Origin of the sequence: Streptantibioticus parmotrematis (assembly GCF_019890615.1) — a bacterium.
Taxonomy (GTDB): Bacteria; Actinomycetota; Actinomycetes; order Streptomycetales; family Streptomycetaceae; genus Streptantibioticus_D; species Streptantibioticus_D parmotrematis.
Window position 1 is genome coordinate 229,354 of record NZ_JAINVZ010000005.1, and the last position, 57,671, is coordinate 287,024.

The 57,671-nt window shown below is 73.7% G+C and carries 29 protein-coding genes (2 of these 29 only partly in view); 17 read left to right on the forward strand and 12 right to left on the reverse strand.

Translation table 11 applies throughout. The annotated features are described in order from the left end of the window. On the reverse strand, nt 1-817 hold the 5' portion of the coding sequence (locus tag K7472_RS10540) for a thiamine pyrophosphate-dependent enzyme (RefSeq protein ID WP_222976503.1). 89 nt of this gene lie to the left of the window's left edge; 817 of the gene's 906 nt are visible here — the first part of the coding sequence; the start codon lies at nt 815-817; its stop codon lies off the left edge, out of view. Between the two features lie 215 nt (nt 818-1,032). Between K7472_RS10540 and K7472_RS10545 the strand changes: the two genes are divergently transcribed. Continuing rightward, nucleotides 1,033-2,100: a Gfo/Idh/MocA family protein gene (locus tag K7472_RS10545; protein WP_222976505.1), complete on the forward strand. Its 1,068-nt coding sequence runs from the start codon at nt 1,033-1,035 to the stop codon at nt 2,098-2,100. Between the two features lie 12 nt (nt 2,101-2,112). Here K7472_RS10545 and K7472_RS10550 read toward each other — a convergent pair whose 3' ends face one another. Then, complete coding sequence (locus tag K7472_RS10550) at nt 2,113-2,973, reverse strand: sterol desaturase family protein (RefSeq protein ID WP_252395380.1); 861 nt, start codon at nt 2,971-2,973, stop codon at nt 2,113-2,115. Next, complete coding sequence (locus K7472_RS10555; protein WP_222976507.1) at nt 2,970-3,686, reverse strand: FadR/GntR family transcriptional regulator; 717 nt, start codon at nt 3,684-3,686, stop codon at nt 2,970-2,972. Before K7472_RS10555 ends, K7472_RS10550 begins: the two co-directional genes overlap by 4 nt. 795 nt (nt 3,687-4,481) lie before the next feature. Here K7472_RS10555 and K7472_RS10560 point away from each other — a divergent pair. Continuing rightward, entirely contained in the window at nt 4,482-5,690 is a 1,209-nt protein-coding gene (locus K7472_RS10560; RefSeq protein ID WP_222976844.1) for a S53 family peptidase, read from the forward strand. A 125-nt stretch (nt 5,691-5,815) separates the two neighbouring features. Here the strand turns inward: K7472_RS10560 and K7472_RS10565 are convergent, their stop codons facing one another. Then, nucleotides 5,816-6,706, reverse strand: coding sequence for an endo alpha-1,4 polygalactosaminidase (locus K7472_RS10565; protein WP_222976509.1), 891 nt, complete (start codon nt 6,704-6,706; stop codon nt 5,816-5,818). A 292-nt stretch (nt 6,707-6,998) separates the two neighbouring features. On the opposite strand from K7472_RS10565, the gene K7472_RS10570 reads away from it, so the two are divergent. Further along, nucleotides 6,999-8,144 carry an ROK family transcriptional regulator gene (locus K7472_RS10570; protein WP_222976511.1) on the forward strand — a complete coding sequence of 382 codons (1,146 nt, stop codon included), beginning with the start codon at nt 6,999-7,001 and terminating at the stop codon, nt 8,142-8,144. Nucleotides 8,145-8,537: 393 nt separating this feature from the next. On the opposite strand, the gene K7472_RS10575 is transcribed toward K7472_RS10570, so the two are convergent. Continuing rightward, nucleotides 8,538-8,984, reverse strand: a complete 447-nt coding sequence (locus K7472_RS10575) for a hypothetical protein (RefSeq protein WP_222976513.1) — start codon at nt 8,982-8,984, stop codon at nt 8,538-8,540. Nucleotides 8,985-9,195: 211 nt separating this feature from the next. Between K7472_RS10575 and K7472_RS10580 the strand changes: the two genes are divergently transcribed. Then, entirely contained in the window at nt 9,196-9,705 is a 510-nt protein-coding gene (locus tag K7472_RS10580; protein WP_222976515.1) for a SigE family RNA polymerase sigma factor, read from the forward strand. A gap of 8 nt (nt 9,706-9,713) precedes the next feature. Next, the gene (locus K7472_RS10585) at nt 9,714-10,085 is read left to right on the forward strand and encodes a hypothetical protein (RefSeq protein WP_222976517.1); all 372 of its coding nucleotides are present in this window, start codon (nt 9,714-9,716) and stop codon (nt 10,083-10,085) included. A gap of 15 nt (nt 10,086-10,100) precedes the next feature. Here K7472_RS10585 and K7472_RS10590 read toward each other — a convergent pair whose 3' ends face one another. After that, complete coding sequence (locus K7472_RS10590) at nt 10,101-11,072, reverse strand: SDR family NAD(P)-dependent oxidoreductase (RefSeq protein ID WP_222976519.1); 972 nt, start codon at nt 11,070-11,072, stop codon at nt 10,101-10,103. 696 nt (nt 11,073-11,768) lie between these two features. Between K7472_RS10590 and K7472_RS33395 the strand changes: the two genes are divergently transcribed. Next, nucleotides 11,769-15,158, forward strand: coding sequence for an AfsR/SARP family transcriptional regulator (locus K7472_RS33395; protein ID WP_222976521.1), 3,390 nt, complete (start codon nt 11,769-11,771; stop codon nt 15,156-15,158). Between the two features lie 77 nt (nt 15,159-15,235). Here the strand turns inward: K7472_RS33395 and K7472_RS10600 are convergent, their stop codons facing one another. Then, the gene (locus K7472_RS10600; protein ID WP_222976523.1) at nt 15,236-15,439 is read right to left on the reverse strand and encodes a hypothetical protein; all 204 of its coding nucleotides are present in this window, start codon (nt 15,437-15,439) and stop codon (nt 15,236-15,238) included. A gap of 304 nt (nt 15,440-15,743) precedes the next feature. Here K7472_RS10600 and K7472_RS10605 point away from each other — a divergent pair, with 304 nt between their 5' ends. Further along, nucleotides 15,744-16,079, forward strand: a complete 336-nt coding sequence (locus tag K7472_RS10605; protein WP_222976525.1) for a hydroxyisourate hydrolase — start codon at nt 15,744-15,746, stop codon at nt 16,077-16,079. Here the strand turns inward: K7472_RS10605 and K7472_RS10610 are convergent. Beyond that, nucleotides 16,061-17,491 (reverse strand): condensation domain-containing protein, encoded by a 1,431-nt coding sequence (locus tag K7472_RS10610; RefSeq protein WP_222976527.1) that lies wholly within the window; start codon nt 17,489-17,491, stop codon nt 16,061-16,063. The genes K7472_RS10605 and K7472_RS10610 overlap by 19 nt on opposite strands. 603 nt (nt 17,492-18,094) lie before the next feature. On the opposite strand from K7472_RS10610, the gene K7472_RS10615 reads away from it, so the two are divergent. The 10 genes from K7472_RS10615 (at nt 18,095) to K7472_RS10660 (ending at nt 52,029) form a co-directional block, all read left to right on the forward strand. Further along, nucleotides 18,095-26,620, forward strand: coding sequence for a type I polyketide synthase (locus K7472_RS10615; RefSeq protein WP_222976530.1), 8,526 nt, complete (start codon nt 18,095-18,097; stop codon nt 26,618-26,620). 134 nt (nt 26,621-26,754) lie between these two features. Continuing rightward, nucleotides 26,755-32,232 (forward strand): type I polyketide synthase, encoded by a 5,478-nt coding sequence (locus K7472_RS10620; RefSeq protein ID WP_443729195.1) that lies wholly within the window; start codon nt 26,755-26,757, stop codon nt 32,230-32,232. 141 nt (nt 32,233-32,373) lie between these two features. Then, nucleotides 32,374-37,173: a type I polyketide synthase gene (locus K7472_RS10625; protein WP_222976534.1), complete on the forward strand. Its 4,800-nt coding sequence runs from the start codon at nt 32,374-32,376 to the stop codon at nt 37,171-37,173. Between the two features lie 9 nt (nt 37,174-37,182). Beyond that, nucleotides 37,183-46,143, forward strand: coding sequence for a type I polyketide synthase (locus tag K7472_RS10630; RefSeq protein WP_222976536.1), 8,961 nt, complete (start codon nt 37,183-37,185; stop codon nt 46,141-46,143). A 111-nt stretch (nt 46,144-46,254) separates the two neighbouring features. After that, a complete protein-coding gene (locus K7472_RS10635; protein ID WP_222976538.1) occupies nt 46,255-47,109 on the forward strand; it encodes a 3-hydroxyacyl-CoA dehydrogenase family protein in 855 nt (284 codons plus the stop codon). 62 nt (nt 47,110-47,171) lie between these two features. Next, nucleotides 47,172-47,426 carry an acyl carrier protein gene (locus K7472_RS10640; protein ID WP_222976540.1) on the forward strand — a complete coding sequence of 85 codons (255 nt, stop codon included), beginning with the start codon at nt 47,172-47,174 and terminating at the stop codon, nt 47,424-47,426. A gap of 11 nt (nt 47,427-47,437) precedes the next feature. Further along, nucleotides 47,438-48,595: an acyl-CoA dehydrogenase family protein gene (locus K7472_RS10645; RefSeq protein ID WP_222976542.1), complete on the forward strand. Its 1,158-nt coding sequence runs from the start codon at nt 47,438-47,440 to the stop codon at nt 48,593-48,595. Continuing rightward, complete coding sequence (locus tag K7472_RS10650; RefSeq protein WP_222976544.1) at nt 48,592-49,674, forward strand: HAD-IIIC family phosphatase; 1,083 nt, start codon at nt 48,592-48,594, stop codon at nt 49,672-49,674. The genes K7472_RS10645 and K7472_RS10650 overlap by 4 nt, the downstream gene beginning before the upstream one ends. Next, a complete protein-coding gene (locus tag K7472_RS10655; protein WP_222976546.1) occupies nt 49,671-50,456 on the forward strand; it encodes a thioesterase II family protein in 786 nt (261 codons plus the stop codon). The genes K7472_RS10650 and K7472_RS10655 overlap by 4 nt, the downstream gene beginning before the upstream one ends. A gap of 28 nt (nt 50,457-50,484) precedes the next feature. After that, nucleotides 50,485-52,029 carry an AMP-binding protein gene (locus tag K7472_RS10660; RefSeq protein ID WP_222976548.1) on the forward strand — a complete coding sequence of 515 codons (1,545 nt, stop codon included), beginning with the start codon at nt 50,485-50,487 and terminating at the stop codon, nt 52,027-52,029. Nucleotides 52,030-52,078: 49 nt separating this feature from the next. Here K7472_RS10660 and K7472_RS10665 read toward each other — a convergent pair whose 3' ends face one another. The 4 genes in view from K7472_RS10665 to K7472_RS10680 are tightly spaced (at most 30 nt apart) and all read right to left on the reverse strand, a layout consistent with a single transcriptional unit that may run on beyond the window. Continuing rightward, nucleotides 52,079-55,915 carry a beta-ketoacyl synthase N-terminal-like domain-containing protein gene (locus K7472_RS10665; protein ID WP_308013846.1) on the reverse strand — a complete coding sequence of 1,279 codons (3,837 nt, stop codon included), beginning with the start codon at nt 55,913-55,915 and terminating at the stop codon, nt 52,079-52,081. A 30-nt stretch (nt 55,916-55,945) separates the two neighbouring features. Then, complete coding sequence (locus K7472_RS10670) at nt 55,946-56,701, reverse strand: ABC transporter permease (RefSeq protein ID WP_222976553.1); 756 nt, start codon at nt 56,699-56,701, stop codon at nt 55,946-55,948. Beyond that, a complete protein-coding gene (locus K7472_RS10675) occupies nt 56,691-57,626 on the reverse strand; it encodes an ABC transporter ATP-binding protein (protein ID WP_252395381.1) in 936 nt (311 codons plus the stop codon). The genes K7472_RS10670 and K7472_RS10675 overlap by 11 nt, the downstream gene beginning before the upstream one ends. Beyond that, on the reverse strand, nt 57,623-57,671 hold the end of the coding sequence (locus tag K7472_RS10680) for an AfsR/SARP family transcriptional regulator (protein WP_222976555.1). The gene runs 2,732 nt beyond the window's last position; only the last 49 of its 2,781 coding nucleotides appear in the window; its start codon lies off the right edge, out of view — the gene reads right to left on this strand; it ends in the stop codon at nt 57,623-57,625. Before K7472_RS10680 ends, K7472_RS10675 begins: the two co-directional genes overlap by 4 nt.

Sequence of the window (57,671 nt, forward strand, 5' to 3'; positions counted from 1 at the left end):
TCACGGCCTCCTCGACGGCCGCGTCCTCCTGCGCCGCGATGGTGGCGACGGCCCGCCGGACCGTGGGATGCAGGGCTTCCAGGCGGCTCTGGTAGGCGGCGATCGGGTCGTGCGCACACACGGGCCGGTCCTCCGTGGCCGCGAGAGCGGTACACGGCGTGGTGAGCGACGCCTCGACGACGCACGGCCCGCCGCCGGATCTCGCCTCGCGCGCGGCCGCGTTCACCGCACGCGTCACCGCTACGACGTCACCGCCCTCCACCGAGCGGCGCGGAACGTCCCCGAGCCGCGTGCGGTCGACGAGGGACGGCACGCGGCGGTCCTCGCAACGGGAGGCGTCCACGACGAAGACGACGGGCAGCGACCAGCGTTCCGCGGTGCGCACCGACTCGTGGAACAGGCCTGCGGGCGTGCTCGGCGGGACCACCACCGCGGTCACGTGCGGCCGTCCGAGCCGGTGGTCGCTCAACGCGGTGCCCGTCGCGACCGCCGGTCCCCACATCTCACCGCCGCAGGGGAACAGACCGCGCGAGGCGTCCACGACGTCGGCCCATCCGCCCTTGCCCAGCGTGCGGCTGTCGTCGGAACCGAGTGCTTCCCGCACGATCACGGCCAGATCGAACCCCTTGGCGAGCAGCCGCCGGTGCGGATCGCCCGGGGTGAAGACCCGGTCCCGCGGACGCAGCGCGCCGCACACGCCGGTCACCACGGCCTCCGCCCCGCCGCGAAAGCCCGCCGCGGGGACTCCCGGCAGGCCGTGCGCGAGCCCGCCGACCCGGTCCTCGAAGAGGCGGATCCGGAGCATCGTGCGCAGCATCCCGTTTCCTCCGGGGCGATGGTGTGTGCGGGGCAGGTGGTTCGCCGGTCCAGCATGGCCGCATCGCGTCCTGGAGGACCCGGGGAAACCCCCTAGTCTTACCGCCCGTTGCGCGGGTAGGCCCTTCGCAGCCGCACGAGGCGGGAAGCCCTGAGACGGAGGACGCCGTGACCGCGGAGGAATCCGTCACCGCGCAGGAAGTGGGGAGAGCAGCGATGAGCGCTGAGGGAACCGAGGTGGCCGTGGGCAGCGAGCCGGCCGGCGGGCTGCCCGCGCCGCGTACACCGTCACCACGATCCGCCCCGGTGCTCAGGTGGGGTGTGCTCGGCCCCGGCGGGATCGCCGGGACCTTCGTCGAGGCGTTGCGCACGTACACCCACCAGGAGGTCGTGGCGGTGGGATCCCGCAGCGCCGAGCGCGCCGAGGCGTTCGCCCGCCGGTTCGCGATCCCCGCCGCGCACGGCAGTTACGCCGACCTCCTCGCCGACGACCGGGTCGACATCGTGTACGTCGCCTCCCCGCACTCCGAGCACTTCGCACACGCGAGGGCGGCGATCGAGGCGGGCCGGCACGTGCTCGTGGAGAAGGCGTTCACCCGCAACGCCCGGGAGGCGGAAGGACTCGTCGCGGCGGCGCGCTCGCGGGGCGTCTTCCTCATGGAGGCCATGTGGACGCGGTTCCTGCCGCAGACGGACGTGGTCCGGCAGTGCCTGGAGGACGGGACGCTGGGGGAGGTGCGCGCGGTCTTCGCCGACCTCGGCCGCCGGATGGACCCGGACCCGGCCAACCGCTTCTACGCCCCCGAGCTGGCCGGTGGCGCCCTGCTCGACCTGGGCGTCTATCCGCTCTCCTTCGCGTCCATGGCGCTGGGCCCGTGCTCGGTGGAGTCGGTCGCGGGCTCGGCGACGCACACCGGTGTCGACGGGGAGGCGTCGGTGATCCTCGTCAACGACGACGGCGCCCACGGCCTCGTGCACACCACGATGTACGCGCGTACGCCGACCACGGCGTCGATATGCGGCTCCCTCGGCAGGCTGGAGTTGCGCGGCGAGTTCTACACGCCCACCACGATGGACCTCTTCGACCGCGCGGGGCGGCTGGTGGACTCCTACGCCCCGGCCGCGTCCGACGACGGCTACGCGTACGAGGCGGCGGAGGCCGCACGCTGTGTCGCCGACGGGCGCCTGGAATCGGAGCTGATGCCGCTGGAGGAGACCCTGCGGCTGATGCGGACGCTGGACGACGTGCGCGGCAGGCTTGGGGTGAGGTACCCGGGGGAGTGACCGGGGAGCCCGTCACGCCACCGAACCCACCTCCGCCCGTGGCGTCGTGGACGTGGGCGACCAGCCGGGCGGGCGCAGCACGTAGCCGGCCGCGTCACGCCAGCGGTCGGCCCGGCGCGCGTCGTGCCAGATGGCCCGGTACTCGTGGAAGGCGACCCGCACCGGGTTGAAGGTCCCGATGTTCTTCGTCAGGCCGTACACCACGCGCTCGCCCTCCGGCTCGAAAGTGCGGAACAGGCGGTCCCACACGATGAGGATGCCGCCGTAATTGCGGTCCAGATAGGCGGAGTTGGAACCGTGGTGGACCCGGTGGTGGGACGGGGTGTTGAGGATCAGTTCCAGCGGACGCCACAGGCGGTCGACGCGCTCGGTGTGCAGGAAGAACTGGTAGAGCAAACTGACGGCCTGCTCCAGCAGGATCATCCACGGTGGGACGCCGAGCAGGGCGAGCGGCAGCCAGAACGGCAGCGCCGTCATCGGCGTCCAGCTCTGCCGCAGGGCGGTGGAGAGGTTGTAGTGCAGGCTGGAGTGGTGGACCACGTGGCTCGCCCACAGCACCCGCACCCGGTGGTGGGCACGGTGGTAGGCGTAGTAGGCGAGGTCGTCGCCGAAGAACAGCAGCACCCAGGTCCACGGGGAGGCGGCCGACAGCCGCACCGGGGCAAGTGTCCACACCGCCGCGTAGACCAGGACGGTGCAGGCCTTCCAGGGGACGGCGATGACCTGGCTGCCCGCGCCCATCGTCAGGCTCGTGGCGGCGTCCCTCACTTCGTAGCCGCGTTCGTCGTCGTCCGGCAGGAAGCGGTAGGAGAGCGCTTCGAGGGCGACGAGGACGACGAACAGGGGGATGGCGTAGACGATCGCGGGAATCAACGGACCCGTTCTCCTCTCCGGGAGGGGATCAGACTGCGGGACAGCAGGTCGCGGGCGAGGCGCCAGGCCGCTTCCGGCTCGTGCGAGGCGATGAGCGTGGCCAGTTGCCGGTGGGCGGCCACGTCCAGGAGCTCGGCGGTGCGGGCCGCCGTCGGCGGCCCGGACTCGGCCAGGGCGCCCTGGACCAGGGTGTTGAACGCCAGCAGGTAGGCCAGGTTGCCCGACCCCTCGACGATCAGCCGCCACCACGCGATGTCGGCCGCCCCGAGTGCCTTCAGGTCGGGCTGGGACTGCGCGTAGCGGTCGGTCGCCGCGGTGATCGCTTCGGTCGTCGGCCGGTCGGCGCGCAGGGCGCACAGCCGGGCCGCGTCCGCGCCCACACAGGCGCGCATCTCCCACGCGCCCTGTTCGAGTCCCGGCAGGTCGACGGTCCCGGAGCCGCCGGTGCCGCCCACCGCGAGGTCGAGCCCCGCGGTGCGGCGCCAGTCGAGCACGGTGGTGCGCCCGCCGTGGGACACCTCGACCAGCCGCGCCTGCTGGAGCCGCCGCAACGCCTCCCGCACGGCGTGCCGGTTGACGCCGAACTCCTGCGCCAACTCCCGTTCCGCGTGCAGCGGTTGGCCCGGCGTGAGGGTCCCGGCGACGATGCGGTCGCGCAGGATGGCGAACATCTGCTCCGACACGGAAGTCCGCCGGATGACCTGTCCTGTCATGGGCACAGCATCGACCGCCGGGCGGGGCCGGTCAACTGGTTGGACCAGCCCGATTGTTGTCGTTGTCCGGCCACGGCGTTCCACCTCGTTGTCCTGGTTCGGCTGTGGCGTTCCCCCTCCGATTGGTCCGGACCTGTCCCGTTGCCTCGAAACCGTCTTGTGAGGAATCCGTGAAGGCCGCGTTCCGCTTTCGCGACTGAATGACCCGGCATGGGGTGTTGAGTCCGTTTATCGGTGCAAGTCGAGGCTGTTCGATGGTGAGGGGCTGCGCCGGGCGCGGGGTGCGGTCGTCGCGGCCGAGGCGACTGCCGCGCACGTCAACGGCGGTTCGCGCGAGTTGTGCGGTGCCTTTGACCTCGCTGTGAGGACGTGATTCGCTCCCGTGGTGTCGACGCGCCGCATTCCCACTGACGTGATGTTCAGACCGTCACCGGTGGGAGGTTGTGTGGACGAAATCTGTGGACCGCACAACTGGTCGACCTTGTGAGCCCGCTTTCGATTCCACTAGCTTCCCGGATCAGCCACCACTTGGCGGGGTGGCAGCCGTTCCTCCGTGTGCCACGGCATGACCCAGGCCGTGTGCGCACCACGGAACGTCGCCTCCCCTCCGTGCCACCCCCACCCGGTGTGCCCCACACCACCGGATTCGCACGGGACCGAGTGGCCGTTGATCCCGGGACGGCGTGCGTCCCCGGGCCCACCAGGGTTCGAGCGCGCCGGTCCCATCCCCCCAGGGAGGGCCGTTCGTTGCAGATATCGACTCCCGAGGTGCGTACGCATCGCCGCAAGAGTGGCATGCGCAAGTCCCTCATCGCCGCCGTCTCGGCGGCCGCCGTGATCGGCGGAACCTACGCCATCGTCGCCCCCGCGGGCGCGGCGACGCTGCCCACCGCGGTGGGACCGCACGTGAAGCGGCTGTGCTCGCAGCCCGACAAGCCGGGCGAGATGGCCTGCAACGCGCTGGAGCGCACCGACATCGTCGCCAAGCACGCCGTGGCCCCCGGCGACGCTCCGTCCGGCTTCGGCCCGTCGGACCTGCGCAGCGCGTACAACCTGCCGTCGGACGGCGGCGCGGGCCAGACCGTCGCCATCGTGGACGCGCAGGACGACCCCAACGCCGAGAAGGACCTCGGCGCCTACCGCAAGCAGTTCGGCCTGCCGGACTGCACCACGGACAACGGGTGCTTCAAGAAGGTCGACCAGAACGGTGGCAGCAGCTACCCGACCGCCGACTCCGGCTGGGCCGGGGAGATCTCGCTCGACCTCGACATGGTCTCCGCCATCGCCCCCAAGGCGCACATCGTGCTGGTCGAGGCCAACTCCTCCAACATGAGCGACCTCGGTGCGGCCGTCAACCAGGGGGTGAAGCAGGGCGCGAAGTTCGTCTCCAACAGCTACGGCGGTTCCGAGGACTCCTCGGACACCCAGGCCGACAGCCAGTACTTCAACCACCCCGGTGTGGTCATCACCGCCTCGGCGGGCGACTCCGGCTACGGGGTCGAGTACCCGGCGGCCTCCCCCAACGTCACGGCGGTGGGTGGCACTTCGCTGAAGAAGGACTCCAGCCAGCGCGGCTGGTCGGAGTCGGTGTGGAACACCAGCAGCAGCGAGGGCACCGGTTCCGGCTGCTCGACGGTCGAGACCAAGCCGTCGTGGCAGAAGGACACCGGCTGCTCCAAGCGGGCCGTGGCCGACGTCTCGGCGGTCGCCGACCCGGCCACCGGTGTCGCCACGTACGACAGCTACCAGTCGGGTGGCTGGCAGGTCATCGGCGGCACCAGCGCGGCGTCGCCGATCATCGCCTCGGTGTACGCCGACGCGGGCGCCCCGTCGTCGGGCAGCAACCCGGCGTCGTTCCCGTACAAGAACACCTCCGCGCTCAACGACGTCACCTCCGGCTCCAACGGTGACTGCAACGGCACGTACCTGTGCACCGCTGGCCCCGGCTACGACGGCCCGACCGGTCTGGGCACGCCCAACGGCCTGAAGGCCTTCACCGGCTGACCCTCCGCCGAACGCGCACGGGCCCCGACCGCCACCCGGCGGTCGGGGCCCATGGCATGAGGCGACGCGGACGGCCCGGCAAGGCCGGCGTGCCGCCTGCTCGACGGCACGTCGCCACCCGCCGCTCAACAGGACCGGTACACGTAGCTCTTGCTGCCGGGAGCGGTCACGTCCAGGTCGCGGCGGACGATCGAGAGGGCGGCGCCGTGCTTGCGGCACGCGGTGGCGAAGCCCGAGGAGGAGTACTCGACGTCGAAGACACGGTTGCCGTACGCCGACGCGAACTGCGCGCACTCGTCGGTGTCCTGGGCCCCGCACTCCTCCGACACCGCGAAGTCGAACCCTATCGTGGCCCGTTGGCCCAGCAGTTCCGTGGTGTTCTTCTGCGCGGCGGCGAGCCCGTCCGCGTGGGCGCGCCGCGAGATCAGCTGGGCGAAGGCCACGGCGTCCGACGCGGTCAGCAGGCCGTGCGACCGCTGGTAGGAGTCCAGGTTGTCGGGCTCGACGGCCTGGAAGCCGTGGGCGGCGCAGCCGTCGATCCACGGGCCGACGATCGCCATCAGCGCGGCACGCTTGGCCGCCGTGGAGGTGTCGAGCAGCGCCTCGTTCCAGTCCGGGTCCTTCACGACCTTGCCGTTCCTGTGCAGCAGCAGGTCGGAGTGCTTGTCCCAGACCTGGGCGTAGTCCGCGTCCTGTGCCTGGAAAGCGTTGACGTAACAGACGTTGTACAGGCCCTTGGCGGGGGAGGCGTCGTGGTCGCGGGAGACCGCCTTCACCCCCGCGGGCGGGGTGTACACCTGGCCGATCTGGTAGTCGAACGCCATGTTGGGCGTGGGCAGTTGAACGGCGTGCGCCCGTGCCGCCTTGGTGGTGGCCGGCGTCGCGGTGGTCGTGGTGGTCGGCGCGGCGCAGGCGTCGGCGAGGGAGAACCCGATGCCTGCCGTGAGGGCCAGACCGGCCGCGGTGGCGATGACGAGTTTCCTGCGGCGCTTGGAGCCGGGTGCGTGCTGGGGCATGCGCTGAACTCCCGTGGGGGGAAGAGGAGGTACGGCGAAAACGCTGGGTTTCACATAATCATGGAGCGTAGGGGAATCGGCAACCGTCGGTCATTCCGTGCGCCGGGGTCGCGCGATGTTCGACCAGGTGCCCGACACCCTGCCCTATACCCTGGACGGCCTGCCGGGCGCCGTCGACGTCAAGAACCCCCTCGTGGCGCAGGCCGCCGGGTCCCTGTCTTATGGTGGAGTCCGCCTTATATCCGCCCAGGACGCCCGAAGGCCTCGGGCCGGTTGCCGACGGGGAGCGTGCATGAGTGAGGAGCCGGCCGGTGGGGACCTCGCACGTCTGCGTCGGCTCAACGCTCGCACCGTCGTCGGCGTGCTGCGGGCGGAGGCGCCGCTGACCCTCACCGAGATCGCGGCGCAGGCCGGGCTGTCGCGCGCCACGGTCGAGGACGTGATCCGGGAGCTCGCGGGCCGGGGCTGGATCGCCGAGGCCGAACGCACCGCGGGTACCGTGGGCCGTCCCGCGCGCCGCTTCCGGTTCCGGGCCGACGCGGGCCGCGTGCTGGGGGTGGAGATCGGCACCCACACCGTGCGCGCGCTCGTCACCGACCTGGACGGCAGGACTCTGGGCGCCGCCCGCTCGGCCGTGGACCCGTCGACGGGCCGCCGCAGGAGACTGGCGGCCGTCGACCGGGTCGTCGCCCGTTGTCTGGAGAAGGCCCAGGTCGCCGCCGCGGAGGTGTACGCCACCGGGGTCGCCACCACCGGGCTCGTCGACGGTGCGGGCCGGGTGATGCACGCGGACTCGCCGCCCGAGTGGACCGGCGTGGACTTGACCGAACACGTCGGGCGCCTCGTCGGTGGCTCGGTCCTGGTGGACAACGACAGCAGGCTCGCGGCGCTGGCCGAACGCTGGCGCGGCACCGCCCGTTTCGCTGATGACATGGTGTACGTCCTGGCCGGTCCGCGCTGCGGCAGTGCCCTGATCAGCAACGGACGGCTGCTGCGCGGCTTCAGCAACGCGGCGGGGGAGATCGGCGCGCTGTCCGCCGTGCGCTGGTCCGACGCGCCCGGGCACCTCATGGCCTGGGCGCGAGAACACGCCGAGAGCCCGCAGGCCGAACAGGACCCGAAGCGGGTCTTCGCCGCGGCGCGCGACGGAGACCGGTCCGCGGCGACGGCCGTGCGCCGCTACGTACGGGACCTGGCCGTCGGCACCTCGGCCCTGGTACTCACCCTCGATCCCCAACTCGTCGTGCTGGGAGGGGAGTTCTCCCAGGCGGCGGACCTGCTCGTCGAGCCGTTGGTGGCCGAGCTGAACCGCACGTGCGTCAGGACGCCCGAGGTGAAGGCCTCGACGCTCGGCGAGGAGTGCGCGGTCCTCGGCGCCGTGCGGCTGGCGCTCGACCACGCGGAACAACTGCCGCTGGAGCGCTCCGCAGGTCTGTGACGGGCGCGCTCCGCAGACCTGTGACGGGTGCCGCCCACGACGCCGGGACGGGCCGACGCCCGCCCCGGTGACGCGTGTCGACGACCCCGGGCGACGCGGTGTGGGGCCCGCGCCACCCGGGACGGATGGGTGGTTCTCGCCGGCCACCCGTGCCACCGGCCGGCGGGACGCGTCGCGGCGCCACGACGGCCCACCCCTGGACGCCGTCCCGCCACCTCCGGGGGCGTCCTCAATAATTATGGACTCCACCATAATTACGCAAGAGTCATGTGCGGTTCTGTTCGCCTGCGAGGTGTCCGGCCCCCGTTCGCCCGTGTCGTGCCCCCGTACCCGTTCGCACGCGTGGTGCCCCGCTCCCGAGGGAACGGGGCACCACGCCCGGCGTTCCGTGCGTCAGCGGCGCGGCTCGGGCGTCACGACTCCGGAGGCGGGGACGGGAGCGGCGGACGCGCTGCCCACCGGCTCGGGAGTGGCGACGCCGTGCCCCGGGACGGAGGACGTGCCGCGTACCGGCGCGGGAGCAGCGGCGCCGCCCGGGACCGGGGACGCGCTGCGCGCCGGAACGGGGGCCGCGCTGCGTGCCGGAACGGAGGCCGCGCTGCCACCGGCCGGGACGGGCGAGGGAGTCGCCACGCCGCCCGGGACCGGCGAGGCACTGTGGCCGGGCACGGAGGCAACGGGGGCGGGCGAGGCGCCGTGCCCCGGCGCCACCGGCCTGGGGGAGGGGGCGGCCGCGTTGGCCACGGCGCCCCAACCCGCCGCGGCGACCGCGGTGCCCGCCGTCACCCCGAGCAGCAGACGACGGATGCGTTGGGCGCGTTGCGAAGACTTGCGATGCATGGAACGGAACTCCTCGTCACGAGGCCGAGCGGGGTCGCTCAGCCGTTGACCGGGCCGGTGGCCCTGGCATGAGAGGAGTACGAGGCCTCACCCGCGACGGGTTGCACGGACGGCCCGTGGAATCCCGTTCTCGTTCGCGTGCAACCTGCCGGGACCCCGCACGCGTACCACTACCAGGACGGAAGACGGCTCGCGGACGGAAGGCGTGTGTGTGAGGGAAGAAGTCCGCGAACGGGAGTTCCGGGCGTTCGCCGAGGCACGGCAGGCACAGCTCAGACGCAGCGCGTACCTGCTGTGCGGCGACTGGCACCAGGCGCAGGACCTGGTCCAGATCACGTTGATGAAGCTCTACGCGGCCTGGGGCCGGGTACGCAAGGACGGCAACGTGGACGGATACGCCCGCACCATCCTGACGCGCACCTTCATCGACCAGCACCGCAGGCGGCGTTGGCGCGAGGAGCCGCTCACGGAGCTGACCGATCCGCCGTCGACGGGCCCGGAGACGCCGGAACTGCGCCTCGTGATGCGTTCGGCGCTGATGCGCCTGCCGCCCCGCTACCGTGCCGTGCTGGTCCTGCGCTATTGGGAGGACTGGAGTGTGGAACAGACCGCGGAGGCGCTTCGGGTGTCGACGGGTACGGTCAAGAGCCAGAGCGCACGGGGGCTCGCGCGGCTGCGGGAACTCGTCGGGGATCTCGCCGAGGAGACGAGCCGGAGATGAGGAGGGAGATGAACGGGGAGGAAGCGGACGTCGTGCGGATCGCCTTCGAGCAGATCCTCGACGCCGCGGAGGAGCCCGCCGCGCGTGACGTCGTCGACGCCGCCGTCGCGGGCGGGCGACGGGCGCGGCGCCGGCGCCTGGCGCTCTCGGCCACGGGCACGATGCTGTTCGTCGCCCTGACCGCCACCGCGGTGACCGCCTTGCCGGGCGCGCAGCCCCAGCACCGTCCGGTCCCGCTCAGCCCGCCGAGCGTCGGCCGGCCGAGCCCGGACCGCGCACCCAGCAGCGCGTCCGTGCCCACGCCGGTGAGCGCGTCGCCGCACCCCGGCGGCCCGTCATCCGGTGGGAGCCCCGGCCAGGGCCCGCGGTCCGCGCCCTAGCCGGGGCCCAGCCGGTCAGGCGAACGCGTCGACGCCGGTCAGCCGCGCCGACAGCTCCCACAGACGGGCCGCCTGCTCGGGGTCGCGCGCGTAGTCGCGGACACCGGTGCGCGGTCCCTCGGCGGGGGTGGGCTCGGCGATGTCGCAGTCCTCGCAGTAGACGCCGCCCATGCCGTCCAGCCGGGAGGAGGTCGCCGCCCACACCTGGGTGGCCGCGCCCTGCTGCGGTGTCTTGAAACCGAGGTCCGGCACCGGTTCGCCCTTCTCGTCGATCCAGCCGCGCTCCCTCATCTCCTCCTGGGACAGGTGCCGTTGCAGCGGAGTGAGGATGCCGCCGGGGTGCAGTGCGAACGCCCGCACCCCGGCGTCCCTGGCGAGCGCGTCGAGGTGAATCGCAAACAGCACATTTGCCGTTTTCGACTGCCCGTACGCCTCCCACTTGTCGTAGCCGCGCTCGAACCACGGGTCGTCCCAGCGGATGGGCGAGTTGTGGTGTCCGGCCGACGAGACCGACACGACCCGGGCCTTCCCCGCCTTGAGCGCCGGCCACAACCGGTTGACGAGGGCGAAGTGGCCGAGGTGGTTGGTGGCGAACTGCGCCTCCCATCCCGGGCCGATCCGCGTCTCGGGGCAGGCCATGATCCCGGCGCTGTCGATGACGATGTGCACGTCGCGGCCGGAGGCGAGGAAGCGGGCCGCGAAGTCCCGGACGCTGTCGAGGTCGCCGAGGTCCATCTGCTCGACCTCGACCCGGTCGATGCCCGCGAGTGCCTCACGGGCCGCGTCGGGCCGACGGGCGGGGACGATCACGCGGGCCCCCGCGGCGGCCAGCGCGCGGGTGGTCTCCAGGCCGAGGCCGGAGTAGCCGCCGGTGACGACGGCGAGCCTGCCCGTCAGGTCGACGCCGTCGAGCACCTCGGCCGCCGTGCTGTCGGCGCCGAAACCCGATCCGATCCCGTGCTGAGGTGTTGCCTTCGATGTCGTCATGCCGTCGAGACTAGGAATTGGAGCGCACTCCAACGCAAGTGGACACGGCCACCGGGGCCCGCGCCGGGCGCCGCGACCCGCGTCGGGCCTTCCACGGCGCCTGAGACCGCCGCGCGTCGCTCCGGGTCGCGTGGGCCGTCCCGTGTCACGGGTTTCCGGGACACCCGACGCCACAGCGCGCCGCGGGACGCCAGCCGCCGGGGCCGGGCGTTCGGGATTCCCGGAAACCCCGAACGCCTTCACGCGGGGCTTCCGGAAGGCAGGCGCGTGGCCCGCGTCGGGACGACACGCGACCGCCGGGCAACGGAACCTTCCCGGCGCCCGGCGAAACCCGGGGCGGGCCGCGTTCACGCCTTCGAGTGCGGTCGGGGCCGTTGTCGGTTCGCCTGTTCACGACGGCGGAAGGATGAGGACGATCACGCGAACGGGGCGGCCGCCACGGTCATCCGGGACCGGACCGGCCGCCCCGCTCCTTCCGCTTTCCGTCGGGACCGGATCCGTCCGGAGTCCTCCCGCGGTCGCCGCGCGGCCGTGGTCCGTCGATCACACAGGGTTCGGACCTCAACTCCCGCTTGGCCCCCATGCCTTGTCGCTGCCGCGTTCCACTGCATATGTTTGGACACCACACGCGACTCGGGGGACGGGCCATCAACGTGGTGTCGCGACTGGGGGCTGGTCGTTTCGGGGGGATGAGCGGTGGAGTACTGCATCCTTGGGCACCTCGAAGTCTTCCGGGCGGGGACTCCGGTACCGCTCGGGGGCCCGCGGGAGCGAGCCGTACTGGCGCTGCTGCTGCTCGAGGCCAATCACGTGATCCCGGTGGACCGGCTGATCGACGCGGTCTGGGGCGAGGAGCCGCCCGCGACCGCGCGCGGCCAGATCCACATCTGCATCTCCAACCTGCGCCGCCGCATCACCCTCAGCGGTCCTGATCCCATCGAGACCCGCAATCCCGGCTACCGCATCCGCGTCGAGCCCGGCACCCTCGACCTGCACCGCTTCGAGGAGCAGGTCACCGGGGGACGTGCCGCCATGACCGGGGCCCGGCCCGCGCAAGCCGTCACCGAACTGCGCGCGGCGCTGGCGCTGTGGCGGGGGCCCGCCCTCGCCGACGTCGACAGCCGTCTGGTGCGGCTGGGCGCCGCGCGGCTGGACGAGCGGCGGCTGACCGTGCTGGGCGAGTGCCTGGAGTGCGGTCTGCTCTCCGGTGAACACCGGGAACTGATCGGTGAACTGCAGTCGCTCGTGGTGGAACACCCGCTCCAGGAGCACTTCAAGGCGCTGCTGATGACCGCGCTGTACCGGGCCGGACGGCAGGCGGAGGCACTGGAGGAGTACCGGCGCGCCCGCCACGTGCTGATGGACGAACTCGGCATCGAGCCCGGCGAGGAACTGCGGCGGCTTCATCAGAGCATGCTGGCGGGCGAGTTCACGCCCGCCCCGCCGGCCGCGGGCCGCTCGCCGCACGCTTCCGCCCCCGTGCCCGCCGAGCCCGCCGCCTGGCAGCACGATCCCGCTCCCTCGTCCGCGGACGCGTCGTCGCGTACCGGCGAGCCCTCCTCGGTGGCTCCTCGACACCCGGCCGTCCCGGAGTCCCTGGCCTGCCTGCCGACCGGTGCCGCCGCCGCGACGTCCGCACCGGGCGCGACGACCGACCCGGTGGCGGGAGCCGTCATCGCGCGCTCCGGTGCCGAACGCACCACCCATGACGCCGAGTTAACGTCTCCGGTCTGGCCGCAGGTGCGCACCCCCAGCCTGCTGCCCGCCGACATCCCCGACTTCACCGGCCGCCGCGAGACCATCGAGCTGATCATGCGCCAGGTCGGTGGCCGGGGCGACGGCGGCGGCACCGAGCACGCGGTGCGGGTGTGCGTGGTCGTCGGGCAGGGCGGCGCGGGCAAGACCACGCTCGCCGTGCACGTGGCCCACCTGCTCACGGAGGACTTCCCCGACGGCCGGCTCTACGCCCACCTGCGCACCGGTGACCGGCCGGTCAGCCCCGCCGACATCCTGGAGCGCTTCCTGCGGGTGCTCGGGGTGAGCGGTCCCGCGTTGCCCAAGGGGCTGGAGGAGCGCGCCGAACTCTTCCGCGACCTGGTCAGCGGGCGCCGGATGCTGATCGTGCTGGACGACGCGATGACCGAGCGCCAGGTCGCCGCGCTGCTGCCGGGAACCGCGGGCAGCGCGGTGATCGTCACCAGCCGCCGAAGACTCACCGGGCTGCCGTCGGCGGCCCGCGTGGAGATCGGCGCGCTGAGCGACGGCGGCGCGGCGGAACTGCTGTCCCGCATCGTCGGCGAGGAGCGCATCGGCGCGGAACCCGAGGAAGTCGCCGAGCTGAGCCGCTTGTGCGGAAACCTTCCTCTGGCGCTGCGCATCTGCGCCGCCCGGCTCGCGGCCCGCCCGCACTGGAGCGTGGCCGACCTGGTGGACCGCCTGGTGGACGAGTCCCGGCGGCTGGACGAACTCAACCACGGCGAACTGGAGGTGCGCGCCTCCATCTCGCTCACCTACGACGGGCTGTCCGACGACGCCCGCCTGCTCTTCCGCCGCCTCGCGCTGCTCGACGTGCCGAGCTTCGCCCACTGGGTGGGAGCCCCGCTGCTGGAGGTCGACGCGCCGCGCGCCCAGGAGGCGCTGGAGGTGCTGGCCGAGGCCTACCTGATCAACGCCAAACCGGGCCCCGGCGGCCACGTGCGCTACAGCTTCCACGACATGATGCGCCCCTTCGCCCGCGAGCGGCTGGTCGAGGAGGACGCGGGGGAGCGCCGCGGCGCCCTGGAACGCTGGCTGGGCGCCCTGCTGTCGCTCACCGGCGAGGCCCACCGTCGCCAATACGCGGGCGACTACCTGGAGTTGCGCAGTTCGGCGAGCCGTTGGCAGCTGCCGCGACGGCTCGTGGACCGGCTGATGGCCAACCCGCTCGGCTGGTACGAGCAGGAACGCACGTCCCTCGTCGCGGCGGTGCGCCAGGCGGCGGCCGGCGGACTGGTCGAGCACGCCTGGGACCTGGCGCTCAGCTCGGTGACGCTCTTCGAGGCGAACTCCTACTTCGACGACTGGCGCGACACCCACGAAGTGGCGCTCAAGGCGGCGTGCCGCGCGGGTGACCGGCGCGGCGAGGCCGCGATGCGCTACTCGCTGGGCTCGCTGCACTCCTTCGAGCACGCCACCGACCGCGCCATGCGCCAGTTCGAGCAGGCGTACACGCTCTACCGGCGGATGGACGACCACCACGGCGCCGCGCTCGTCGCCCGCAACATGGCCTACCAGGACTGGCTCAAGGGCGACGTCACGTCCGCCATGGGCCGCTGGGAGGAGGCGCTCGGCGTCTTCCAGGTCACCGGCGACCGCATCGCCGAGGCCCACGTGCTGCAACGGATGGCCCGGGTACGTCAGGACTGCGGGGAGCCGGACGCGGCGCTGCGCCTGCTGGAGCGGGCGGGGGAGATCTGCGAGGAGGTCGGCAACGAACGGGTCGCCGCGCAGGTCCGCAACCGCCTCGGCGAGCTGTGCCTCGGCAGCGGCGACCTCGACGGCGCGCGGCGGGCCTATCAGGCGGTGCTGGAGAGCGTGCGCGCGGCGGGCGACAAGGTCGGCCAGTGCTACGCGTTGCTGGGCCTCGCTACCGTCGAGATGCGGCGCGGCGGCCACGGCGTGGCGACTCAGACGCTGGCGGAGGCGCTGCGACTGGCGGTGAAGGAGGGCGCGCGGATGGCGGAGAGCCGGATCACGCTCGCGCTCGCGGAGGCCTGCCTGGTGGCGCGTCCCGAGGCCGCCGCCTCACACGCGGAGCACGCCCTGCGGGGCTTCGAGGCGATCGGGGCGACCCTGTTCAGGGCCAGGGCGCTGGGCGTCAGGGGCCGGATACGGGCCGAGGGCGGTGATCCGGAGGCGGCCAGGAACGACTGGCGGGCGGCGAAGGGACTGCTGTCCGGGATGCGGCTCGACCAGGGCGCGATGGCGCTGGCCGGAGAGCTGAGCGGGTGGCTGACGGCGCTGCCGGGCGAGACTGCCGGGAACGCGGGGGACGCCGGGGTGCTGACGCGGGCGGACGAGCTGTCCTGCGCCGATCAGGTGGTCTGAGCGGATCACACGGGCCGGGTGATCGGTCGCCTTCGCTGATCGGTCCCCTTCGCGGGTGCCACGACCACGGAACGGGGTCAGTCCCACTGGGTGTTGCCCGGGGTCGGCGCCGGGGTGGGCGCGCCGGTCGGGGCCGGGGTGCCGCCGCCGTCGGCCGTGACGACCGCGGTGCGCGGGGCGTGGGCGGGTGAGCCGGAGGGGACGACGGCCGCCGCGGTGCCCGCGAGGGCGGTGAGCAGGGTGACACTGGCGGCGAGACGACGCAGGGCATAGGGGGACATCGAAGCCAACTCCCTTGGTGGGGGCCGCCGTTCGGTGTGCGGCGGCTGATGACTTCGATGGTTCGCCGGGGTGCTTTCGTCCGGCTTCCCACACGTCCTCGATCCGCTATCGAGCGCGACTCGAGTGGAATCCGCTATCGGCGGAACCCGGACCTCCGCCGCGCCGGCCCATCGTGACGACGGCGTTCGCCGAAAGGAGCCGTCCCGCGGCCGAAGGCGGATCGATAGCCGGACGATACCGGCGCCGCCAACCGTGGGCCGGTATCCGCGGTCTTCCCGCGCCCGAACGAGGAACGGTGTCCCGATGAAGCTCTCGATCCACATCACCGACAGCGCCTTCGGCGTCGCCGCCGCGGACGTCGACGTCCTGCTCAGGAGCCACGCCGACGGCGGCTGGGAGGACCTCGTCCGCGGCAGGACGGGGGTGGACGGCACCCTCGCGGTGTGGAGCGGCGCGCCCCTGGAGTCGGGGGTCTACCAGCTCGTCTGCGATCTGGACGGCTACTACGCCATCCTCGGCACGGTGCCGCTCCACCCGCGGGCCATCGTGGAGTTCCGGGTGAGCGACCCGGCGGCGGACCTGCATCTGCCGGTGGTGGTCTCCTCGCACTCCTGTCTGAGCTATCGCGGCGCGAGCTGAAGCGCCCCCGGCGGACGAGAGGTTCGCTCTCCCCGGTCGACCCGCGGTGCCTCCGGCACCTCGGACGGGAAGAGGCAGGCGTCGAGTTCCGCCCCCAGGACGGCGGATGACGGGTCGTCAGTCGCGTCGGCCAGCTCGCCCAGCGTGCTGTCCGGAGCGGTGACCGCCCGTCGCACCCCCAGCACCATCGTGCGCAGCGCGGTCACCACGGCCTCGGCGGGCAGCAGGTCGGGATCGGCGCGCAGCGTGATCTCGGTGCTGGTGTCGCCGTCCCCGTTGACCCTCACGTAGAAGGGGTGACCGGCATGGCGCGGCGGCGGGGTCCAGGCGAACGTGGCGGGCGGCGTGCCCCCGGGACCGGACGGCGGGGCGTCCGGGCCGGTGACGTAGTTGAACCAGCAGTCGTGCGCGAACGGCGCACCGCCGGAACGCTGTTCGGCGAGTTCCGCGGCCATGTCCACGTCGTAGCAGCCGTGCCGGTAGGCGAGCAGGGCGCCCAGGTGGACGCGCTTGAGGTGGGCGCCGAGCGCGGTGCCCGGGCCGGTGGCGCACACCAGCGGGACGAGCTGGTTCATCGTGCTGACAATGGACTGCCACCGCTGGTCGAAGCGGTTGGCGCACATCACGCTGAGCACCACCCGGTCCCGCCACACCACGCTCGCGAGCGCGGCGGCCGTCATCGCGGTCAGCACACTCTGCGGCGAGACCCCGTGCATCTTCGCCGCCTCGCCGGTCAGCTGCGCGAGCCGGTGCGAACGCAACGTGGCCTGGATCCGGCACTCCTCCGTGCGCGCGGGCGGGACCGGCAGGTTGCGTCCCGGGCCTCCGTCCAGCAGCCGGTTCCAGTACTTGCGCGCGCCACGCCGCCGGGTCGCCCACCCGTCGCCACTCTGCGCCGCGGCCAGGTCACGAGGCCGGGCCGCCGGTCCGCCCCCGGGAACCCCGCCGGTGGCGAACGCGCGGAACTCGGCCTCCAGTTGGCGCACCGCCCACACGTCGACCACCATGTGGGAGAGCGACACCAGCAGCCTGCGCGGCCGCCCGTCCACCCGCAGCAGCACCACGTGCCATCCGGGATCGTCCGTCACCGGAAACGCGCGGGCGTGCAGGGACCGCAGCGCGGCCGTCACCGTGCCGGATTCGGCGTCCGGCGCCTCGAACCACTCGATCCTTGGCTCCAGTTGGGCATGGACGCGCTGGAACGGCACCTCGCCAGCGGTGTGGAACGTGGTCCGCAACGCCTCATGACGCTCCGTCAGACAGCGCAGAGCGTGCAGGATGCGTGCCTCGTCCAGTCCGGTCACGTCCCAGGAGTCCGGGACGTTCACCTCCATCAGCCGGTCGGCCGCGAAGGTCTCGATGGAACGCCAGGTCGACAACTGCCCGAAGTGCAAAGGGGCGTCGATGGGCATGGTCCCTCCCTTACATGGGTCGTCTGGTCGCCACCGGCCCGCACCCGCGCCCGGGACGCCGTACGGCGCGCCGGACGCGGGTGCGAAAGGAGCCCGGGTCGCCCCGGAGCCGGGCGGCGTGCGTCAGCCCCGGCGGATGCCGCGCCGGCGCGCGGTCTTCGTACAGACCACCATGCGCATGGTCGCCACCTCCTTTCCGTGGGGAACGCGACGCGCCCGGACACCGGAAGCGAACCGGAGCGGGGTAATGCGGCGCTTCCGGATCCGCGATTCCCGGCCCATTCCGCGACGCGTCGGGGAAACCGGTACGGCACCCACTTACCCATGGGCCCACACCCCTGGTCAACGCGCCCGCGTTGGCAGCTTCTGACCGGCACTGACTGCCACCGCCCACCCGCCTGCACCGCCTTGACCAGCGACGTCGCCCCGAGGAAGCTCAGTGACGCACCCCGGGACGACCGGCCGGAACACCCCGGCCGACACGGCCCGCCGGCCGACCGCGGCACCTCGCGGCGCCCCTCGCGATTCCCCGCTGCTCCTTTCCTGATCCCTTCCGTATTCCCGCCGACAAACGGGAATGGCGGCATGACGATAGGTGGGTCGATGTCTTCCGTGGATGAACGGTCACGGACCGCCGAGCCGGTCGCCGTCGTCGGTATGTCCTGCCGACTGCCCGGAGCCGCGAGTCCGCGGGAGTTCTGGCGACTGCTGCGCGCCGGAGGCGAGGCGGACGGCGGAGCCCCCGCCGGGCGGCTGTCCGAGGGCGGCGCGAAGGAGCACGACCTGGGCCGGTTCATCGAGGGCGCCGACCGCTTCGACGCCGCGTTCTTCGGCATCCCGCCGGCCGAGGCCGCCGCCATGGACCCTCAGCAGCGGCTGACGCTGGAGCTGGCCTGGGAGGCGCTGGAGGACGCCCGCATCCTCCCGGCGTCCGTACGCGACACCGCGACCGGTGTCTTCGTCGGCGCGATCACCGGGGACTACGCCCAACTCCACGACCGCCTCGGCGAGTCGGCACTGAGCCGCCACTCGGTCACCGGCACCCACCGCAGCCTGATCGCCAACCGCGTCTCGTACCTGTTCGGCCTGCGCGGCGCCAGCCTCGTCGTCGACAGCGGCCAGTCCTCCTCCCTGGTGGCGGTCCGGCTGGCCTGCGAGGAACTGCGGCGCGGCGCCTGCGACCTGGCCCTCGCCGGCGGCGTGAACCTCAACCTGCTGGACGGGTCCAGCGCCGCGCTCGGCAGGCTCGGCGCCCTCTCCCCGGACGGCCGCTGCCACACCTTCGACCAACGAGCCAACGGCTACGTGCGCGGTGAGGGCGGCGGCATGGTCGTGCTCAAGCCGCTGTCCGCCGCCCTCGCCGACGGCGACCCCGTGCACTGCGTGATCCTCGGCGGCGCCGTCAACAACGACGGCGGCGGCGAGGGCCTGACCGTGCCGACCGCGCGGGCCCAGGAAGAGGTCGTACGCGCCGCCTGCGGCGAGGCGGGCGTCGCCCCGGAGTCCGTGCGCTACGTCGAACTGCACGGCACCGGCACCGCCGTGGGCGACCCCGTGGAGGCGGCGGCCCTCGGCGCCGCCCTCACCGCCGGCCGTGCCGCCGACCGCCCACTGCTGGTGGGATCGGCCAAGGGCAACGTGGGCCACCTGGAGGGAGCGGCGGGCATCACCGGCCTCATCAAGGTCGCCCTGACCCTGCGCCACCGCACCCTCGTCCCCACCCCCACCTTCGAGACGCCCTCCGACCGCATCCCGCTGGCCGACCTGCGCCTCGACGTCGTGCGGACGGTACGCGACTGGCCCGGCGAGAACGGACAACTGGTCGCCGGAGTCAGCGCGTTCGGGATGGGCGGCACCAACTGCCACCTGGTGCTGGCCTCCAACGAACCGGCCACGTCCAGCGGGCACGCCGAGACCCCGGACACCACCGAGGCCGATGGCGAGCCCGCCCCCTGGATCCTCTCCGCGCGATCCCACGACGCGTTGCGCGGACAGGCCCGCGCCCTCGCCGCCCACCTCGCCGACCGGCCGGACGCCCGCCCCGCCGACATCGCGCTCTCCCTCGCCCGCACCCGTACCCTCTTCGAGCAGCGAGCCGTGCTGCTCGGCGCCGACCGCGATCAACTCATCTCCTCAGCAAAGGAATTGGCGGACGGGAAGCCCGGTGCGCGGGTGATCGCGGGGCGGGCGACCACGGGCGGCTGCGCCTTCATATTCCCCGGGCAGGGTTCCCAGTGGACCGGCATGGCCCGCGAACTCCTCACCGAATCCGCCCCGTTCGCCTCTCGGGTCGCCGAGTGCGCCGAAGCGCTCGCTCCGTACGTCGACTACGACCTGCTCGCCGTCCTGCGTGAGGAGCCGGGTGCCCCCGGCCACGACCGGGTGGACGTGGTACAGCCCGCGCTGTGGGCCGTCATGGTGGGGCTCGCGGAGGTCTGGCGCTCCCGTGGCGTACGGCCGGCCGCCGTGCTGGGCCACTCCCAGGGCGAGATCGCCGCCGCCACCGTGACCGGCGCGCTGTCGCTGCCCGACGCCGCCCGCGTGGTCGCCCTGCGCGCCCGCGCCCTCTCCCGCGTCGCGGGCGGCCGCATGCTGTCGGTCGCCGCGCCGCGTGACGTGGTGGCCGCCGAGCTGCCCACCTCAGGCGTCGTCACCGTCGCCGTCGTCAACAGCCCGCGCGCCACCGTGCTCGCCGGGCCACAGGACGAACTCGCTGCGCTGCGCGAGCTGTTCGAGGCCCGGGGTCTGCGCAGCCGCCCCGTCGCCATCGACTACGCCTCGCACACCGCGGCGGTGGAGGCGGTACGCGACGAGATCCTGACCGCTCTCGCCCCCATCGCCCCCGTCTCCACCGACATCCCGTTCCACTCCGCCATCACCGGGCAACCGGTCGACACCGCGACCCTCGACGCGGAGTACTGGTACCGCAGCCTGCGCTCTCCCGTGCGGTTCGCCGACTCCACCCGCGCCGCGCTCGACGCCGGATGCACCCTCTTCGTCGAGTGCAGCCCGCACCCCATGCTGCTGGGCGCCGTCCAGGAGACCGCGGAGGAAGCCGGTCGCGAGGCAGCCGCCGTCGGCACCCTGCGACGGGACGAAGGCGGCCGCGACCGGCTGCGCCGCAGCCTCGCCGAGGCGTTCACCCGCGGCGCGCCCGTCGACTGGAGACCGGAGCACGACACCCCCGGCGCCCGCCTCACGGACCTGCCGACCTACGCCTTCCAGCGCGAACGCCACTGGATCGGGGAGGCACCACGCCCCCGCGCGACGACACCCCGTACCGCCGTGTCCTCCCAGGACGACCGCTCCCGGACGCTTCCCACCCCGGCCGCGCTCCTGCGGACCGTCACCGACGCCGCCGCCGTCGTCCTGGGCCACACCGACGGCACCGCCCTCGACCCCACGCGCAGCTTCCGCGACCTCGGATTCGACTCCATGGGCACCGTCGAGCTGCGCGACCGGCTCACCGCGATCACCGGCCTGCCGCTGCCGACCACCGTCACGTACGAGTACCCCACCCCCGAGCGCCTCGCCGGCCGCCTCCACGCACTCCTGGACGGCGACCGCACCGACGCCGCACCGCAGACCCCTGAGAACACCACGGCCGACGCCACCGATCCCATCGCCATCGTCGGCATGGCCTGCCGCTACCCCGGCGGTGTCACCACGCCGGAGGAACTGTGGCGACTGGTGGCCGACGGGACGGACGCGATCAGCGAACTCCCCACGGACCGGGGCTGGGACCTCGACACCCTGCTCGGCGACGGGCCGGGCCGCCTCACCAGTGCGTACGGCGGATTCCTGCACGACGCCCCGCAGTTCGACGCCGCGTTCTTCGGGCTGAGCCCGCGCGAGGCACTCGCCATGGACCCGCAGCAGCGCCTGGTGCTGGAGACCTCGTGGGAGGCGCTGGAACGCGCCGGTCTCGACCCGGCCGCGCTCTCCGGCAGGCCCGTGGGCGTCTTCGTCGGCGCGATGGCCGCCGAGTACGGCCCCCGGCTCGCCGCACCCGCAGGCGCGGGGGACGGCCACCTGCTCACCGGCACCGCCCTCAGCGTCGCATCCGGACGCGTCGCCTACACCCTCGGCCTGACCGGTCCCGCGCTCACCGTCGACACCGCCTGCTCGTCCTCCCTGGTCGCCGTGCACCTCGCGGTGCAGTCCCTGCGGCGCGGAGAATGCCCGATGGCACTGGCCGGTGGCGTCACCGTGATGGCGGGCCCCGGCAACCTCGTCGAGTTCAGCAGACAGAACGGCCTCGCCCCGGACGGCCGCGCCAAGGCGTTCTCCGTGGGAGCCGACGGCACCTCGTTCGCCGAGGGCTGCGGGGTGCTGGTGCTGGAACGGCTGTCGGACGCGCTGCGCGCCGGACACCCGGTGCACGGGGTGATCCGCGGCACCGCGATCAACCAGGACGGCGCCAGCAACGGACTGACCGCGCCCGACGGACAAGCGCAGCGCAGGCTGATCCGCCAGGCCCTCGCCGACGCCCGCCTCGACGCGGGTGACGTCGACGCGATCGAAGCCCACGGCACCGGCACGGCGCTGGGCGATCCCATCGAGGCCAACGCCCTCATTGACACCTACGGCCGCGGCGCCGGGCGCGGCGGCGACCGTCCCGTGTGGCTGGGCTCGGTGAAGTCCAACATCGGTCACACCCAGGCGGCGGCCGGGGTCGCCGGCGTCATCAAGATGGTCGAGGCGATGCGCCACGAGACGCTGCCCCGCACCCTCCACGCCGACGAGCCGACCACCAAGGCCGAGTGGGACAACGGCAACGTCCGGATCCTGACGTCCGATCAACGATGGCCGCGCCGGGCGGACGGAACGCGTCGGGCGGCGGTGTCCTCGTTCGGCATCAGCGGTACCAACGCCCACGTCGTGCTGGAGGAGCCCCGACACACCGCTGAAGTCCCGCTCGCCGCACGGCCGGACGCGACGCCGATCGCCTGGCCGCTGACCGCGCGCACCGACAACAGCTTGCGTACCCAGGCCGGACGGATCGCGGAAGGGTACGACGGCCACGACCTGGACGGCGTGGCGGCGACCCTCGCGGGCCGCACACGATTCGAGCGGCGAGCGGTGGCCCTGGGCACGGACGCCACGCGGCTCCTCGACGCACTGCACGCGTTGCGCGACGGTCACCCCGCCTCCGGTCTGGTGACCGGGACGGCCCGCCGTGATCCCCGCTTGGCGGTGGTGTTTTCGGGTCAGGGTGGTCAGCGGTTGGGGATGGGTCGGGGGTTGTATGAGGCGTTTCCGGTGTTCGCGGGGGCGTTCGATGGGGTGTGTGGGGTGGTTGACGGGTTGTTGGGTCGGTCGTTGAGGGAGGTGTTGTGGGCTGTGCCGGGGGGTGGGGCTGCGGGGTTGGTGGATGAGACGGGGTTTACGCAGCCGGGGTTGTTTGCGTTTGAGGTGGCGTTGTTCCGGTTGTTGGGGTCGTGGGGTGTGGTGCCGGGTGTGGTGGCGGGTCATTCGGTGGGGGAGTTCGCTGCGGCGTGTGTGGCGGGGTTGTGGGATGTGGGTGATGCGGCGCGGTTGGTGGTGGCGCGGGGTCGTTTGATGCAGGGGTTGCCGTCGGGTGGGGGGATGTTCGCGGTGGCGGCGGGTGAGGGGGAGGTGTTGGGGTCGCTGGCTGGTCTGGAGGGTCGGGTTGCTGTGGCGGCGGTCAACAGCCCTGTGGATGTGGTGATTTCGGGTGAGGTGGAGGCGTGCCGGGCGGTTGCTGAGGTGTGGGTTTCTCGGGGGCGTCGGGTGTCGCGGTTGCCGGTGAGTCATGCGTTTCATTCGCCGTTGATGGAGCCGATGCTTGAGGAGTTCCGGGCGGAGTTGGGTTCGGTGGAGTTTCGTGAGCCGGTGGTGGCGTATGAGCCGGCGGTGGGTGGGGGGCGTTCGTGGTCGGATCCGGAGTACTGGGTTGATCAGGTGCGGGGTGCGGTGCGGTTCGCTGATCTGGTGGGGCGGCTAGAAGCGTCCGGGACTGGTGTGTTTGTGGAGGTGGGTCCTCGGGCGGTGTTGTCGGGGATGGTGCGTGCCAGTCTGTCGCCGCAGTCCACGGCCACCGTCACCGCTACCGCACGCCGCGACGAGCCCGAAGAGCACGCCGTTCTGCGCGCCGCCGCCGAAGCCTTCACGGTGGGCGTGGACGTGGACTGGGAAGCGGTGCGATCCCACCGAACGGGTGCGGCCGATCGGGTCGTCCCCGCCGAGCTGCCCACGTACGCCTTCGACCGCCGCCGGTTCTGGCTCACCGACCGCGACACCACGACCGGGGACCGCCCCTCGTTGCTGGAGCGTGCCGTCCCGGTGGCACACGACGGCGGACACCTGCTCACCGGCAGGCTCTCCCGCCGCAGCATCCCGTGGCTGGCCGACCACACCATCGGCGACGACGTCCTCGTACCCGGCACCGCGTTCGTGGAACTCGCCCTGCACGCGGCGGCCACCTGCGGGGCCACGATGGTCGGCGAACTCGCCTTGCACGCCCCCCTGTTGCTGCCCGCCTCCGGCGCCGTGGAGGTCCAGGTGGCCGTCGGAGGCGAGGACGAGGACGGCCGGCGCGAGCTGACCGTCCACGCCCGCCCCGCCGACGACCCCACCGGCCCGTGGACCCGGCACGCGACGGGCCGTCTCGAATCGGACCGGTCCGCCGCCCCGGCCGGGCCTGAGGACTGGGCGGTGTCCTGGCCGCCGGAGGGCGCCCGGCGGATCGACCTCGACGGGGTCTACGAACGGCTTGCCGAGGCCGGGTATGTCTACGGACCCGCGTTCCAGGGTCTGGTCGGCGCCTGGCGGTCCGGTGACGACCACTACGCGGAGGTGCGACTGCCCGACGCGTCGCGTGAGACGGCCGGGGAATTCCTCGCGCACCCCGCACTGCTCGACTCCGTGCTGCACGTGCTCGTGCTCGACGCCCTCGACGACCCCGCCGGGGGAGGGCGGCCCATCCCCTTCGCGTTCACGGAGGTCAGCGTGGAGCGGCCAGGCGCCGACCGGTTGCGCGTGCGGCTCTCCCGGGCGGACGACGGCGGAGTGCGGCTCGACCTGTGCGACGGGGGCGGCGAACGCATCGGTGCGGTCGGCTCTGTGACGCTGCGTCAGTCAGAGGGCGTGCGCGCTCCGGCGGAGACGGATACGGGTGCGCTGTACGACGTGGCATGGATGCCGGTGGACTTCACGGAGGCGGCGGCTGCGCGTGGCGCGCGTCCGCGCTGGGCCGTACTCGGCCAGCAACCGTTCGCGTCCGCGACGGCCGACGCACTGGTCGGCGCCGGGATCGACGCGTCCGTCCACCGTGACCTGGAAGAGCTCGCCGCCCAGCCCGAACCCGTTGACGTGGCGATCGTGTGCGGGGCACCGGACGACGGCACGCCCGTGGACGCGCCGCAGGCCGCCCGCCGTGCGCTGCACACCGCCCTCGACCTCGTACGGGGCCGGGCCACCGACGAACGCCTCGCCGCGACACGCCTGGTCTTCCTGGCCGACCCCTTCTCCGCCGCCGGGGCACCGGTGTGGGGGCTGGTGCGTTCCGCGCAGGCCGAGCACCCGGGAGCCTTCACCCTCGCCGCACTCCGCGACGCCGCTCCGGACGCCTGGCGCCGCCTGATCGCGGCCGTGACGGACGGTGAGCCGCAGTTCGCGGTGGACGGCGAGCTGACCCGCGTACCCCGGCTGGTGCGGCGGCCCCCGGCGGACATCCCCACGAGCGACCCGGGCGACCAGCCCCGCACTTCCGACGACCGTCCGCTCGCCACTGGCACCGTCCTGATCACCGGCGGCACCGGAGGGCTCGGTGGCTGGCTCGCGGAGCACCTGGTCGACCGGCACGACGCACGTGACCTGCTGCTGGTCTCCCGCAGTGGCCCTGAGGCCCCGGGCGCTGCGGACCTCAAGGCCCGCCTCGAATCCCGTGGCGCCACGGTCCGCGTCGCCGCCTGCGACGTGGCCGAACGCGGCGATCTGGCACGGCTGTTGGAGACCGTGCCCCGGCTCGCGGCGGTCGTCCACACTGCGGGCGTCCTCGCGGACTGCGTGGTGGACGGACTCGGCCCGGACCGGCTGGAGACCGTGTTGCGGCCCAAGGCGGACGGGGCCTGGCTGCTGCACGAACTCACGCGGGACCGCCCGCTGAAGGCCTTCGTCCTGTTCTCGTCGGTGGCCGGTGTGCTCGGGCACGGCGGACAGGCCAACTACGCGGCGGCCAACGGCTTCCTCGACGCGCTCGCCGCGCACCGCGGAGCGCTCGGGCTGCCCGCGACCAGCATCGCGTGGGGTCTGTGGTCCTCGGCGGCCGGAATGGCGGCGGGGCTGACGCGGGCGGACGAGGCGCGGCTGTCGCGCACCGGGGCGCTGCCCCTCGAACGCGCACAGGGACTCGCCTTGTTCGACACGGCATTTGACGGGTCGTCAGCAGTATCGGCGCAACAGCACAGTCCCTTTGAGGCCGGGCCCGTGGTCGCCGCCCGCTGGGACCTCGCCGGGCTGCGTGCCAAGGCCCGCGCGGGGGCCGTCCTGCCCGCGGTGCTGCACGGGCTGGCCCGTGTCCCACGCCGTACGGCCGACACCGCGACCGACCGGTCCGCAGCCTCGCGACCCAACGGGAGGCAAACAGCCGGCCCGCGCGACGGCGGACTGGCCGAGCGGCTGTCGTCCCTGGACGAGGTGGCCGCCCGCCGCACCGTTCTGGACCTGGTCCGCACGCAGGCCGCCACCGTCCTCGGGCACGGCAGCCTCGACGCGATCGACGCCGACCGGCCGTTCACCGAACTCGGCCTGGATTCCCTGGCCTCGGTGGAACTGCGCGGCAACCTCAGCCGCGAGACCGGGCTCACCCTGCCCGCCACCCTGATCTTCGACCACCCCACGGTGGACGCCGTCACCGACCACCTGCTGCGCGACCTCGCGCCGCGCACCCGGTCGGCGGCCGACGCGCTCGCCGACGCGCTCGACCAGGTGACCGCACTGCTCGACCGGCTCGACGACGACCCCGGACAGCGCGACCGCGCCGGGGCCGCACTCCAGGCGGCCCTGCGCAGGGTCCGCCCGGAGCCCGAGGAACCCGCGCTCACGGAAGGGTTCGGCGCGGCCTCCGACGAAGAACTCTTCCAGTTCATCGACAACCAGATCTGAGCACTCGTCCTGATCGTCCTGATCGACTCGATCAACCCGATCGACTCGATCAACCTGATCAACCTGATCAATCTGATCAACCTGATCCCAAGGGGGCACCCACGATGGCGACCGAAGAACGGCTCCGCGAATACCTGAGACGAGCGACCGCCGACCTGGCCGACGCCCGGCACCGGCTGGCCGACGCCGAGGAGCGCGCGCACGAACCGATCGCCGTCGTCGGCATGGGATGCCGTTACCCCGGCGGGGTGACCGACCCGGACGGACTGTGGGACCTGGTGGACTCCGGCACGGACGCCACGAGTGCCTTCCCCGCCGAACGCGGCTGGGACGCCGAGGCGCTCTACGACCCCGACCCCGACACCCCCGGCCACACCTACTCGGCGCGCGGCGGGTTCCTCGACGACCCCGGAGCCTTCGACGCCCCGTTCTTCCGCATGAGCCCGCGCGGCGCCCAGGCCACCGACCCGCAGCACCGGCTGATGCTGGAGACCGCCTGGGAGGCGTTCGAACGCGCCGGCATCGACCCGGCCACGCTGCGCGGCAGCCGCACCGGGGTGTGGGCGGGCCTGATGTACGAGTTCTACTCCGCGCAGCACCTCGGCGCGATCCCCGAAGAACTCGACGGTACCCTGCTCATCTCCAGCACCCCGAGCATGCTCTCGGGCCGTGTCTCCTACACCTTCGGCCTCGAAGGCCCCTCCGTCACGCTCGACACCGCCTGCTCGTCCTCGCTGGTCGCCGTCCACCAGGCGGTGCGCTCGCTGCGGGACGGGGAGTGCGCGTTGGCACTCGCGGGCGGGGTCACCGTGATGGCGGTGCCCGACATCTTCCTGGAGTTCTCCCGCCAGCGCGGACTGGCGCCGGACGGCCGCGTCAAGCCGTTCTCCGCCGACGCGGACGGCACCGTGTGGGCCGAGGGCTGCGGAGTGCTGCTGCTGGAGCGGCTGTCGGACGCGGTACGCGCCGGTCACCCCGTCCACGGCGTCATCCGGGGGACCGCCGTCAACCAGGACGGCGCGAGCAACGGCCAGACCGCGCCCAGCGGCCCGGCCCAGGAGAAGGTCATCGCCCAGGCCCTCGCCGACGCCCGCCTGGAGGCCCGCGACATCGACGCGGTGGAGGCCCACGGAACCGGAACCCCGCTGGGCGATCCCATCGAGGCCAACGCCATCCTCGCCACCTACGGCAAGGGCAGGCCGCAGGACCGACCGCTGCTGCTGGGATCGCTGAAGTCCAACATCGGCCACGCGCAGGCGGCTTCGGGCGTCGGCGGCATGATCAAGATGATGCTGGCGATGCGCCACGGCAAGCTGCCGCGCACCATCAACATCAGCGCGCCGACCCCCCGGGTGGACTGGTCCTCCGGCGCGGTCGAGCTGCTGGACCGCGAACGGGAGTGGGCGCGCCGTGCGGACGGAACGCGTCGGGCGGCGGTGTCCTCGTTCGGCATCAGCGGCACCAACGCCCACGTCATCCTGGAGGAGCCGCCCGCCCCGGCCGGGTCGGAGACCTCGGACGATCCGCGGGCGACGGTGGTCAACGGCACCCCGGACACTCCCGTGAACGCGCCCGCCGCCTGGGTGCTCAGCGCCCGCGGCGACACCGCACTGCGCGGCCAGGCCCGCCGGCTCGCCGACCGGGTGAGCGCCGACCGGGGCCTGCGGCCGGTCGACGTGGCCTACTCGCTCGCGGCCACCCGCAGCCGCTTCGACGACCGCGCCGTGGTCGTCGGCCGCGACCGCGGCGAACTCCTCGACCGCCTGACCGCCTTCGCCGACGGCTCGGACGGCGCCTCCGTCATCACCGGGACCGCCTCCGGCACCACACGCCCCGCGGTGGTGTTTTCGGGTCAGGGTGGTCAGCGGTTGGGGATGGGTCGGGGGTTGTATGAGGCGTTTCCGGTGTTCGCGGGGGCGTTCGATGGGGTGTGTGGGGTGGTTGACGGGTTGTTGGGTCGGTCGTTGAGGGAGGTGTTGTGGGCTGTGCCGGGGGGTGGGGCTGCGGGGTTGGTGGATGAGACGGGGTTTACGCAGCCGGGGTTGTTTGCGTTTGAGGTGGCGTTGTTCCGGTTGTTGGGGTCGTGGGGTGTGGTGCCGGGTGTGGTGGCGGGTCATTCGGTGGGGGAGTTCGCTGCGGCGTGTGTGGCGGGGTTGTGGGATGTGGGTGATGCGGCGCGGTTGGTGGTGGCGCGGGGTCGTTTGATGCAGGGGTTGCCGTCGGGTGGGGGGATGTTCGCGGTGGCGGCGGGTGAGGGGGAGGTGTTGGGGTCGCTGGCTGGTCTGGAGGGTCGGGTTGCTGTGGCGGCGGTCAACAGCCCTGTGGATGTGGTGATTTCGGGTGAGGTGGAGGCGTGCCGGGCGGTTGCTGAGGTGTGGGTTTCTCGGGGGCGTCGGGTGTCGCGGTTGCCGGTGAGTCATGCGTTTCATTCGCCGTTGATGGAGCCGATGCTTGAGGAGTTCCGGGCGGAGTTGGGTTCGGTGGAGTTTCGTGAGCCGGTGGTGGCGTATGAGCCGGCGGTGGGTGGGGGGCGTTCGTGGTCGGATCCGGAGTACTGGGTTGATCAGGTGCGGGGTGCGGTGCGGTTCGCTGATCTGGTCGGGCGGCTAGAAGCGTCCGGGACTGGTGTGTTTGTGGAGGTGGGTCCTCGGGCGGTGTTGTCGGGGATGGTGCGTTCCAGTCTGTCGCCGCAGTCCACGGCCACCGTCACCGCCACCGCACGCCGCGACACCGAGGAACCCATGGCCCTGCTCACCGCACTCGCCCAGGCCCACGTCGCCGGGGCCGAGGTGGACTGGGCGGCCGTCGCGGAGGGCGGCCGGGCGGTTGAACTGCCCACGTACGCCTTCGACCACCAGCGCTACTGGCTCACCCGGTCCGCATCGCGCACCGACGCCGCCGACCTGGGCCTGACCGGTCTCGCCCACCCGGTGCTGCGGGCCGCCGTCACCATGGCGGGCGGAGGCCTCGTGGCCACCGGGCGGCTCTCCGCGACCGACCTGCCCTGGCTCACCGACCACGCGGTGGCCGGACGGGTCGTGGTGCCCGGCGCCGCCCTGCTGGACCTCGTCCTGCGCGCTGGAGAACGCGCCGGATACGCCGCCGTCGCGGACCTCACGTTCGAGGCGCCGATGCTGCTCCCTTCGACCGGGGCGCTGGACGTCCAGGTGGCCGTGGACGCCGACGGTGCCGTGCGGGTGCACGCCCGCACCGACGCGGACGCCGACTGGAGCCGGCACGCCTCCGGCACCCTGGCGGCCGACGCGGGCGGTGTCGATTCCTGCGCCTGGGCCGCCGCCTGGCCGCCGCCCGGCGCCGAGCCCGTCGAACTCCACGGCGCCTACGAGCGGTTGGCCGACCTCGGCTACGAGTACGGCCCCGCCTTCCGTGGTCTGCGCGCCGCGTGGCGTTCCGGCGGCGAGTTGTTCGCCGAGGTCGCGGTGCCCGAGGCCGCCGAGGAGAACGGGTTCGGGCTGCACCCGGTACTGCTGGACTCCGCCTTCCACCCCTACGTCGCGGACGGCGACTCCACCGAACTGCGACTTCCCTTCGTCTTCCGGGGCGTGCGCCAGGTCGCCACCGGGGCCACCGCCCTGCGGCTGCGACTGGCCGCCACCGGCACCGACCGGCTTTCCGTCGAGGCAGTCGACGACGACGGCCGACTGGTGTTGTCAGCAGTCGAGTTGACGGTGCGCAAGGTCGCCGCTGAGGCGCTGGTGGCGTCGGGCGGCGGAAGCGCTCCGGCGGGCTACGGTCAGGTCGAGTGGACGCCCGTCGCGCCCGAGCCGGACGCCGACGCCACCTGGGCCCGGCTGGGCCACGGCGTCGACGCGCTGCCCGACTACGCCGATCCGGACGCACTGGCCGCCGCGGGCGGCGGCCCCGACTACGTGCTGATCGACTGCGACGCCCACGAGGCATCCCGCTCCGGTGACGTGCCCGCGGCGGTGCGCGGGATCACCGCGTACGTCCTCGGCCTGCTCCAGCGTGCCGCAGCCGACCCGGCGCTCGCGAAGGCACGGCTCGTCTTCCGGGCCGACCCCGACGCGCCGCGCACCGGTGCGGTGTGGGGACTGGTGCGGGCCGCGCAGCTCGAACACCCGGACCGGTTCGTCCTGTTCACCGGCGACGCCCCTGACCCGGCCACTCACGTCCCGGCTCTGCTCGCCGGTGCGGTCGCCGCGGGGGAGACGCAGCTGCGCGCTCGCGACGGTGCCCTGCTGGCTCCGCGCATCGCCCGGCGCGGTGTCGCGGCGACCGCCACCGCCCGGATCCCGGCCGACGGCACCGTGCTCGTCACCGGCGGGACCGGCGGTCTCGGCGCCCTGGTGGCCCGCCGCCTGGTCGAGCGCTTCGGCGTACGCCACCTGCTGCTGGTCTCGCGCAGTGGCCCGGACGCCGCGGGTGTGCCGCAACTCGTCGCGGAAATAGAGGCGTCGGGCGCCACGGTACGCGTCGAGTCCTGTGACGTCGCCGACCGCGAGGCGTTGGCGGCGCTGCTCGACTCGGTGCCGGCCGACCACCCGCTGACCGGCGTCGTGCACGCGGCCGGAACGCTGGACGACGCGCCCCTGGGCAGCCTCACCCCCGAACGCCTGGAGCGCGTACTGCGGCCCAAGGCCGACGCCGCCTGGCTGCTGCACGAACTGACGCTGGATCAGCCACTACGGTTCTTCATCCTGTTCTCGTCGATCGCGGGCGCCCTGGGCAACGCCGGACAGGCCAACTACGCCGCCGCCAACACCTTCCTCGACGCCCTCGCCCGCCACCGTGCCGCCGCCGGACTGCCCGCGCTCTCCATCGACTGGGGGCTGTGGAAGACCGCCGGAATGGGTGCGGGACTGACGCCCGCCGATGAGGCCAGGCTCGCCCGCATCGGTGTCGCCGCCCTCACCGAACAGCAGGGCCTCGACCTGTTCGACGCGGCCCTGGCGGACGACGGCTCGGGTGATCCCGTGGTCGTGGCCTCGCGCTGGACCCTCGACGGCCTGCGGGCCCGTGCGGAAAGCGGCGAGAGCGTGCCGCCGGTGCTGCGCGGCATGGTCCGCGGCGTACGGAAGGCGGCGCCCTCACGCACCACGGCGGGCGGACCGCGTGCCGTCACCCTCGGGGAGGCGCTGGCCGGGCTGACCGCGGCGGACGCCCGGCACAAGGTGGTCGAGACCCTGCGTTCCCACGTGGCGGCCGTGCTCGCGCACGGATCGGCCGATTCGGTGGCGGTCGACCGGGCCTTCATCGACCTCGGCTTCGACTCGCTGACCTCCGTCGAACTGCGCAACCGCGTCAACGCGGACACCGGCCTCGCGCTCCCGGCCACCTTGGTCTTCGACCACCCCACGGTCTCCGCCCTGGCCGACCACCTGCTCGCCGAGCTGGCGCCGCAGGCCCCCGACCCGGCGCAGGCGCTGGCCACCGCGCTCGACGCACTCACCATCGAGGCACTGGACGCCGAACCAGGGCGCCACACGCATGTACTGACGCTGCTTCAGGAAGCCGTCGAGCGGCTGACGGTCACTGCGAACGGTTCCGACGGGGCGCCGGACGGGCTCACCGACGAGCTGGAGACCGCCTCCGACGAGGAGATCTTCGCCTTCATCGACGCCCAGTTGTGAAGCGCTTCATCGACGCCCGGACGTGAACCGAGGGACGCCCGGCAGCCCACCGCCGCAGGGCCCCTCACCCGAACAACCGCTCCACCGGCACCACTTCACCGACTTCCCACATCCGACAGGACCATGGCAGGGGTAGGCAGGATGGCAGGCGAGGACAAGCTCCGCGAATATCTCAAGCGGGTCACCGTGGACCTGGCCGACGCACGGCGGCGGCTGGCCGAGGCCGACGCCCGGCGTCACGAGCCCATCGCCGTCGTCGGCATGTCGTGCCGATTCCCCGGCGCCGACGGCGTGGACGCCTACTGGCGGCTGCTGGCCGAAGGCCGCTCGGCGGTGCTGGACGAGGTGCCCGGCGGGCGGTTCGACCTGCGGCCGCAGATCGAGGAGAACGGCGTCTACACCACCCGGGGCGCCTTCCTGCCCGACGTGGCGGGCTGGGACGCCAGGTTCTTCGGCGTCTCCCCGCAAGAGGCGCTGCGCATGGATCCGCAGCAGCGCCTGCTGATGGAACTGGCGTGGGAGGCGCTGGAGGACGCGGGCACCCCGCCGCCCCGCCTGGCCGGCAGCCGTACCGCCGTCATGGCCGGGTTCTCCGACCCCCTCCAGTACGCCCGCGTCCAGCACGTCAACGACGGCCAGGCGCTCTTCAACGACCCGTACGCGGGTCAGGGCGCGTCCGCCAGCGTCGTCGCGGGACGGCTCGCCTACCACTTCGACTTCCGCGGGCCGACGCTGACGCTGGACACCGCCTGCTCCTCCTCCCTCGTCGCCGTCCACCTCGCGGGCGCCGCGCTGCGCCGCGGTGAATGCGACCGGGCGCTGGCGGCGGGCGCCTTCCTCGTGCTCCACACCGACATGTACGTCAACGGCTGCGCCACCTCGATGCTCGCCCCCGACGGACTGTGCAAGACCTTCGACGCCGCCGCCGACGGCTACGTGCTCGGCGAGGGCGCGGGCGTGCTCGTGCTGAAGCGGCTGTCCGACGCGCTCGCCGACGGCGACCGCGTCCACGCCGTCGTCCGCGGCACCGCGGTCAACCAGGACGGGCGCAGCAACGGGCTGACCGCGCCCAGCAGGCAGGCGCAGGTGGACGTGATCCGCCGGGCGCTGGCCGCCGCCGGAGCCGCCCCCGACGAGGTGGCCTACGTGGAGGCGCACGGCTCCGGCACACAGCTGGGCGACGCGATCGAACTCGGCGCGCTGTCCGAGGTGTTCGGGAACCGGCGGGCCGAAAGCCCGCTGCGGGTCGGCGCGGTGAAGACCAACGTCGGGCACACCCAGGCCGCCGCGGGCATGGCCGGACTCATCAAGGCCGTGCTCGTCCTGAAGCACGGCACCGTACCGCCCAACCTCAACATGGCCGAACCGGCCGAGTCGGTGCGTGAGGCCGACGGCATCGCACCGGTGGCCTGCGCGCAGCCCCTGCCGAGCGGCGGGGACGCGCCCGTGCTGGCCGGAGTCAGCTCCTTCGGCTGGTGCGGCACCAACGCCCACGCCGTCCTGGCCGCCGCGCCGGAGGCAAATGACGAGACGTCAATTCCCATGTCGGACAGGGAAGTTCTCCTGCCGGTCTCGGCCGCGTGCGAACCGGCGCTGGGCGAGCGACTGTCCGGGATCGCGGGACGCGTGGATTCCGTTCCGCTCGCCGACACCGCGTACACCTTGCAAAGCGGACGTGCCCACCTGGAGTTCCGGCGCGCGATCCTCGCCACCGACCGCGCCGACGCCGCCGCCCGGCTCGCCGACGCGGCCGGAGCGCCCGGCACCCGTACCGTCGAGGGCCGCCCCCGGGTGGCGTACCTGCTGCCCGGCACCGGCGACCAGTACCCCGGCATGGCGCAGGACCTCTACCGTGCCGAACCGGTCTTCGCCGAGGCGGTCGAGGCCTGCCTGACGGCCGTACGCGAACGCTGCGGCACCGACCTGCGCCCCGCCCTGTTCGCCGCGCCGGAACCGGGCGGCGCCAACGGACGCACGGTCGGACTCCTGCTGCGGCCGGGCGCCGACGACGGCGTCGACGAGGCGGGCGCCCACCGCGCGGAGACCACCCACCTGACGCTGTTCACCGTCGAGTACGCGCTCGCCCGGCTCCTCGCGCACTACGGCGTGCTGCCCGACGCGCTGATCGGCTACAGCCTCGGCGAGTACGTCGCGGCCTGCCTCGCCGGTGTGTTCACCCTCGACGACGCCCTGTGGGTGGTCGCGAGCCGCGCCCGGCTCATCGAGGCCGCGCCGCCCGGCCGGATGCTCGCCGTGGCCGCCGACGCCGACCGGGTCGCCGCCGAACTCGCCCTCTGCGGCGCCCAGGCCGACGTCGCCGCCATCAACGGGCCGGCCATGACCGTCGTCAGCGGCACGCCCGAGGCCATCGCCACCGCCGCCCGCCACCTCGCGGACGCGGGCCTCGCCCACCGCATACTGCGCTCGGCGCACCCCTTCCACTCCGCCCTGCTCGCCCCCGCCCGCGACCAACTCGCCGCCGTCGTCGCCTCGGTGCCCCGTACGCCCCCGGCCACCACCCTGATCTCCAACGTCACCGGCGCGCCCCTCACCGCGGACCAGGCCACCGACCCGGCGTACTGGGCCGGCCACCTCACCAGCCCGGTGCGTTTCGCCGATGGACTGCGGGCCTGCGCCGAGACGGGCGTCGACGCCTACGTGGAACTCGGCCCCGGCCAGACCCTCGGCGGGCTGCTGCGGCAGAACGCCACCCCCGGCGGCGCCGACCCCGCCGTCCTCGGCACCCTCGCCGCCGGATGGCAGACCGGCGCGGGCACCGACGAGCGGGCCCGCGTCCTGGAGACCTGCGGGCGGCTGTGGGAACTCGGCGTCGACCTCGACTGGGCGGCCGTACGCGGCGACGACACCGGGCGCCTCGTGGAACTGCCCGCGTACCCCTTCCAGCGCACGCGCTACTGGCCCGAGGCGGCTGCTACCACTCAACTGCCCACGTCAGACAGCCAGGTGGGCGCCACGACTGCTCAGGACCTGTGCTACGCCCCCGTCTGGAACCACGACATCACCGTCGCCCCGGAGCCCGAAGCCCATGACGTGGGCGGCGGCCCGCTCGTCGTCTTCGCCGACCCGCTCGGTGTCGGCGCCGCGCTCGCCGACCGCGCCCAGGCCGCCGGTGCACAGGTCGTCGAGGTCGTTGCCGGAACGGAGTTCCGGCGTGACGGCCGACGCGTCACCATCGATCCCGCCGAACCCGCCCACTACCGCGAGCTGTTCGCCGCGCTGCCCTCCGTCGACACCACCGCGCCGCTGCGGATCGCCCACCTGTGGAGCCTGCGCGAGCCGACCGGTGGCCCCGGGTACGCGGACGACGCCGAACTGCGGGAAGCCGTGCGGTACGGGTTCGACAGCCTGCTGCACACCGTGCAGGCGCTCGCCACCACCGGACAGGACGTCCGGCTGCTGACCTGTACCTCGGGCGCCGCCGAGGTCGTCGGCGGCGACTGCGTCCACCCGCAGCAGGCCATGGCCCACGGTTTCGGGAGGGTCGTACGGGCCGAACACCCCGGCATCGACTGGCGAGGCCTCGACCTCGACCCGGCCGACAGCGCCGAGCGGTCCGCCCGCTGGGCCGCCGAGGAGCTCGACCTGCGACCTTGGGACGGCGACCCGGACGACACCTCCGGAGAGCCGGGGCCCGGGCTCGTCGCCCGGCGCAACGGCCGCCGACTCGTCAAGGACTGGCGTCCGGTGCCGCTGCCTGACGGCGGCAGGCTCCCGGTGCGTACCGACGGCGTCTACCTCGTCACCGGCGGCACCCGCGGTCTCGGCCTCGCGCTCGCCCGCCACCTGGTCGGCCTCGGCGTGCGCCGCCTCGCCCTGGTCGGCCGCACCGACCTGCGTGCCGCCGCGACCGACCCCGAGGGCCGCGCCGCCGCCGCGCTCGCCGCCGTCGCCGAACTGGAGGCGGACGGCGCCGACGTCCTGCTGCTGAGCGCCGACGTCGGCGACCCCGACGCGTTGCGCCGCGCACTGGGCGCCTGCCGGGAGCACTTCGGCGCCCTGCACGGCGTGCTGCACGCGGCCGGGCTGCCCTCCGCCGGCATGGCCGCCCGGCTCACCCCCGACGCCGCCCACCGGGTGCTGGCGCCGAAGGTCCACGCCATGGGCCCGCTCGCCGAACTCACCGGCCCCACCGCCCCGCACGGTCAACGGCTGGAACTGCTGGTGCTCTACTCCTCCGCCGTCACCGTCTTCGGCGGCCTGGGCGAAGGCGACTACTGCGCCGCCAACAGCGTCCTGGACGCCTACGGCGAAGCCCTCGCCGCCACCGCGGAGGGCACCCGCGTGCTCACCGTCGCCTGGGGTCCCTGGCGGCACGACGACTGGCAGGCCGAAGGGCTCGGCGGCGCCCTCGCCGACCGGGTGCGCGCCCACCGTGAGCGGTACGGCTTCGGCGACGAGGGCGGCTGCGCCTTCCTCGGCCGCGTGGCCGCCGCCGCCCGGGGCGCCGTGGTCGCCGTACGGCAGCCGCTGAAGGAGGGCCTGCGGGAGTGGGCGGCCATCACCGACCTGGACGCGCTGGTCGGCGAGACGGCGGCGGCCGCCGGACGCGCCCGCTTCCCCCGGCCCCGGCTGCGCACCGAGTACGTGGCCCCGCGCACCCCGCTGGAGACCGCCATCGCCGACAGCTGGGGCCACCACCTCGGCATCGAGGCGGTCGGCGTGCACGACCCGTTCTTCGACCTCGGGGGCAACTCCCTGGTCGGCATGGCCATGGTGGCCGCCATCGAGAAGCGGCTGGAGCGGCGGATCGCGCCCGCGGTCCTCTTCCAGCACCCCACGGTGGCCGCCTTCGCCGCGGCCCTCGACGACAGACCGGCAGGCGCCGCGCCCGCGGCCCCTGCCTCCGACTCCGGCTCCGCCCGGGGCGAGCGGCGGCGCCGCGCCCGCGGTGCCCACGCCGCATCCAACTCCCGGAAGTAGAGGACGGACATGACCGAGCACAACCCCACCGAGGTGTCCCCGACGGACATCGCCCTGGTCGGACTGGCGGGACGGTTCCCCGGCGCCGCCGACGCGGGCGAACTGTGGACCACGCTGCGCGAGGGCCGCTCCGGCATCACCCGCTTCACCGACGACCAGCTGCGTGCCGCGGGCGTGCCCGAGACCGCGCTCGCCGACCCCGACTACGTCAAGGCCGGAGCCGTCGTCGACGGGATCGACCTGTTCGACGCCGCGTTCTTCGGCTTCAACCCCAAGGAGGCGCAGGTCCTCGACCCGCAGCACCGGCTGTTCCTGGAGCACAGCTGGCACGCGCTGGAGGACGCCGGCTGCGACCCGGCCCGCTTCGACGGCAGCATCGGCGTCTTCGCGGGCTGCGCCATCAGCACCTACCTGACGAACAACCTGGTGCCCGCGGGCGCCGGGGCGAGCGTCGGCGACCTGACCGTGGGCCTCGCCAACGACAAGGACTCCCTCACCCTGCGCGTCGCCCACACCCTCGGCCTGACCGGCCCCGCCTACGGGGTGCAGAGCTACTGCTCCACCTCCCTGGTCGCGGTCTGCGCCGCCGCCTCCAGCCTCGCCGCGTTCGAGTGCGACCTGGCCCTCGCGGGCGGCGTCGCGGTGACCGTCCCGGCCGCCACCGGCTACCTCTACCAGCCCGGCGGCATCAGCTCGCCCGACGGCGAGTGCCGCGCCTTCGACGCCTCCGGTCAGGGCAGCCTGCTGGGCAACGGCGTCGGCGTGGTCGCGCTGCGCCGCCTGGGGGACGCCCTCGCCGACGGCGACCGGGTGTACGCGGTGATCCGCGGCTGGGCGGTCAACAACGACGCGGGCCGCAAGGTGGGATTCACCGCCCCCGGCGTCGACGGCCAGGCCCGCGTGGTGGCCGAGGCGCTCGCCGCCGCCGGACTCGACCCCGCCGACATCGACTACGTCGAGGCGCACGGCACCGGCACCGCGCTCGGCGACGCGGCCGAACTCGCCGCGCTCCAGCAGGTGTTCGACGGCCAGGAGGTGCTGATCGGCTCCGTCAAGACCAACCTGGGCCACCTCGACCGCGCCGCCGGCGTCACCGGCCTGATCAAGACCGCCCTCGCCCTGCACCACGGCGAGATCCCCGCCACCCTCAACTACTCCCGCCCCAACCCCCAACTGGACTCAGGTGACGCTCGGTTGACCGTCGTCACCGAACCCCACCCGTGGCCGACCGGCGAGCGCACCCGCCGCGCCGGGGTCAGCGCCTTCGGGATCGGCGGCACCAACGCCCACGTCGTCCTGGAGGAGGCCCCGGCGCTGTCCCGCCGCGGCACGCAGGGCCACCGCCGCGCCGAACCGCTGGTGTGGTCCGCCCGCACCGCACGCGCCGCCGACCGCCTCACCGAGGACCTGGCCGACGCACTCGCCACCCCCGGCGCCGACCTGGACGACACGGCCTACACCCTGCAGAGCGGACGCAAGCGCTTCGGCCACCGCCGCGCCCTCGTCGCCGACACCACCACCGGCGCCGTCACCGCACTGCGCTCCGGCGCCGTGCTCGACCGCGCCGACGCCACCGACGACCGCACGACCGCGTTCCTCCTCCCCGACGGCGGCTGCCCGCGGGAGACCGCCGAGCGGCTGTACGCGACGGAACCGGCGTTCCGTGCGGCCGTGGACGAATGCCGAGCCGCCCTGCCCGTCAACTCGGCTGCGTACGACGGCACTTCGCCGGACGTCCTTCCGCTGCGTGCTGCGGGCGGCACGTTCGTCACCGGTTACGCGCTGGCCGCGCTGGTGCGTTCGTGGGGTGTCGAGCCCGCCGCGCTGCACGGCCACGGCACCGGCGCCCTGGTGGCCGCCTGCCTGACGGGCGCGCTGCCGCTGGATGTCGCGCTCGCCCTGGCCGCGGGGGACGGGACCGCCGCGCGGGCCGGGGCGACGCCCGCCGTTCCGGTGACGGACCCCGCGACCGGGGTGTTCATGACCGCAGAACAGGCCGCCGACCCCGCCTTCTGGGCCGCGATCGCCGACGCGCCGGCCTGCGGTGCCCTCGACACGGCGCTCGCCACGCTGCGCGGACACGGCGACCACGTCCTGCTGGAGGTCGGCCCCGCGAGCGAGTGGACCGTGCGAGCCCGTGAACTCGCCGAGGACGACGGGCTCGTGGTGGCCGCGCTGGTACCGGCCGGTGACGAGCGCGGGCCGGACGTCGCGCTCGCCGAGGCCGCGGCCGGGCTCTGGCTGGCGGGCGCGGCACTCGACTGGTCCGGCTTCCAGCAGGGCCGCGACGTGCGCCGGACCGGGCTGCCGGGCTACCCGTTCCAGCGCGAGCGCTACTGGATCGACCCGCCGCAGGCCCCTCACACCCAGGCCGAGCAGACGGCCGAGCGGGCGGACACCGGGCACGTGGAGCTCCTGGAGCGCCGCTGGACGCCCACCGCACCGCTCACGGCGACCCCGACCGGGGGCCGGTATCTGCTCGTCGCCGACGCCTCCGGGCTCGCCGACGCCCTCGCCGCCCGGCTGCGCGACGGCGGCGCACGGGTGACCGTCGCCCCGGAAGGCAGCACGGCCGGGACGACCGCGGAGGGCGAGGGGCCGCTGACCGTGGTCCACTTCGCGTCACCCGGCGGAACGGACGAGGACGACGACCCCCGCACCGCCTACGCGCGGGCCGCCGCCACCGTCGCCGCGTGGGCCGGGGCGCAGGACACCGCCCGCTTCGTCGTGGTCACCCGAGGCGGCCAGGACGTGGACCCCGCCGGGCCCGGCCGCCCCGCGCAGGCCGCCGTCGCCACCCTTCCCGTGGTCGCCGCCCAGGAGTACCCGGGCCTGGTCACCCTCGGCGTCGACCTCGACCCCACCCACGACCTCGACACCTGCGCCGACCGGCTGGCCGCCGAACTCGCCCACACCGCACCGGAGTCCGTGCTCGTCGCCCACCGCGCCGGGACACGCCGCGTGCCCTCGTACGCGCCCGCTCCCGTCGCCGAGTCCGGCGCCGCGGCCGTGCGGACCGGCGGGCACTACCTGATCACCGGCGGCCTGGGCGACGTCGGCCTGCTGCTCGCGGAGCACTTCGTCCGCGCCGGCGCCTCCCGCGTCGTGCTCGCCTCACGCGGCGGACTGCCCGCCGACCCGGCCGACCCGCGCACCCGTACCGTCGAGCGACTGCGCGCGCTCGGCGCCGCGATCGACGCGCCCCGGGTCGACGTCACCGACACCGAGGCGGTGCGCGCGCTGTTCGCCGCCGGGCACTTCGACGGAGTCGTGCACGCGGCGGCCGACACGGCGACGGACATCTTCCTGCCCCTGAGCGAGCGTCAAGATGACGCGCTGGCACGGCATTTCGGGGCCAAGGTCGCCGGTGCGCGGGTGCTGGACGCGGTCATCGGAGCGCTGGACTCGGCGGACGCACCCCGCTGGTGCGCGCTGTTCTCCTCGACCTCCGCCCACCTCGGCGGCCTGGCCTTCGGCGGCTACGCGGCCGCCAACGCCGCGCTCGCCGCGTACGCCCGGCGCGGTGGCGAGCGGAACGGCACGCGGTGGATCTCGGTGGCCTGGGACACCTGGGCGCCCACCCTGCGCAAGGTCGACGAGCGGTTCGGCGCCGCGATGGCGGCGCACGCGATGACCGAGGAGGATTCCCTCACCGCCTTCGACCGCGCGCTCGCCCAGCCGCTCAACGTCGTGGTGGCCGCGGCGGGCGGCCTGGACGACCGGCTGCCGCGCCCCGCCGAGAGCGCCCCGGCCGCCGCCACCGCCACGTTCCCCCGCCCCGACCTCCCGCAGCCCTACGCCTCGCCGCTGACCCGTACCGAGCGCGAGCTGTGCGCGCTGTGGACGGCCACCCTCGGTGTCGAACCGGTCGGCACCCGCGACAACTTCTTCGACCTGGGCGGCAATTCACTGCTCGCGTTGCAGATGCTCGCCACCGTCAAGACGCGGTTCGGTGTGACCGTGCCGACGGTGACGCTCTTCGAGGCGCCGACCGTGCACCGCCTGGCTGCGGTGCTGGACACGGAGCGCACGGGGACGCCGACGGCTGCGGTCACCGCTTCCGTGCCCCCGGCCACCGTGGAGACGCCCGCACCGGTCACCACGACCGCCTCGCCGGTTCCCACGAGCCCCGTTCCCACGAACCCCGTCCCCGCCAACCCGGTTCCCACGGCCCCCGTCCCCGTCGCCACGACCCACCCGAATACTCCCGACTTCGACGACCCCGACCGGCGGATCGCCATCGTCGGCATGGCCGGGCGGTTCCCCGGCGCGCAGGACGTGGCGCACTTCTGGCGGAACGTGTGCGACGGCGTGGAGTCCATCACCTTCTTCACGCCCGAGGAACTGATCGAGGCGGGTGCCGACCCCGAGCTGGTCCGCGACCCCGACTACGTTCCGGCGCGTGCCGTGCTGGACGGTGTGGGCGAGTTCGATGCCGGGTTCTTCGGCATGAGCCCGCGCATGGCCGCCCTCACCGACCCGCAGCAGCGGCTCTTCCTGGAAGTGTGCTGGGAGGCCCTGGAGGACTCCGGGTACGCCAACGACGCCTACCGCGAGCGGGTGGGGGTGTTCGGCGGTTCCAACATCTCCACCTACCTGCTGGGCATCCTGCCGCAGCTCACGGCGGGCGACGACGTGAGCCCGTACGAGATCATCATGAGCAACGACAAGGACGCGCTCACCACGTCCGTCTCCTACCTGTTCGACCTGCACGGGCCCAGCGTGGCCGTGCAGACGTTCTGCTCGACCTCACTGGTCGGTGTCCACCTCGCCGTCCAGGCGCTGCGGGCCGGTGAGTGCGAGATGGCGCTCGCCGGGGGAGTGTCCATCGCGGTACCGGACAAGACAGGGCACCGCAGGCGGGAAGGCGGCATGGAGTCGCACGACGGCCACGTGCACACCTTCGACGCGGACGCGCGCGGCACGATGTTCGGCGACGGCGCCACCGTGGTCGTCCTCAAGCGGCTCTCCGACGCGCTGCGCGACGGCGACACCGTGCACGCCGTCATCCGCGGCTCGGCGGCGAACAACGACGGTGCCCTGAAGGTCGGTTACACCGCGCCCAGCGTCGCCGGGCAGGCCAAGGTGGTCGAGGCCGCCATGGCCGACGCGGGCGTCACCGCCGCCGACATCGGTTACGTCGAGGCGCACGGCACCGCCACCGAACTCGGTGATCCCATCGAAGTCGCCGCGCTCACCCGGGCGTTCGGCGACGACACCCCGCGCCGCGCGATTCCCATCGGCGCGGTGAAGACCAACATCGGCCACCTCAACCACGCCGCAGGCACCGCGGGCCTGATCAAGACCGCGCTGACGGTACGCGACCGCAAGCTGCCGGCGACCCTCAACTTCACCCGCCCCAACCCCCGCATCGACTTCGAGACGAGCCCGTTCCACGTCAACACGGTGCTCACCGAGTGGCCGGCGCCGGAGAACGGGCGGCCGCGCGTCGCCGGTCTCAACTCGCTCGGCATGGGAGGCACCAACGTGCACGTCGTCGTCGAGGAGCCGCCCGCGAGACCCGCACCCGGCGCTTCCGGCACCCCGGGCGGACGCCGACACCAGCTGCTGCCGGTCTCCGCCCGCACCGCCACCGCCGCCGACGAGGCGGCCCGGCGGCTCGGCGAGCACCTCGCCGCGCACCCGGGCACCCCGCTCGCCGACGTCGCGTACACCCTCCAGGTGGGCCGCAAGACGTTCGAGCACCGCAGGGCCGCCGTCGTCGGCGACCTGGCGCAGGCGGTGGCCGCGCTGTCCGGCACCGATCCGGACCAGCCGCTCGCCTCGCGCACCGAGACCGCCCAAGGGCGGCCCGTGGCCTTCCTGTTCGCCGGAGTGGGGGAGCAGTACCCGGGCCTGGTCGGCGAGTTGTACCACCACGAACCGGCGTTCCGCGCCGAGCTGGACCGCTGCCTGGCGATCCTCGCCCGCCACCTGCCCGACACCGACGCCGCCGACCTGCTCACCGGCGCCCGCGACGGCGGCGCGCTCGACCTGGCGGCGCTGCTCGGCCGGGGCTCCGGCGGCCCGGACGACCCGCGCACCGCCAGGCTGGAGCGCACCGACGTCGTGCAGCCGTTGATGTTCGCCGTCGACCACGCCCTCGCCCGCACCCTGATGGGATGGGGACTGCGCCCGACCGCGATGCTGGGCTACAGCCTGGGCGAGTACGTGGCCGCGTGCGTCGCCGGGGTGCTGTCGCTGGAGGACGCCATCGCCCTGGTCGTGCACCGGGCGCGGCTGATCGACGCGCTGCCCGGCGGTGCGATGACCGCGGTGCCGCTGGGCGCCGAGGAGCTGACCGAGCGCTTCGGACTCGCGGAACGCGGCCTGGACATCGCCGCGGTCAACGGGCCGCGCGCGGTCGTCGTCGCCGGACCCGCCGACGCGGTGGCCTCGCTCGCCGCCGACCTGGAACGCGAGGGCGTGCCCAGCCGCGCGCTGCGCACCACCCACGCGTTCCACTCCCGCATGCTCCAGCCGGCCGCCGCCGACCTGACCCGCTGGATCGCGGAGAACGTCCGACTGGAGGCGCCCCGGCTGCCCTACCTGTCCAACGTCACCGGTGGCCTCGCCGACGCCGCACTGGTCCGCGATCCGGCCTACTGGGCGAAGCACATGTGTGGCACCGTGCGGTTCGCCGAGGGCGCCGAAGTCCTGCTCGCCGACCCGGAGTCGGCGATCGTGGAGATCGGTCCCGGCCAGTCGCTGGGCGCCATGATGCGCGGCGCGGGCTGCCCGCCCGAGCGCTGGCCGCTGATCACCGCCACCCTGCCCGCGCAGAGCGACCCCAGGCCCGCGGACGCCGTGCTGACCGAGTGCCTGTCGCGGCTGTGGCTGACCGGCGTCGACCTGGACTGGCAGGCGTACCACGGCCGCCGCGCCCCCCTACCCGACGCCTCCGCACCGGGCCGGATACCGCTGCCCACCTACCCGTTCCAGCGCCAGCGCTACTGGATCGAGCGAACCCCCGCCCTCGCGCCGTCGCCGGCCGATCCCCTTGCTCACGACGGTGTGCCGGCGCAGTTCGAGGACATCGACCGGGTGCCGAAGCTCCCCGAGGAGCAGTGGGTCTACCAGCCCGTGTGGCGGCAGACGGCCGCCCCCGCCGCCGCGCCCCAACAGCCGTCCTGCTGGCTGGTGTTCACCGACGGCCCAGGGGCCGACGCCGTGCTGGAGGAGATCCGGCGCGCCGCGCGACCTGACGGCGCCACCGTGCTCGCCGTGCGCCCCGGAGCGGCGTACGAGGGGTCGGACGACGCGTACGCGATCCGTCCGGGCAGCAGCGAGGACGCGCAGGCCATGCTGCGTGCCGTCGAACGCGACGGCCGTCGCCTGGAGCGTGTCGTGCACCTGTGGGCGCTCGCCGAACGCCCCGGTGGTGTGGACGAGACCGTGCGTTTCGGCCTGCACACGCTGGTCGCGCTGGCCCGTGCCGCCGGTGAACTCGGTTGCTCCGACTGGGGTCTGGACATCGTGACGACGGGGGCGCATGCTGTGCTCGGCGGCCACGAGGTCCGCCCGGACGCGGCGACGCTGATCGGCCCCACGCTGGTCGTCCCGCTCGAATACCCCTCGGTGGCGACCCGGCTGCTGGACGCCGAACCGCACACCACCCCCCGGGCGATCGTCGCCGAACTGCGCCGCCCCCGCACCGACTCCGCCGTGGCACTGCGCGGCGGCAGGCGCTGGGTCTGCGACTACGACGCGCTTCCCGCCACTCCGGCCGACGGCGCCGACGGCACCGGCTTCCGGGACGGCGGGGTCTACCTGATCACCGGTGGACTGGGCGGCATCGGCCTGGGCCTGGCCCGGGAGCTGGCGGCTCAACACCAGGCGAAACTGGTGCTGTTCGGCCGCCGGGGCCTGCCGCCCCGCGAGACCTGGCAGGCCATCGCCGACGGCGGGCAGCCGGCCGACGAGGCCATCCGGGAGCGGGTGGCCAAGGTGCTCGGGATCGTGGAGCTGGGCGCCGAAGTGGAGATCGTCACCGGCGACGTGGCCGACCCGGCCGACGTGCGCCGCGCGATCGACACCGCGACGCGAAGCTTCGGGGCCCTGCACGGCATCCTGCACACCGCGGGCGTGCCCGGCACCGGCCTGATGCAGTTCAAGCACCCCGACGACTCGGACCTGGTGCTGGCGCCCAAGGTGGCCGGCACCCGGGCCATCGCCGAGGCACTGGGCACCGGCGAGGACGAGATCCCCCTCGACTTCCTGGTGCTGTTCTCCTCCATCACCTCCGCCACCGGCGGCGGGCCCGGCCAGGTCGACTACTGCGCGGCCAACGCCTACCTCGACGGCTACGCGGCCCGACTGACCGCGAACGGGCGGCGGGTGCTGTCGGTGGACTGGGGGGAGTGGACCTGGAACGCCTGGGACTCCGGGCTCTCCGGCTACGACGAGGGGCTCCAGGCGTTCTTCCGGTCCCACCGGGCGGCGTTCGGGATCACCTTCGAGGAGGGCTGGCGCTGCCTGGTGCGGGCGCTGGCCTCCGGCGAGGCCCGGGTGGTGGTCTCCACGCAGGACCTGCCCACCATGGTCAGGTTCAGCACCGGCTTCACGGTCGAGGCGGTCACCACGCCCGCGGGCGCCGGACCGGCCGACGCCCGGCACCCCCGGCCCGAACTGCTCACCCCGTACCGCGAACCGGACGGACCGACGCAAGGAAAGCTCGCGGCCGTCTGGTGCGACAAGCTCAAGCTCGAACGCGTCGGCGCGATGGACAACTTCTTCGAGCTCGGCGGCAACTCCCTGCTCGGCATCGCGCTCCTCGCCGACCTGCGGCGCGCTTTCCCCGGCGCCGACCTGCCCCCGCACATCCTCTACGAGGCCCCGACCGTGCTGGCCCTGGCCAGGGTCGTCGACGGTCCCGGCGACGAGGCGGCCACCGCGCCGGACGGAGCGGAACACGCCGCACTGCGCCGCTCAGGCCTCAAATCCGCCGCCGCCAGGCGCCGCAGGGGCTGAGCCGGACCACCGGCGCGCACGGCCGCCACCGCAGCCGTGCGCGCCCGTACCACCGCAAGAGACATCACCGACCTGATCAGCAGTCACATCCCATATCCCACAGGAGAGATCATGACCGTCGTAGGCGTTGTCGGAGCCGGTGTGATGGGCATCGGGGTCGCGCAGAACCTCGCCAGCTCCGGGTACGAGACCATCCTGGTGGACGTCGAGGAGCGCATCCTCGACGACGCCAAGGCGGCCATCAACCGCAACTGCCGGCTCAGCCGCCTGATGGGCGGACCGGCGCTCGACCCCGACGAGGTGCTCGGCCGCATCACCACCGCGGTGGGCGTCGAGGCGCTGGCCAAGGCCGAGATCGTCATCGAGAACGTCACCGAGAACTGGGACGTCAAGCGCGAGGTGCACGCCCGCCTGGACCAGGTCCTCACCCCCGAGGCCGTGGTCATCGTCAACACCTCCGCCATTCCCATCACCCGGGTCGCGGCGGTCGGCGACCACCCGGAGCGGGTCGTGGGCGTGCACTTCATGAACCCCGTCCCCGCCAAGCCCGTGGTCGAGCTGATCCCCGGCTTCCACACCGCGCCGGAGACCGTCGAGGTCACCCGCCAACTGCTCAGCGGCATGGGCAAGAAGGCGGTGGACGTCAAGGACGCCTCCGGCTTCGTCTCCAACCGCGTCCTGATGCTCACCGTCAACGAGGCCGCCTACCTCGTGCACGAGGGCGTGGCGACCGCCGAGTCCGTCGACGAGGTCTTCCGCGGCTGCTTCGGCCACCCGATGGGCCCGCTGGAGACCGCCGACCTCATCGGCGTCGACACCATCCTCTACAGCGTCGAGGTGCTCTACGAGCACTACGCCGACAGCAAGTACCGCCCGTGCCCGCTGCTGAAGCAGATGACCGACGCGGGCCTGCACGGCCGCAAGACCGGCCGCGGCTTCTACACCTACGACAACGCCGGCCAGTGAACCCCTACGCCGCACCCCGGCTGCGCATCCGCTCGTACCCACTACACCTGAGGGAGACCGTCATGTCCGACACCACCGCCACCCAGATCCTGTCCTTCATCGAGGCCCGCTTCCCGCAGGCGCGCATCGACCGCACCCAGGACATCTTCTCCCTGGGCTTCATCAACTCGCTGTTCGCGATGGAGCTGGTGATGTTCATCGAGAAGACCTTCGGACTCACCGTCCCCAACGACGAGCTGAACATCAACAACTTCCGCACCGTCGACGCCATGACCGCCCTGGTCGACCGGCAGCGCGGCACCGTCGGCGTGGCCTGAGGGGGGCCGTCATGACGAGCCTGACCACGGCGCCGCCGGCGCCGGAACGTACCCGGACCATCGACCGGACCACGGTGCGCGCGTTCGTCGACGAACACATCATGCCGCGAGCCGACGCGTACGACCGCGAGGGCACCGTCCCGGAGGACATCCTGGAGCGGATCGCGGAGGCCGGACTGTGGGCCCCGTTCCTGCCCGCCGAACTCGGCGGGCAGGGGCTGGACCTGGTGACCCTCGGCGAGGTCCACGAGGAGGTCGGCCGCGGCTGCTCCTCGGTGCGCAGCCTGCTGACCGTCCACACCATGCTCTCCTGGGCCCTTCAACGCTGGGGCAGCGCCGAGCAGATCGAGCGCTGGGGCAGGGACCTGGCCGCGGGCCGCGTCCTGGGCTCCTTCTGCCTGTCGGAGGCGGGTGCCGGCAGCGACGCGGCCGGCATCCGCACCACCGCGGAACCGCACGGCGGTGGCTGGCTGCTCAACGGGCGCAAGAAGTGGATCACCGGCGGGCAGCGCTCCGACCTGTTCCTCGTCTTCGCCCGCACCGAGACCAGCATCATCGCGCTGCTCGTGCCCCGCGCCACCCCCGGCGTGGCGGTGCTGCCGATCGAGGACATGCTCGGCACCCGCGCCTCCATGCTGGCGGAACTGGAGTTCACCGACGTACGGCTGGGCCCCGACGCGCTGCTCGGCCCCGCCTCGTTCGCCGCCGGAATGGTGCTCAGCGGCACACTCGACCTGGGCCGCTACAGCGTCGCCTCCGGCTCCACCGGCATCCTCCAGGCCTGCCTGGAGGCCTGCGCCCACTACACCGCCCGCCGCACCGTCGGCGGCAGTCCGTTGCGCGAACTCGCCCTGATCCGGGCGAAGTTGTCGGACATGGTGACCGACCTGAGGGCCGCCAGGCTGCTGTGCCACCAGGCGGGCGCGCTCAAGGACGCCGGGGACCCCGGCACGATCATGGCCACCTGGGTGGCCAAGTACTTCGCGTCCACCGCCGCCGCGCGGCACTCCACCGAGGCGGTCCAGGTGCACGGCGCCAACGGGTGCAGCACCGACTACCCCGTCGCCCGTCTGTACCGGGACGCGAAGGTCATGGAAATCATCGAGGGCAGCAACGAGATCCAGCGCATCACCATCGCTGACGAGGCGTACCGGGAGTGGTCACTGTGACAACGACGACCGAGGCCCCCGCACCGGCCGCGGCCCCGCCGGCGAAGCCGGTCCAGGGACGGATCAAGTGCGTGGTGTGGGACCTGGACAACACCCTGTGGGACGGGGTGCTGCTGGAGGACGGGGAGGTCACCGTGCGCCCCGGTGTGATCGAGCACATCAGACGCCTGGACGCGATGGGCGTGCTGCACTCGGTCGCCAGCAAGAACGACCACGAGACCGCCATGGCGAAGTTGCGCGAACTGGGCCTGGAGGAGATGTTCCTGGCCCCGCGCATCGGCTGGAACCCCAAGTCGGAGTCGCTGCGGCAGCTCGCGGAGAAACTCAACCTGGGCCTTGACGCCTTCGCCTTCGTCGACGACCAGGACTTCGAACTGGCCGAGATGGCCTACTCGTTGCCCCAGGTCACCCGGGTCAACGCGGCCGACATCGACACCGAGCTGGTCAAGCCCGACTACCGGCCGCGCTTCGTCTCCGACGAGTCCGCGCAGCGCCGGGAGATGTACCGCAGCCAGCTGGAGCGCGACGAGGTGCGCGAGGAGTTCACCGGCACCAACGAGGAGTTCCTCGCGAGCCTGGAGATGGTCTTCACCATCGCCCCGGCCGCCCGCGAGGACCTCCAGCGGGCCGAGGAACTGACGATCCGCACCAACCAGCTCAACTCCACCGGCCGCACCTACTCCTACGACGAGCTGGACGCCCTGCGCGAGTCGCCCGACCACCTGCTGCTGGTGGCCACCCTCACCGACCGCTTCGGCAGCTACGGCAAGATCGGCCTGGCACTGGTGGACCGCAGCGGCCCCGACTGGCGGCTCAACATGATGCTGATGTCGTGCCGGGTGATGTCCCGCGGCGTCGGCTCGGTGCTCCTCAACCACCTGATGGAACGAGCGAGGGAGGCGGGCGCGGGCCTGGTGGCCGACTTCGTGCCCACCGGACGCAACCGCATGATGCAGATCACCTACGCCTTCAGCGGCTTCCGCGAGGTGGCCAAGGACGGCGACCGGCAACTGCTCGCCGCCGACCTGGACCGCGCGCAGGAGCAGCCCGGCTACGTCACCGTACGGGTGACGCGGTGACCACGGCCGTCTCGACGGGGGCGGCCATCACCGCCGCCCCCTGGCTGCCGTTCGCCGAGCACGAGCCCGACCGCGGCTCCTTGCGGCTGTACTGCCTGCCGCACGCGGGCGGCTCGGCGTCCGCGTACCGCTCCTGGTTCGGGCGGCTGCCCGGGGTGTCCGTGCGCCCCGTCCAGCCGCCCGGCCGGGAGACCCGGCTGCGCGAGACCCCGCACACCACGATGGCCGCCCTGGTCGCCGAACTCGCCGATGGCCTGCTGGCGGTGGAGGACGGCCCGTACGCCGTCTACGGGCACAGCCTGGGCGCGCTCGTCGGCTTCGAGCTGCTGCGCGAGGTACGCCGCCGCGGCGGGCCCGAGCCGGTGCACCTGTTCGTCTCCGGCAGCGCCGCGCCGGGCGACGACCCCGTGGACGACGGGCCGCCGGTCGCGGCGATGACGGACGCCGAGGTGGTCGCCCTGCTGCGGCGGATCGGCGGCACCCCGGAATGGATGCTGACCGATCCCACCGTGCTGCGGATGATCCTGCCGCCCTTCCGCGCCGACTTCACCGTCAAGGAGGGCTACGTCTGCCCGCCCGAGCCGCCGCTCACCGTGCCGGTGACCGCGCTGGCCGCCACCGACGACCCGCGCGCCGGGAGCGCGGACGTGGCCGGCTGGCGGGACCAGACCCTCGGGCGCTTCCGCCTCCACACCCTGACCGGCGGCCACTTCGCCGTACTCGAACAGCCCGGCGTCACCCACCGCCACATCACCGAGGCCCTGCGCGCCACCGCCCGGTGATCCACCCACCCCCACCGAGAGGCACGAGATGACACCCACCGCCCTGCGCGACCGGACCGACGAGGCCACCGGAGCACCCGGAGCCCCGCCGCACCCGACCGGCCACAGCCTCGGCGCCTGGTTCGCACGCGGCATGGCCGTCGACCCGGACGCCGAAGCACTCCGCGTCGGCAACCACCACCTGACCTACCGTCAAGTTCATGATGAGGCACTGGCGTTGGCGGGCGCGCTGACCGGTGCCGTGCGCGGCCGGCCGCGGCGCGTCGGCCTGCTCGCCGCCCGCAGCGTGCGCGCCTACACGGGCCTGCTCGCCGCCACTTTCGCCGGTGCCGCCGTCGTCCCGCTCAACCCCGCCTTCCCGCCCGCCAGGACCGCGGCGATGGTCGAGGCCGCCGGGGTGGACGTGGTCATCGTGGACGACGACGGCGCGGCCCGGCTGCCGGACCTCGCCCATGCCCTGGCCGGCGTCCCGGTCGTGGACGCCCCCGCGGACACCCCGGCCGCCGCGCCGCACCCCGCCGACCCGGACGAGATCGCGTACATCCTGTTCACCTCCGGCTCCACCGGGCGGCCCAAGGGCGTGCCGGTGCTCCACCGCAACGTCGACGCCTACTTGCGCTTCGTCCACGACCGCTACGGCTTCGGGCCCGACGACGTGTTCTCGCAGACCTTCGACCTCACCTTCGACCTGGCGATGTTCGACCTGTTCGCCGGGTGGGGGAGCGGCGGCACCGTGGTCAGCGTCCCGCAGGCCGCGTACGCCGGTCTGGAGCGGTTCCTGACCGAGCAGGGCGTCACCGTGTGGTTCTCCGCGCCCAGCCTGATCGCGCTGGCCCGCCGCAGAGGACTGGACGAGGACGCGATGCCCACCCTGCGCTGGAGCCTGTTCTGCGGCGAGCCGCTGCTCGACCGCGACGCGGCCGACTGGCAGCGCGCGGCGCCTCACTCCGTCGTGGAGAACCTCTACGGGCCCACCGAACTGACCATCTCGTGCAGCGTGCACCGCTGGGACCCCGACACCTCGCCCGCCCGCGCGGTCAACGGGGTCGTGCCGATCGGCGCGCTGCATCCGGGGATGAGCTCCATCCTGCTGGACGTGGACGAGGCGACCGGGGCGGGCGAACTGTGCGTCACCGGCCACCAGATGTTCCCCGGCTACCTCGACCCGGCCGACGACGAGGGCCGGTTCGTCAGCTGGGGCGGCAACTGCTGGTACCGCACCGGCGACCTGGTGCGCTGGGCCGACGGCGACGAACTCGTCTACCTGGGGCGGCGCGACCACCAGGTGCAGATCCACGGCGTACGCGTGGAACTCGCCGAGGTCGAATGGGCACTGCGCGAGGTCGAGGGCGTGAACGACGCCGTGGTGGTCGCCGTCGACGGCGAACTCGTCGCCTACTGGCAGGGCACCTCCAGGACCGCCGCCGCCCTGGCCGCGCAACTCGCCGACATCCTGCCCAAGGCGCTCGTCCCGCGCCGCTTCGTGGAGGTCGAGGACTTCCCGCTCAACCCCAACCGCAAGATCGACCGCAAGGCGCTGGCCGCCCGCGCCGCCGGACCGGTCACCGCGTGACCGGCCGGGACGCGAGCGGCCCGGTAACGCGCCCGTCCGGGCGCCCGCCTCAGCCGCCGCCCCCGGCAGCGCCGCCGTCCAGCTCCGCGGCCAGCGACCGCACGGTCGGATGCCGCACCAGCGTGGCCGCCGACACCTCGGCCGCCGGCAGGGCCGACCGGATCCGGGCGACCAGCTGGACCGCGAGCAGCGAATGACCGCCCAGCTCCAGGAAGTCGTCCAGCGCGCCCACCCGGTCCAGCCCGAGCGCCGCCGCCCAGGCCTGCGCCAGCACCCGTTCGGTGCCCGGGGCGGGCTCCTCGTAGGGCACGGACAGCTCACGCCGCGGGTGGCGCGGCGTGTCCGGCTCCTCGGGCCCGGCGCTGCCGGTCACCCAGCGGGTCAGTCGCGGCTCCAGCGGACCGGTGGAGACCACGACCCGCGCCAGACGCTCCCGTTCGGCCGCGATCCGGTCGAAGACCACGGCGCCGTCGTGCGGGACGATGTCGTACTCCGCCCCGGCGCGGCCGTCACCGTCGCCGCTCCAGGCGTCCCAGTCGATCACCGTCCACCCGCCCGCGCCGAGCAGCCGGGCCCGCTGGGCGAACGCGTCGAGCGCCGCACCGCAGACCGCTTGCACGCCCTGCCCCGGGCCGCCCAGGATGGACGCCAGGGAGGAGAAGGCGATCCGGAAGCCGAACGCCTCGTCCTCGAGCGCCTCCTGAAGCGCGTGGAAGCCGCCCACCCGCGCGGCCTCCCACGCCTCGGGGCCGTCCGCCGTCGCCGCGTGCACGACGGCGTCCAGGCCACCGAACCGGTCGCGGGCCGCGTCCACCACGGCGCGCAGCGCGTCCGCGTCCGCGGGGTCGGCGGTCCTCGCGAGCACGGCGGCGGCACCCCGGCGCTCCAGGTCCAGCACCTCGCGCGCGCACCGCGACGCCTCGTCGGCGCCGGACGGATCGCGTCGTCCCGGCGGGGGCAGCGGCACGGCCGTGGTGAGGACCAGACGGCATCCGTACGCCTCGGCCAGGTGCCGTGCGACCGCGAGCCCCGCGCCCTCCAGGCCACCGGTGACCAGCACGCGGTCCCCGGCGCGCAGTGCGGGCAGGGCCGTCGTGTCCGCCGCCCACCGCTCGTAACGCGGCTCCCACAGCGCGCCGCCGCGCACCGCGACCGGGCCCGCCTGGGCGCGCACCACCGCGGCGAGCGCCCAGCCCGCCGCCTGCCCGGCCGCAGCGCGCGCCGCCCGGCCTTCCGGCGCGTCCGACTCGCTGCGCGGGTCGAGGTCGACGTGACGGCAGTCGAGCGCGGCGTGCTCCTGCGCCAGTACGGGGGCGAGACCTGCGAGTCCGGCGTGCTCCGGGTGCCGCAGGTCCGTGCCGGACACCGCGGTCGCGCCCGCCGTGAGCAACACCAATCGCGTCGGCGGCAGTTCGGGGTCGCGGGCGAGCGCCTCGGCCAGCGCCGACGCCGACCGCGTGCCCCGCGACCGCTCGGCGGCGAAGTGCTCCGCGCCCTCGCCGACGGGCGTGGCCAGGGCGAAGGCGTGCACCACGGTGCGCGGTGCCACCACCGACTCGCCCAGCGCCCGCGCCAGATCGTCGGCCGAGTCCGGGCGCACGGTGACCTCGCCCGCCGCTCCGACGCCGAACGCCGATCCGGCGCGCACGGTCACCACCTCCGCGCCCGCCCGCAGCAGCCGCCCGGCCAGCGCCTCGCCGCGTTCCTCGGCGGCCAGCACCAGCCACGGACCGGCGGCCCGCAGCCGGGCGTCCAAGTCGCCGTGCTCCGGCGGTAGTTGCCGCCAGACCGGCACGTGTGTCCAGTGTCCGGGGTCCGTGTACCGGCCCTCCGCGACCGGCGCGGCGGACGCGGAGGGGCGCGGTGTCAGCCAGTGCCGGGCCCGGCGGAAGGGATAGGTCGGCAGGGTCACGCGACGGCCGAGACCGCCGTGCAGCGCGCCCCAGTCCACCCGAGCCCCGGCCAGCCACACCCTACCGATGAGGGCGACCAGCCACGCCGCCGCGTCGTCACCGCGGGCGCCCGAGTCGTCCGGCGCCACCGTCACGGTCAGCGCGTCGTCGCCGACCGCCTGCGCCGCGTCGGCCACCCGCACGCCCAACTCCCGCAAGCCCTGGGCCAGGGCGCCGAGCACCGCGTCGGGGTCCGCACCCCGCACCGCCGCGCCGGGCAGCGACCGGGCCGCCGCCTCGCCGAGCGACGCCCACCACCCCTGCGGCACCTCCGCGCCCGCGACCAGGGCCACCGACGGGTCCTGACGGGACGTCATCCCGTCGATCCAGCGCGACGGATCGCGCAGCGCCGCCACCGCGTCCGCCCGGTCCCGGCAGACCACGAACCGCCGCGCCGCGAAGTGGCCGCGGGACACCTGGAGGGTGTAGGCCACGTCGGCCAGGTCGTCCGGCGCGCCCGACGGGCAGGCGGCGGTACCGGTCGGCTCCCGGCGCTCCAGGTGCGCCGCCAGGCGTTCCGCCACCGCGTCCAGCGTTCCGGGCTCGGCGGCGGAGAAGGCCAGCAGGTGCGGTCCGGGCCGTGGCGGACGTTCGGCACGCGGCGGTGCCTCCTCGATGACGACGTGCGCGTTGGTGCCGCCCAGGCCGAACGCGCTCACCCCGGCGCGGCGCGGCTCCGGTCCCTGCGGCCAGGGCCGGTCGGCGGTCAGCACCGTGAACCGGTCGGCGGCGGAGGCCAGAACGGGGTTGGGCCGCTCGTAGCCCGCCGTCGAGGGCAGCACGTGATGGCGTACGTTCAGCGCCGCCCGCATCAGCCCGGTGACCCCGGCGGCCCGGTCGAGGTGACCGACCTGGGGCTTGACCGAGCTGAGCACGCAAGGGCGCTGCCCCGCGCGCTGGAAGACCCGGGCGAGCGCGGCCACCTCGATGGAGTCGCCCAGCGGCGTGCCGTTGGCGTGGCACTCCACGTAGCCCACGGACTCCGGCTTGACGTCGGCGACGGCGAGCGCGGTCTCGATGACCGCCGCCTGCCCGTCCACGCCCGGCGCCGCGTAACCCGCCCGCTGCGCGCCGTCGTTGGTGACCGCGGACCCGATGACGACCGCGTGCACCACGTCACCGTCGGCGAGCGCGTCCGCCATCCGCTTCAGCGCCACCACACCGACCCCGGAACCGGTCACCGTGCCGTCGGCCGCCGCGTCGAAGGTCCGCACGCGCCCGGTCGGCGAGGTGATCCCGCCCTCGTGGTGCAGGTACCCGGCGGGCTGCGGCAGCGGCAGGCACGCCCCGCCCGCCAGCGCCATGTCGCACTCGAACGTCAGCAGGCTCTGCACGGCCAGGTGCACCGCGACCAGCGACGTCGAGCAGAACGTCTGCACGCTCAGGCTCGGCCCGCGCAGCCCCAGCTTGTACGCCACCAGCGAGGTCAGCGAGTCGCGCTCGTCGCCCACCGCCAGCAGCATCCCGCCGCCCGGCTCGTCCGCCACGTGCGCGGCGTTCGACAGAAGGTAGTCGGGGAAGGCGCTGCCGCCGAACACCCCGACCTGGCCGGGCGGCCCGACCGGCGGATAGCCCGCGGCCTCCAGCGCCTCCCAGCAGCACTCCAGGAAGAGCCGGTGCTGCGGCTCCATCGTCTCCGCTTCGCGCGGTGAGAAGCCGAACGCCGCCGCGTCGAAGAGCTCCAGCCCCTCGACCGGCCCGCCCACCCGCACGTAGTGGGGGTCGGCGCGGCGCGCGGGGTCGACACCCGCCGCGTCCAGCTCCGCGTCCGTGATCTCCCGCAGCCCCGGCACCCCGTCGAGCAGGTTGCGCCACAGGCCGTCCACGTCCCCGGCGCCCGGGAAGCGGCCGGACATCCCGACGATCGCCACCGCCGACTCGTAACGCGACGCGAGGTCCGGTTCCCCGCCGATGCCCCCGTGGGGCTCAGGCACGCTGTCCATGAGGTCCTCTCGCTCTCTCGCTCACAGCAGGTGGCTGCGGCCCCAGCCGCGGGCCAGCCGGTACGTGGCCACGGCGCCGCCGGCCAGCGCGATGGCCAGGCACACCAGCGCGGGACGCAGCATCGCGCCGGCGTCGTCGGCGATGGCCGCGTGCAGCATCGACATCGCCCAGTAGCCCGGTGAGCAGGGCGCGATGTCCCGGGCCCACTGCGGCATCAGGCTCACCGGCACCAGCGCCCCGCCGATCGCGCTCACCAGCATCGCGCCCAGGTCCGTCACCATGCCCAGGTCACCCCGGCTGCGCACCAGCGTGGCCAGCGCCGCGCCGAGCGACAGGAGGGTGACGCCCCAGATCGCGATGGCCAGCAGGAGCAGGCCCGCATCGACGGGCACGGCCATGCCGATCACCAGGCAGCCGAAGCACAGCAGCACCGTCTGCTGGAGCACCAGGATGACCAGCGCGGGCACCGTCTTGCCCAGCAGCAGTTCGGCGCGGGCCGCCCGGCTGGCGCGCAGCCGGTCCCAGGTGCGCCACTCGCGCTCGACCATGATGGAGTTGCCGACGATGGCGAGCGCGAACACCGAGAACATCACCAGCGGCCCGGTGACCGCCTGGAGGGTGCCGGTGTCCAGCGACTTCATGTACAGCGGTTTGAAGACCACCATCAGCAGCATCGGCATCACGATGTAGCTGATCATCTGGCCCGGGTCGCGCAGCCGCAGCAGGGCGTTGTGCCGGATCAACAGGCCGGTGCGGCGCAGGGATTCAGTCGCCATCGGTGACCGCCAGGGCTCGGTAGAGGTCGTCCAGGTCGGGGTTGCGCACGTCCACGTTGCTCACCGGGCGGGTCGCCTCGGCCAGCAGCCTGGCCAGGGCGGCGGTCGGATCGGTGGTGGAGACCCGCACGTGGCTGTCGTCGTCGAAGGAGACCCGCACCTCACCGGGCAGGCCCTCCAGCAGCTCCGCGCTGGTGCCCCGGGCGATCACCCGGCCGCGCCGGGCCACCGCGATCGTGGCCTGGAGTTCGGTGAGTTCGGTCAGGTAGTGCGTGGTGTAGACGACGGCGGCGCCCTCGGACGCGCGCTGCCTGACGGTGTCCAGCAGTGCCTGACGGGTCTCGGGGTCGGCGCCCGCGGTCGGCTCGTCGAGCAGCAGGAGCTTCGGGCGGTGGATCAGGGCCACCGCGGCCTGCGCCCGCCGCTGCTGCCCGCCGGAGAGCACCCCGACCGGGCGGTCGAGGAACTCGGTCAGCCGCAGCGCCGCCGCCAGCTCCCCGACCTCCTCGCCCAGCCGCGCCTTGCGCAGCCCCGACAGACCACCGAAGAGCCGCAGGTGCTCGCGGACCGTGACCGGCGGGTACAGGGCGATGTGCTGCGGGGAGATGCCGATCAGTTCGCGGGCCCTGGCCGGTTCGCGGCCGCTGACCGTGGCGGTGCCGGAGTCCTGCCGGATCAGACCCGAGACGACCTCCACGAACGTCGTCTTGCCGGCGCCGTTGTGGCCCACCAGCCCGACGATCTCCCCGGCGCGCACGGTCAGTTCGAAGCCGTCCAGGGCGCGCACGTCCCCGTAGCGCTTGTGCAGGCCGCGCACCTCCAGCACGGCGGGGCCGAAGGCGTCGGGCACGTGGTCCCGTTCCGGTTCTGGCGGCGCCTGGGTCGCCCGCCGGGCGCCCGCGGCGGCGGTCGGTGAGATGGTCAACGGTCCTCCCGGGACTCGATGCGGTGCCGGCTCGGGGCGTTCCCG

Coding starts and splice junctions, on each gene's coding strand:
- K7472_RS10545 (WP_222976505.1), top strand. CDS start 1,033: ATGAGCGCTGAGGGAACCGAGGTGGCCGTGGGCAGCGAGCCGGCCGGC.
- K7472_RS10555 (WP_222976507.1), bottom strand. CDS start 3,686: ATGACAGGACAGGTCATCCGGCGGACTTCCGTGTCGGAGCAGATGTTC.
- K7472_RS10560 (WP_222976844.1), top strand. CDS start 4,482: ATGCGCAAGTCCCTCATCGCCGCCGTCTCGGCGGCCGCCGTGATCGGC.
- K7472_RS10565 (WP_222976509.1), bottom strand. CDS start 6,706: ATGCCCCAGCACGCACCCGGCTCCAAGCGCCGCAGGAAACTCGTCATC.
- K7472_RS10570 (WP_222976511.1), top strand. CDS start 6,999: ATGAGTGAGGAGCCGGCCGGTGGGGACCTCGCACGTCTGCGTCGGCTC.
- K7472_RS10575 (WP_222976513.1), bottom strand. CDS start 8,984: ATGCATCGCAAGTCTTCGCAACGCGCCCAACGCATCCGTCGTCTGCTG.
- K7472_RS10585 (WP_222976517.1), top strand. CDS start 9,714: ATGAACGGGGAGGAAGCGGACGTCGTGCGGATCGCCTTCGAGCAGATC.
- K7472_RS10590 (WP_222976519.1), bottom strand. CDS start 11,072: ATGACGACATCGAAGGCAACACCTCAGCACGGGATCGGATCGGGTTTC.
- K7472_RS10600 (WP_222976523.1), bottom strand. CDS start 15,439: ATGTCCCCCTATGCCCTGCGTCGTCTCGCCGCCAGTGTCACCCTGCTC.
- K7472_RS10605 (WP_222976525.1), top strand. CDS start 15,744: ATGAAGCTCTCGATCCACATCACCGACAGCGCCTTCGGCGTCGCCGCC.
- K7472_RS10610 (WP_222976527.1), bottom strand. CDS start 17,491: ATGCCCATCGACGCCCCTTTGCACTTCGGGCAGTTGTCGACCTGGCGT.
- K7472_RS10615 (WP_222976530.1), top strand. CDS start 18,095: ATGTCTTCCGTGGATGAACGGTCACGGACCGCCGAGCCGGTCGCCGTC.
- K7472_RS10625 (WP_222976534.1), top strand. CDS start 32,374: ATGGCAGGCGAGGACAAGCTCCGCGAATATCTCAAGCGGGTCACCGTG.
- K7472_RS10630 (WP_222976536.1), top strand. CDS start 37,183: ATGACCGAGCACAACCCCACCGAGGTGTCCCCGACGGACATCGCCCTG.
- K7472_RS10635 (WP_222976538.1), top strand. CDS start 46,255: ATGACCGTCGTAGGCGTTGTCGGAGCCGGTGTGATGGGCATCGGGGTC.
- K7472_RS10640 (WP_222976540.1), top strand. CDS start 47,172: ATGTCCGACACCACCGCCACCCAGATCCTGTCCTTCATCGAGGCCCGC.
- K7472_RS10645 (WP_222976542.1), top strand. CDS start 47,438: ATGACGAGCCTGACCACGGCGCCGCCGGCGCCGGAACGTACCCGGACC.
- K7472_RS10660 (WP_222976548.1), top strand. CDS start 50,485: ATGACACCCACCGCCCTGCGCGACCGGACCGACGAGGCCACCGGAGCA.
- K7472_RS10670 (WP_222976553.1), bottom strand. CDS start 56,701: ATGGCGACTGAATCCCTGCGCCGCACCGGCCTGTTGATCCGGCACAAC.